The organism is Pseudonocardia sp. DxW (assembly GCF_058448985.1).
In genome coordinates this window covers 1-57,298 of sequence record NZ_JBZFLK010000001.1, presented here as the reverse complement: position 1 = coordinate 57,298, position 57,298 = coordinate 1, and the positions used below count along the sequence as shown (strand labels likewise).

Annotated in this window: 48 protein-coding genes and 5 pseudogenes (1 of these 53 cut by a window edge); 24 read left to right on the top strand and 29 right to left on the bottom strand. The window is 74.5% G+C overall.

Features of this window, described 5'->3' with window-relative positions:
* A protein-coding gene (locus ACVJO7_RS00265) for a TMEM165/GDT1 family protein (RefSeq protein ID WP_491671204.1) crosses the window boundary here: on the top strand, positions 1–61 show its final stretch. The gene continues 1,268 nt to the left of window position 1, outside the view; only the last 61 of its 1,329 coding nucleotides appear in the window; its start codon lies beyond the left edge, outside the window; its stop codon occupies positions 59–61.
* 85 nt (positions 62–146) lie between these two features.
* Positions 147–968, top strand: coding sequence for an NAD(P)H-binding protein (locus ACVJO7_RS00260; protein ID WP_491671203.1), 822 nt, complete (start codon positions 147–149; stop codon positions 966–968).
* Between the two features lie 57 nt (positions 969–1,025).
* Here ACVJO7_RS00260 and ACVJO7_RS00255 read toward each other — a convergent pair.
* The 6 genes and pseudogenes from ACVJO7_RS00255 to ACVJO7_RS00230 all read right to left on the bottom strand — a co-directional run bounded on the left by ACVJO7_RS00255 (position 1,026) and on the right by ACVJO7_RS00230 (position 6,587).
* A pseudogene (locus ACVJO7_RS00255) lies at positions 1,026–1,999 on the bottom strand (acyl-CoA dehydrogenase family protein).
* 584 nt (positions 2,000–2,583) lie between these two features.
* The gene (locus ACVJO7_RS00250) at positions 2,584–2,655 is read right to left on the bottom strand and encodes a putative leader peptide (protein ID WP_358488790.1); all 72 of its coding nucleotides are present in this window, start codon (positions 2,653–2,655) and stop codon (positions 2,584–2,586) included.
* Positions 2,656–2,807: 152 nt separating this feature from the next.
* Positions 2,808–3,977 carry a dimethylsulfone monooxygenase SfnG gene (gene sfnG, locus ACVJO7_RS00245; RefSeq protein ID WP_491671202.1) on the bottom strand — a complete coding sequence of 390 codons (1,170 nt, stop codon included), beginning with the start codon at positions 3,975–3,977 and terminating at the stop codon, positions 2,808–2,810.
* Between the two features lie 216 nt (positions 3,978–4,193).
* Positions 4,194–4,568 (bottom strand): AMP-binding enzyme, encoded by a 375-nt coding sequence (locus ACVJO7_RS00240; RefSeq protein WP_491671201.1) that lies wholly within the window; start codon positions 4,566–4,568, stop codon positions 4,194–4,196.
* Positions 4,511–5,896 carry an AMP-binding protein gene (locus ACVJO7_RS00235; RefSeq protein ID WP_491671200.1) on the bottom strand — a complete coding sequence of 462 codons (1,386 nt, stop codon included), beginning with the start codon at positions 5,894–5,896 and terminating at the stop codon, positions 4,511–4,513. Before ACVJO7_RS00235 ends, ACVJO7_RS00240 begins: the two co-directional genes overlap by 58 nt.
* A 67-nt stretch (positions 5,897–5,963) precedes the next feature.
* Positions 5,964–6,587, bottom strand: coding sequence for a TetR/AcrR family transcriptional regulator (locus tag ACVJO7_RS00230; RefSeq protein WP_491671199.1), 624 nt, complete (start codon positions 6,585–6,587; stop codon positions 5,964–5,966).
* Between the two features lie 79 nt (positions 6,588–6,666).
* On the opposite strand from ACVJO7_RS00230, the gene ACVJO7_RS00225 reads away from it, so the two are divergent.
* The 8 genes from ACVJO7_RS00225 (at position 6,667) to ACVJO7_RS00190 (ending at position 17,815) form a co-directional block, all read left to right on the top strand.
* Complete coding sequence (locus ACVJO7_RS00225; protein ID WP_491671198.1) at positions 6,667–7,818, top strand: acyl-CoA dehydrogenase family protein; 1,152 nt, start codon at positions 6,667–6,669, stop codon at positions 7,816–7,818.
* Entirely contained in the window at positions 7,818–9,389 is a 1,572-nt protein-coding gene (locus tag ACVJO7_RS00220; protein WP_491671197.1) for an AMP-binding protein, read from the top strand. Before ACVJO7_RS00225 ends, ACVJO7_RS00220 begins: the two co-directional genes overlap by 1 nt.
* The gene (locus ACVJO7_RS00215) at positions 9,389–10,987 is read left to right on the top strand and encodes an acyl-CoA carboxylase subunit beta (RefSeq protein WP_491671196.1); all 1,599 of its coding nucleotides are present in this window, start codon (positions 9,389–9,391) and stop codon (positions 10,985–10,987) included. The genes ACVJO7_RS00220 and ACVJO7_RS00215 overlap by 1 nt, the downstream gene beginning before the upstream one ends.
* Positions 10,988–10,995: 8 nt before the next feature.
* Entirely contained in the window at positions 10,996–12,957 is a 1,962-nt protein-coding gene (locus ACVJO7_RS00210; RefSeq protein ID WP_491671195.1) for an acetyl/propionyl/methylcrotonyl-CoA carboxylase subunit alpha, read from the top strand.
* 64 nt (positions 12,958–13,021) lie between these two features.
* The gene (locus ACVJO7_RS00205) at positions 13,022–14,512 is read left to right on the top strand and encodes a class I adenylate-forming enzyme family protein (RefSeq protein WP_491671194.1); all 1,491 of its coding nucleotides are present in this window, start codon (positions 13,022–13,024) and stop codon (positions 14,510–14,512) included.
* On the top strand, positions 14,509–15,267 hold the full coding sequence (locus tag ACVJO7_RS00200) for an enoyl-CoA hydratase/isomerase family protein (RefSeq protein WP_491671193.1): 759 nt from the start codon (positions 14,509–14,511) through the stop codon (positions 15,265–15,267). Before ACVJO7_RS00205 ends, ACVJO7_RS00200 begins: the two co-directional genes overlap by 4 nt.
* On the top strand, positions 15,267–16,061 hold the full coding sequence (locus ACVJO7_RS00195; protein WP_491671192.1) for a TIGR03084 family metal-binding protein: 795 nt from the start codon (positions 15,267–15,269) through the stop codon (positions 16,059–16,061). Before ACVJO7_RS00200 ends, ACVJO7_RS00195 begins: the two co-directional genes overlap by 1 nt.
* 80 nt (positions 16,062–16,141) lie before the next feature.
* The gene (locus tag ACVJO7_RS00190; protein ID WP_491671560.1) at positions 16,142–17,815 is read left to right on the top strand and encodes an acyclic terpene utilization AtuA family protein; all 1,674 of its coding nucleotides are present in this window, start codon (positions 16,142–16,144) and stop codon (positions 17,813–17,815) included.
* Between the two features lie 121 nt (positions 17,816–17,936).
* On the opposite strand, the pseudogene ACVJO7_RS00185 reads toward ACVJO7_RS00190, so the two are convergent.
* Positions 17,937–18,149, bottom strand: a pseudogene (locus ACVJO7_RS00185) (histidine kinase dimerization/phospho-acceptor domain-containing protein); the annotation flags it as partial.
* A gap of 14 nt (positions 18,150–18,163) precedes the next feature.
* Here ACVJO7_RS00185 and ACVJO7_RS00180 point away from each other — a divergent pair.
* Positions 18,164–18,532: pseudogene (locus ACVJO7_RS00180) on the top strand (TAXI family TRAP transporter solute-binding subunit); the annotation flags it as partial.
* 38 nt (positions 18,533–18,570) lie between these two features.
* On the opposite strand, the gene ACVJO7_RS00175 reads toward ACVJO7_RS00180, so the two are convergent.
* On the bottom strand, positions 18,571–18,780 hold the full coding sequence (locus ACVJO7_RS00175) for a hypothetical protein (RefSeq protein ID WP_491671191.1): 210 nt from the start codon (positions 18,778–18,780) through the stop codon (positions 18,571–18,573).
* Between ACVJO7_RS00175 and ACVJO7_RS00170 the strand changes: the two are divergent.
* A pseudogene (locus ACVJO7_RS00170) lies at positions 18,689–18,988 on the top strand (TAXI family TRAP transporter solute-binding subunit); the annotation flags it as partial. The gene ACVJO7_RS00175 and the pseudogene ACVJO7_RS00170 overlap by 92 nt on opposite strands.
* A 105-nt stretch (positions 18,989–19,093) precedes the next feature.
* Here ACVJO7_RS00170 and ACVJO7_RS00165 read toward each other — a convergent pair.
* Entirely contained in the window at positions 19,094–20,092 is a 999-nt protein-coding gene (locus ACVJO7_RS00165) for a Bug family tripartite tricarboxylate transporter substrate binding protein (protein ID WP_491671190.1), read from the bottom strand.
* Positions 20,093–20,173: 81 nt separating this feature from the next.
* On the opposite strand from ACVJO7_RS00165, the gene ACVJO7_RS00160 reads away from it, so the two are divergent.
* Both ACVJO7_RS00160 and ACVJO7_RS00155 read left to right on the top strand, forming a co-directional pair.
* A complete protein-coding gene (locus ACVJO7_RS00160) occupies positions 20,174–21,799 on the top strand; it encodes a sensor histidine kinase (protein WP_491671189.1) in 1,626 nt (541 codons plus the stop codon).
* Positions 21,796–22,482 (top strand): response regulator, encoded by a 687-nt coding sequence (locus ACVJO7_RS00155; protein ID WP_344027212.1) that lies wholly within the window; start codon positions 21,796–21,798, stop codon positions 22,480–22,482. The genes ACVJO7_RS00160 and ACVJO7_RS00155 overlap by 4 nt, the downstream gene beginning before the upstream one ends.
* On the opposite strand, the gene ACVJO7_RS00150 is transcribed toward ACVJO7_RS00155, so the two are convergent.
* The 4 genes from ACVJO7_RS00150 to ACVJO7_RS00135 form a co-directional block, all read right to left on the bottom strand.
* Entirely contained in the window at positions 22,464–23,387 is a 924-nt protein-coding gene (locus ACVJO7_RS00150; RefSeq protein ID WP_491671188.1) for an alpha/beta fold hydrolase, read from the bottom strand. The two genes, ACVJO7_RS00155 and ACVJO7_RS00150, sit on opposite strands and share 19 nt — an antisense overlap.
* Before the next feature lie 135 nt (positions 23,388–23,522).
* Positions 23,523–23,834: an integration host factor, actinobacterial type gene (mihF, locus tag ACVJO7_RS00145; protein ID WP_085916071.1), complete on the bottom strand. Its 312-nt coding sequence runs from the start codon at positions 23,832–23,834 to the stop codon at positions 23,523–23,525.
* A gap of 197 nt (positions 23,835–24,031) precedes the next feature.
* Positions 24,032–24,502, bottom strand: a complete 471-nt coding sequence (locus tag ACVJO7_RS00140) for an ester cyclase (protein WP_491671187.1) — start codon at positions 24,500–24,502, stop codon at positions 24,032–24,034.
* 81 nt (positions 24,503–24,583) lie between these two features.
* Positions 24,584–26,020: an NAD(P)/FAD-dependent oxidoreductase gene (locus ACVJO7_RS00135; RefSeq protein ID WP_344027203.1), complete on the bottom strand. Its 1,437-nt coding sequence runs from the start codon at positions 26,018–26,020 to the stop codon at positions 24,584–24,586.
* Positions 26,021–26,247: 227 nt separating this feature from the next.
* On the opposite strand from ACVJO7_RS00135, the gene ACVJO7_RS00130 reads away from it, so the two are divergent.
* Positions 26,248–27,909 carry an asparagine synthase-related protein gene (locus ACVJO7_RS00130; protein ID WP_491671186.1) on the top strand — a complete coding sequence of 554 codons (1,662 nt, stop codon included), beginning with the start codon at positions 26,248–26,250 and terminating at the stop codon, positions 27,907–27,909.
* A gap of 22 nt (positions 27,910–27,931) precedes the next feature.
* Here ACVJO7_RS00130 and ACVJO7_RS00125 read toward each other — a convergent pair whose 3' ends face one another.
* The 3 genes from ACVJO7_RS00125 to ACVJO7_RS00115 form a co-directional block, all read right to left on the bottom strand.
* On the bottom strand, positions 27,932–29,464 hold the full coding sequence (locus ACVJO7_RS00125) for an LCP family protein (RefSeq protein ID WP_491671185.1): 1,533 nt from the start codon (positions 29,462–29,464) through the stop codon (positions 27,932–27,934).
* A gap of 1,778 nt (positions 29,465–31,242) precedes the next feature.
* Positions 31,243–32,241, bottom strand: coding sequence for a hypothetical protein (locus ACVJO7_RS00120; RefSeq protein WP_491671184.1), 999 nt, complete (start codon positions 32,239–32,241; stop codon positions 31,243–31,245).
* Positions 32,242–32,341: 100 nt separating this feature from the next.
* Positions 32,342–33,418, bottom strand: a complete 1,077-nt coding sequence (locus ACVJO7_RS00115) for a LytR/AlgR family response regulator transcription factor (protein ID WP_491671183.1) — start codon at positions 33,416–33,418, stop codon at positions 32,342–32,344.
* 419 nt (positions 33,419–33,837) lie between these two features.
* Between ACVJO7_RS00115 and mftD the strand changes: the two genes are divergently transcribed.
* Entirely contained in the window at positions 33,838–35,055 is a 1,218-nt protein-coding gene (gene mftD, locus ACVJO7_RS00110; protein WP_491671182.1) for a pre-mycofactocin synthase MftD, read from the top strand.
* A 12-nt stretch (positions 35,056–35,067) separates the two neighbouring features.
* On the opposite strand, the gene ACVJO7_RS00105 is transcribed toward mftD, so the two are convergent.
* The 6 genes from ACVJO7_RS00105 to ACVJO7_RS00080 form a co-directional block, all read right to left on the bottom strand.
* Positions 35,068–35,382: a MoaD/ThiS family protein gene (locus tag ACVJO7_RS00105; RefSeq protein WP_344023711.1), complete on the bottom strand. Its 315-nt coding sequence runs from the start codon at positions 35,380–35,382 to the stop codon at positions 35,068–35,070.
* Positions 35,379–36,503: a WD40/YVTN/BNR-like repeat-containing protein gene (locus ACVJO7_RS00100; protein ID WP_491671181.1), complete on the bottom strand. Its 1,125-nt coding sequence runs from the start codon at positions 36,501–36,503 to the stop codon at positions 35,379–35,381. The genes ACVJO7_RS00105 and ACVJO7_RS00100 overlap by 4 nt, the downstream gene beginning before the upstream one ends.
* Before the next feature lie 79 nt (positions 36,504–36,582).
* Positions 36,583–37,476, bottom strand: coding sequence for an oxidoreductase (locus ACVJO7_RS00095; protein WP_491671180.1), 894 nt, complete (start codon positions 37,474–37,476; stop codon positions 36,583–36,585).
* A 34-nt stretch (positions 37,477–37,510) separates the two neighbouring features.
* Positions 37,511–38,920: a PepSY-associated TM helix domain-containing protein gene (locus ACVJO7_RS00090; RefSeq protein WP_491671179.1), complete on the bottom strand. Its 1,410-nt coding sequence runs from the start codon at positions 38,918–38,920 to the stop codon at positions 37,511–37,513.
* Positions 38,917–39,921, bottom strand: coding sequence for a DUF5134 domain-containing protein (locus tag ACVJO7_RS00085; RefSeq protein WP_491671178.1), 1,005 nt, complete (start codon positions 39,919–39,921; stop codon positions 38,917–38,919). Before ACVJO7_RS00085 ends, ACVJO7_RS00090 begins: the two co-directional genes overlap by 4 nt.
* A 172-nt stretch (positions 39,922–40,093) precedes the next feature.
* Positions 40,094–40,684, bottom strand: a complete 591-nt coding sequence (locus ACVJO7_RS00080) for a sigma-70 family RNA polymerase sigma factor (RefSeq protein WP_491671177.1) — start codon at positions 40,682–40,684, stop codon at positions 40,094–40,096.
* A 148-nt stretch (positions 40,685–40,832) separates the two neighbouring features.
* Here ACVJO7_RS00080 and ACVJO7_RS00075 point away from each other — a divergent pair, with 148 nt between their 5' ends.
* Positions 40,833–41,606 (top strand): Dph6-related ATP pyrophosphatase, encoded by a 774-nt coding sequence (locus ACVJO7_RS00075; RefSeq protein ID WP_491671176.1) that lies wholly within the window; start codon positions 40,833–40,835, stop codon positions 41,604–41,606.
* Here ACVJO7_RS00075 and ACVJO7_RS00070 read toward each other — a convergent pair.
* Both ACVJO7_RS00070 and ACVJO7_RS00065 read right to left on the bottom strand, forming a co-directional pair.
* On the bottom strand, positions 41,501–42,712 hold the full coding sequence (locus ACVJO7_RS00070) for a kynureninase (protein WP_491671175.1): 1,212 nt from the start codon (positions 42,710–42,712) through the stop codon (positions 41,501–41,503). The genes ACVJO7_RS00075 and ACVJO7_RS00070 overlap by 106 nt on opposite strands.
* Positions 42,713–42,900: 188 nt before the next feature.
* Positions 42,901–44,019 carry a DegT/DnrJ/EryC1/StrS family aminotransferase gene (locus ACVJO7_RS00065; protein WP_344023696.1) on the bottom strand — a complete coding sequence of 373 codons (1,119 nt, stop codon included), beginning with the start codon at positions 44,017–44,019 and terminating at the stop codon, positions 42,901–42,903.
* Between the two features lie 237 nt (positions 44,020–44,256).
* Between ACVJO7_RS00065 and ACVJO7_RS00060 the strand changes: the two genes are divergently transcribed.
* On the top strand, positions 44,257–45,906 hold the full coding sequence (locus ACVJO7_RS00060; protein WP_344023694.1) for an FAD-dependent oxidoreductase: 1,650 nt from the start codon (positions 44,257–44,259) through the stop codon (positions 45,904–45,906).
* Positions 45,907–45,915: 9 nt separating this feature from the next.
* On the opposite strand, the gene ACVJO7_RS00055 is transcribed toward ACVJO7_RS00060, so the two are convergent.
* The gene (locus tag ACVJO7_RS00055; protein ID WP_491671174.1) at positions 45,916–47,049 is read right to left on the bottom strand and encodes a sensor domain-containing diguanylate cyclase; all 1,134 of its coding nucleotides are present in this window, start codon (positions 47,047–47,049) and stop codon (positions 45,916–45,918) included.
* Positions 47,050–47,175: 126 nt separating this feature from the next.
* Positions 47,176–48,333, bottom strand: a complete 1,158-nt coding sequence (locus ACVJO7_RS00050; protein ID WP_491671173.1) for an aminotransferase — start codon at positions 48,331–48,333, stop codon at positions 47,176–47,178.
* Between the two features lie 264 nt (positions 48,334–48,597).
* Here ACVJO7_RS00050 and ACVJO7_RS00045 point away from each other — a divergent pair, with 264 nt between their 5' ends.
* Positions 48,598–49,662 (top strand): helix-turn-helix transcriptional regulator, encoded by a 1,065-nt coding sequence (locus ACVJO7_RS00045; RefSeq protein ID WP_491671172.1) that lies wholly within the window; start codon positions 48,598–48,600, stop codon positions 49,660–49,662.
* A 123-nt stretch (positions 49,663–49,785) separates the two neighbouring features.
* Positions 49,786–50,577, top strand: coding sequence for a TetR/AcrR family transcriptional regulator (locus ACVJO7_RS00040; protein WP_491671171.1), 792 nt, complete (start codon positions 49,786–49,788; stop codon positions 50,575–50,577).
* Here ACVJO7_RS00040 and ACVJO7_RS00035 read toward each other — a convergent pair.
* The 3 genes and pseudogenes from ACVJO7_RS00035 to ACVJO7_RS00025 form a co-directional block, all read right to left on the bottom strand.
* Positions 50,564–50,803, bottom strand: a complete 240-nt coding sequence (locus tag ACVJO7_RS00035) for a universal stress protein (RefSeq protein WP_491671170.1) — start codon at positions 50,801–50,803, stop codon at positions 50,564–50,566. The genes ACVJO7_RS00040 and ACVJO7_RS00035 overlap by 14 nt on opposite strands.
* Before the next feature lie 123 nt (positions 50,804–50,926).
* Positions 50,927–51,397, bottom strand: coding sequence for an MFS transporter (locus ACVJO7_RS00030; RefSeq protein ID WP_491671169.1), 471 nt, complete (start codon positions 51,395–51,397; stop codon positions 50,927–50,929).
* An 85-nt stretch (positions 51,398–51,482) separates the two neighbouring features.
* Positions 51,483–52,238: pseudogene (locus ACVJO7_RS00025) on the bottom strand (MFS transporter); the annotation flags it as partial.
* Positions 52,239–52,789: 551 nt separating this feature from the next.
* On the opposite strand from ACVJO7_RS00025, the gene ACVJO7_RS00020 reads away from it, so the two are divergent.
* From ACVJO7_RS00020 to ACVJO7_RS00005, 4 genes are all read left to right on the top strand, one after another.
* Entirely contained in the window at positions 52,790–54,061 is a 1,272-nt protein-coding gene (locus ACVJO7_RS00020; protein WP_491671168.1) for an ABC transporter ATP-binding protein, read from the top strand.
* Positions 54,062–54,120: 59 nt separating this feature from the next.
* The gene (locus tag ACVJO7_RS00015) at positions 54,121–55,467 is read left to right on the top strand and encodes an MFS transporter (RefSeq protein ID WP_491671167.1); all 1,347 of its coding nucleotides are present in this window, start codon (positions 54,121–54,123) and stop codon (positions 55,465–55,467) included.
* Positions 55,468–55,751: 284 nt separating this feature from the next.
* Positions 55,752–56,228 carry an alpha/beta hydrolase gene (locus ACVJO7_RS00010; protein ID WP_491671166.1) on the top strand — a complete coding sequence of 159 codons (477 nt, stop codon included), beginning with the start codon at positions 55,752–55,754 and terminating at the stop codon, positions 56,226–56,228.
* A 38-nt stretch (positions 56,229–56,266) separates the two neighbouring features.
* Positions 56,267–57,106, top strand: coding sequence for an alpha/beta fold hydrolase (locus ACVJO7_RS00005; protein ID WP_491671165.1), 840 nt, complete (start codon positions 56,267–56,269; stop codon positions 57,104–57,106).
* The last annotated feature ends 192 nt before the right edge of the window (positions 57,107–57,298 follow it).

Sequence of the window (57,298 nt, the reverse complement as noted above, 5' to 3'; positions counted from 1 at the left end):
GTTGCGCGGGCGCGAGGAGCCGGGCGCGGAGCACGACCCGGATCGCAACCGGACGCACTGAGCCCGCCGATCGTGCGCCACAATTCACCCAGTACACCGTACGGAAATGACGGTACGGTGTATCGGGTGAACCGAAGGGGGTTGTCATGACCATCCTGGTGACCGGCGCGACGGGGAACATCGGACGTCTCGTCGTCGACCATCTGCTGGCGCGCGGCGCCGGTCCGGTGCGGGCGCTGACCGTCGATCCGGTGCGCGCCGCGCTGCCGGACGGCGTGCAGGTCGTCCGCGGCTCGGTCCGGCGGCCGTCGACGCTGGACGGCGTGTTCGACGGCGTCCGCGCCATGTACCTGGCCCCGGTGGAGGAGACGGCCGCCGAGGTGGTCGACCGGGCCACGGCGGCGGGCGTCGAGCACGTGGTGGACCTGTCCGGGGAGCCGGAGAGCTGGTGGGGATCGGTCACCAGCGCGGTGGAGGCGGGCGCCCGGGAGTGGACGCACCTGTGGCCGGCCGACTTCGTGGAGAACGTGAGTGTCTGGTACCCACAGATCCGGGAGACCGGCGTGGTGCGGGAGCCGTGGCCGGACCTGGCGAGCACGCCGACCGCGATGACCGACATCGCCGAGGTGGCGGCCGTCGCGCTCACCGAGGACGGCTATGCAGGCCGCGCGCTCACCCTCACCGGGCCGGAGCCGGTGAGCCGGGTGCAGTCGGTGGCCGCACTCGCCGCGGCCAGCGGCGTCCCGATCGAGTTCGAACAGGTGAGCGAGGAGGCGGCGGTCGCGGCGCTGGAACCTTCGGCCGGCCGGGAGACCGCCGAGTTCCTGGTGCACACCATCCTCGGGTTCCTGCGTGACGTCGAACCGGCCCCCAGCGGCGTCGTCGAGGAGGTCACCGGCCGCCCCGGCACCACGGTGGCGGCCTGGGCCCAGGCGCACGCGGATGAGGTCCGGGCCGCCATCAGCTGATCACGCGTTGTGGAGCGTGGCGCCCACCTGGCGGGCGCCACGCTCCACGAGCGGTGATCACGAGTGCCAGGTCGGCTCCGGCAGCTCGTCACGCAGCAGGCGCGCGCCGACCTCGCGGCGCTTGTAGGCCACCGGATCGTGCAGGGTGTGCGTGCGCACGTTGCGCCAGAACCGGTCGAATCCCAGGTGGGACGCGGTGGCCCGGGCCTTCACCGCCGCGACCCGCACCTCGTGTGCGCCGCGCTGCTCGGCGGTGACGTTCCAGGCGTCCCGGTGGATCTCCAGCGCCTCCTGCGCGACGGCGTCGGCGAGCGCCTCCACCGCCCACAGCTTGGACTGGTAGTCGCCGTAGAGATCGAGCTGGTAGGGCTCGTCGACGGCGCGTTCCTGCCTGCCGTGCAGCCAGGGCCGGGTGGTGCTGCGGGTGTACTCGGCGCCGGTCTCCAGGGCCCCGCGGGCGATGCCCAGGTAGAAGCTGACGAACACCAGCTGGATCGTCGGCACGTTGAGCGTGTTGTAGACCCGCGGCTGGAAGGCGCGGTCGACGAAGCCGGCTGCCGAGGTCCACGGCACCCGGACGCCGTCGACGGTGACGCTGCCGCTCTCGGTGAGCCGCTGGCCGATGTTGTCCCAGTCGTCGTGGAAGGTGATGCCCTCCTCGGCCTCCACCGCCTCGATCTGCTCGGCGTGCCGACCAGGCGGGCGGCCCAGAACCACAGCAGGTGGTAGCCGAGCAGTTGGCCGATCGAGCCGTCGCCCGCGGCGACCTCGCGGATCACCCGGTGGGCGGCCGGCCACTCCTGGCCGCCGCCGTGCTCGACCGGGCCGAGCAGGGTGACCAGGCCGGACTCCTTGAGCAGCGCGACCTCGTCGTAGGGGGTGGCGCCGGCCCGGTCGCGGGCGGCGGCGTCGCGCTCCAGGATCCGGCGGACCTCGCGGGCCCGCTGCAGCCAGCCGGCCTCGTCGGTGGGCGCCGGTGCGGCCGACCAGTCGATCACATCGGATCCGGGGCGGTTCTCGGTCGTGGTCACGGGCATCTCCCTGTCGTGTCGTGAATGCTGGGCAGCAGAATTCGGGCAGCCGGAAGGACCCGTTGTGCACCGGCCACTGCAATGCGGCGAGAAATGCGTGCGAAACGGGGTGGGACGCGGGCCGGTGACGATTCCGGAGGGCGTCGGGTGTCGGGTCGCGGGCCGGATGGCGGGCGGGTGAGCGGGGGCGCCGGGGACGGCGCGGCCGTGGCCGGGTGCATGCCGGGGCCGGGGTTGCGGGTCGGTGCCGGGAGCGAGGCCGGCGCCGAGGGCGGCACCGAGGGCGGCACCAGGAGCCGGCGGCGCACCGAGGTCGGGTGCCGGGCCCCGGACCGGCGCCGAAGCCGGGACCAGCCCCGAAGTCGGCACCAGCCCTGAAGCCGGGACCGGCCCTGAAGCCGGGACCAGCGCCGCGACCCGGACCAGGGGCCGGGCACCGGATCAGTCCCGGCCCGGCGGCCAGGTCAGCAGGAGCCTGACCGCGGCGTCGGCGACCGGACCGGCAGGACGCCCGGCGCCGGGATCAGCGACCGGACCGCCAGCCGGGCCACCGCCGCGACCGGCACCGGGGATCGGCGCCGAGTTCACCGACAGATCGACGACGCCACGCGGGACAGGTCGACGTGACGCCGACGGGTGAGCTCGGTGAACAGCACGTCCTGAATTCTCACGATGTCGCCCCGAAGTGTCAACTCGACATTCCCCGGAATGGGATCCGGCGCACCTGTCCGGTCACCCCGGTGGCGCCCCGGAAATGCGCGAACGGGCCGTCCGTGCGGACGGCCCGTTCGCGGTGGGGACGAGGGGATCAGACCGCCGTCGGCTGCGGCTCGCGGGCCGCCAGCTCGGCCTCCTTCTCCCGGATGATCGGCAGCACCTTCGCGCCGAAGTACTCGACCTCCTCCTGGAAGTGCAGGAAGCCCAGCAGCAGCAGGTTCGCGCCGCGCCGCTTGTACTCGATCGCCCGGTCGGCGATCTGCTCCGGGGTGCCGATGAGCTGCGAGCGGAAGCCGTCGTTGTACTGCACCAAGTCCTCGAACGACGAGTCCGCCCACATCCCGCGCTTGTCGCCGGTGGCGTTCCCGGCCTGCTGCACGGCGTCCCGGAAGCCCTCGACGGCCGGCCGGTTGGCCTTGGCGATGATCTCGCGCAGGGTCTCGCGGGCCTCGGACTCGTCGTCGCGGGCGATCAGGAACGCGTTCAGGCCGAACCGGACGGGCGCCAGGCGCTCGGCGGTCTTGGCGTGGCCGAGCACCTCCGCGACCTGCTCGGTGAAGCCGTCGTAGTCCTTGCCGTTGGAGAAGTACCAGTCGGAGACGGTGCCGCCGTTGCGGCGGGCGGCCGTCGAGTTGCCGCCCTGGAAGATCTCCGGGTGCGGCCGCCCGGGCACGTCGACCGGCTTGGGCTTCAGGTCGTAGCCGTGCACGCGGTAGAAGTCGCCGGCGAAGTCGGCGCCGCCCTCGCCCGCGGTCCAGATCTCGCGCAGCACCCGGATGAACTCGTTCGCCCGCCGGTAGCGCTCGTCGTGCTCGAGCCACGGCTGGCCGAGCGCGGTGAACTCGGCCTTGAGCCACCCGGACACGACGTTGATCGCGATCCGGCCCTTCGTCAGGTGGTCCGCGGTGGCCACCCACTTCGCGAGGACCGCGGGCTCCCACAGGCCGGGGTGCACGGCGGCGATCACCTTGAGCCGCTCGGTGGCCAGGCCCAGCGCGAGCGATAACGCGGTGGCCTCGTGCTGGTGGTCGGCGCCGTAGCTGGCCAGGTAGCGGATCTGGGACAGCGCGTACTCGAAGCCGTTGTTCTCGGCGGTCCGCGCGAGCTTCACGTTGTAGTCGTAGCCCCAGTCGGTGCGCTGCTCGATGGTGCTGGTGACGAGCCCACCGGAGACGTTCGGGACCCAATAGGCGAACTTCAGCGGCTCGGTGAGCTGGGCGTTCAGCGTGGTGTCGAGCGAGCCGACGGTGTTCTCGGACATGGAGGAGATCTCCTGGTGGTCGTCCGCCGTGGGGCGGTCCGGGCGTGCGCGCCCGGGGGAGAAAGTGAGGAAACGGACCCGGTGACCGGCTGGTCAGCGACAGGCCTGGCTCGTGACGACCAGGTGATCGACGTGACGACGGCGCGTCAGCAGGAAGGCGATCACGCACCCACCGAACCCAGGTGGGGCGCGGTTGTCAACCGTGTGGCGCGAAGCTCACGCCCCGCCCGTGCGGTACAGCTCCGCGTGCTCGGCCCGCAGCCGGTACTTCAGCACCTTCCCGCCCACCGTCTCCGGGAGTGCCCCGGCGACCACCACGGCCTTGGGCGTCTCGAACCCGGCGAGCCGCTCCCGGCAGAACGCGAGCAGCTCCGCCTCGTCGACCACGGCGTCCTCGGCCGGGACGACGACCGCGGTGACCGCCTCGCCCCAGTGCTCGTGTGCCAATCCGATCACCGCGGCCCTGGCCACCGCAGGATGCTGGTGCAGCACCGCCTCCACCCGCATCGACGAGACGTTCTCGCCGCCGGACTTCACGATGTCCTTGTAGCGGTCGACCATGATCCGCAGGCCGTCGTCGTCGACCTGCACCGAGTCGCCGGAGTGGAACCAGCCGTCCCGGACGCCACCCGGGTCGCCTCGGGATCGCGGTAGTACCCGGCGGCCATCACCGGGGAGCGGTAGACGGCCTCGCCGGGCTCGCCGCGCACCGGCTCGCTCGCCGCGTCGACGACGTCGGAGGCGAGCAGCGCGCTCGGGACGCCGACGTAGTTCACCGACGGCGCGGTCGCAGCGTGTGTCGCGGGCCAGCGGCTGGGCCAGAACCGGTGGCAGGCGATCGACTCGGTCTGCCCGAAGATGCCGACCGCGACCATCCCGGGCGCGCAGCGGCGCTCCAGGCGGTCCAGCAGCGACGGCGCCAGCGCACCCCAGCCGTAGACCAGCGCGGTCACCGACGTCGCGTCGAGCGCGGGATCGCGATCCAGCTCGTCGGCCAGCAGCCCGACCAGCTGCGGCGACCCGGCCCACAGCGCGGTCACCCGGTGCCGGGCGAGGGCGGCGACGATGTCGGCGGGCACCGGCCGCCTGCCCAGCACGACCGAGCCGCCGGCGAGCAGCGCGGCGTTCGGGAAGATCACGTCGCCGACGTGGTAGATCACCGGCAGGAAGGTGCCGACGACCAGGTCGGACTCGTGCCGCAGCCCGCGCGACAGGGACAGCGCGAAGTTCAGACCGGCGGTCTGGGCGTACTGGTGGGACAGCATCACCGCCTTGGGCAGCGCGGTCGTGCCGGAGGTGAACAGCAGCTCGGCGATGTCGTCGCCGTGCACCGCGACGTCCGGCTCGGTGTCCGGCCGGTCCGCGAGCAGCTCGGTGAACGACGGCGAGCCGGCGACCGGCCCGCCGCCGATCGTGATCGTGGCGCCGACGGCGAGCCCGCACGCCGCGAACGCGGGCTCGGCCCGGGGCCACAGCTCGGCGTCGACCAGCGCGAACCGCGGCTGCACCCGGGTGACGAGCTCGGCGACGACGTCCGGCGCCAGGCCGGGATTGACCGGCGCCGCGACCATCCCGGCCTTCGCGATCCCGATCTTGGCGAGGTACGCCTCGACCGAGTTCTCGCACACCAGCAGCACCCGGTCGCCCGGTTCCAGGCCGGCACCGAGCAGTGCGTGCGCGAACCGGTTCGCCCACCGGTCGCCGTCGCGGGCGGTGACCGCGGCGAACAGGTCGTCGCCGTACGCCCCGGGCTCCCCGGTGAGCACCACCTGGTCCGGGCGGCTCCAGGTGAGCCGCTCCAGGACGTCGCCGGAGCAGGTCCGTTCCCAGCGCTGCACGGCGCGGCGGCCGCGCAGCGTCGTCACGTCGATCGCGCCCGGGTCGGTGCTGCGCTCGGTGCTGCGGTCGGTGCTGCGCATGCCGGTCTCCTTCGTCCGCCGACCGCCGACTATGGCGTGACCGGGACCACTCCGGCAAGCTTTTGAGTTATCTGAAATTCACTTCGACGGGCGGGACGCCGAGGCAACCGTGGGCCATCTCGGCGAGCCGGTCGCTCATCCGCTCCGGCTCCAGGCCGCTGCGGAAGAACAGCGTCGACTGGATCGCCCCGGTGGCCGCGTGCACGGCGAGCCGGAGCTCGGCGTCGGCCAGGTCGGGGCGCAGTGGGGCGAGCACGTGCACCCAGTCCTCGACGTAGTGCCGCTGCCGCCGCCGCAGCGAGCGGCGCTCGTCCGCGGGCAGGGTGTGCGACTCCCGGTGATAGACAGCGAGCTCGGAGCGGTGCGTGAGCGCCACCGCGATATGGTCCCTGACCAGCAACGACAGTGCCTCCGCGTCGGAGTCGGCGCGGTCCAGCGCCGCGGCGGCACCGGCTTCGAGGCGGGCCATGCCGCGATCGAGCAGGGCGACCAGGATCGCCTCCTTGGAGGCGAAGTGCCGGTAGATCCCGGAGCCGACGATGCCCGCCTCGGCGCCGATCTCGGTCATCCCGACGGTGTGGAAGCCGCGGCCGGCGGCCAGCCGGGCCGCCGCGGCGAGGATGCGCTCGGCGCGGTCGGGATCCCGGCGGCGGCGAACGGTCCCGTCGGTGTGCTGAGTTCCCGCGACCATCTGGTCAGCATGGCAGCGAACCGCTAACCTCCGCTACGAGTGAACTGAAAATCACTCACCGAGAGCGTGAGGAGTCGGCGTGGACTTCACCGAGACCGACGAGGAGCGCGACCTGCGGGCCGCGGTGGCCGCGATCGCGGCCTCGTTCGGCAGCGAGTACTACCTGCGGTGCGCCCGCGAGGGGCGGCACACCCACGAGCTGTGGTCGGCGATGGGCAAGGCCGGCTTCCTGGGGGTGAACGTCGCCGAGGCCTACGGCGGCGGGGGCGGCGGCCTGGTCGAGCTGTCCGTCGTCTGCGAGGAGGCCGCGGCGCAGGGCGCCCCGCTGCTGCTCGTCCTGGTGTCGGCCGCGATCTCCGCCGAGGTGATCGGCGAGTTCGGTTCCGAGGAGCTGCGCGCCCGCTGGCTGCCCGGGCTGGCCGACGGCTCCACCAAGGTCGTCTTCGCGATCACCGAGCCGGAGGCCGGCTCCAACACCCACCGGATGGCCACCCGCGCCGAGCGCGACGGCGGCGACTGGGTGCTGAGCGGCACCAAGCACTACATCTCCGGCACCGACGACGCCGAGGCCGTGCTCGTCGTCGCGCGCACCGGGCGGGACGAGCGGGACCGGGCCCGGCTGAGCCTGTTCGTCGTCCCGGTCGACGCGCCCGGCCTGGTCCGCACCCCGCTCCCGGTCGACCTGATCGCCCCGGACAAGCAGCACGTCCTGCACTTCGACGATGTCCGGGTGCCCGCCGGGAACCTGGTCGGCACCGAGGGCGACGGCTTCCGGCAGGTGTTCCGCGGGCTCAACCCGGAGCGGATCACCGGCGCCGCGCTCGGCGTCGGCGTCGCCCGGTTCGCGCTGGCGAAGGCCGCGGAGTACGCCCGCACCCGGCAGGTGTGGGACGTGCCCATCGGCGCCCACCAGGGCGTCGCGCACCCGCTGGCGAAGGCCCGGATCGAGACCGAGCTGGCGGCGCTGATGACCCGCAAGGCCGCCTGGCTGCACGACCACGGCCTGCCGGCCGGCGAGGAGTCGAACATGGCCAAGTACGCCGCTGCCGAGGCCGCGACACACGCGGTCGAGGCCGCCATGCAGACCCACGGCGGCAACGGCCTGGCCGCCGAGTACGGCCTCGTCCCGTACTGGGGGATGGCCCGGTTGATGCAGGTCGCGCCGGTGAACCGGGAGATGATCCTCAACCACGTCGCCCAGCACGGGCTCGGCCTGCCGAGGTCGTACTGATGACCGCCGAGCTCGCCCGCAACCTGATCGGCCGGGTCAACGTCGCCGACGCGCTCACCCGCAGCGCCGCCGCCCGGCCGGACCGGACCGCCGTCGTCGACTCCGGCCGGACGTTCAGCTACGCCGCGTTCGACGCCTGGGTGTCCCGGCTCGCCCGCGGGTTCGCCGCCCGCGGCTACACCCGGGGCGACGCGCTCGCGCTCGCCTCCGGCAACAGCGCCGAGTTCCTCGCCGTCTACTACGCCTGCGCCCGGCTCGGCCTGGTCTGCGTGCCGGTCAACCTCGGCTGGCGCGCCGACGAGGTCGCCTACGTGCTCGGGCACTCGAAGGCCCGCGGGATCGTCGTCGAGGCCCAGCTCCTCGAGACGCTCGCGCCGGCCTGGGAGCAGGTGCCGACGCTCACCGACGTGCTCGTCGCCCCCGGCACCGGTGGACCCGCCGGCACCGGGACCCCGCTCGCGGAGATCGAGGCCGACGGCGGCCCGGTCGAGGTGCTCGTCGAGGACCGGGACCCGCTGTCCTACCTCTACACCTCGGGCACGACGTCGTTCCCGAAGGGCGTCGCGACCTCGCACCTGGCGATCACGATGGAGTCGTTCTCGGCCGCGCTGGACTCCGGCTGGGGCCCCGGCGACCGCTTTCTCGCGATGATGCCGATGTTCCACACCGCGCAGCTCAACGCGTTCTGCACGCCGGCGATCCTGGTCGGCGCGGCGATCCACGTGGTCCGCGGCTTCGAGCCCGGCGCGTTCCTGGACACCGTGCAGCGCGAGCGGATCACCCAGGTCTTCGGGCTGCCGATGATGTACCGGGCGGCGCTGGAACACGACTCGTTCGGCGGGCGCGACCTGTCCGCGCTGCGCCGCGCGGTGTACGCGATGGCGCCGATGCCCGAGCCGCTGATCCGGGCCTGCCTCGACGGGTTCGGCTGCGACTTCGCGCTGCTGTTCGGGCAGACCGAGATGAGCCCGTGCACCACGCTGTTCCGGCCCGAGCACCAGCTCAGCCACATCGGTGCGGTCGGTACCCCGATCACCGGCGTGCAGGTCGCGATCATGGACGCCGGTGGCGCGCTGCTCGGCCCCGGCGAGCAGGGCGAGATCGTCTACCGCGGGCCGTCCACCCTGAACGGCTATCTCGACGACCCCGACGCCACCGCCGAGTCGTTCCGGCACGGCTGGTTCCACTCCGGCGACGTCGGATCGTTCGGCGCGGACGGCGTGCTCTGGTTCGCCGACCGCTCCAAGGACGTCATCAAGACCGGCGGCGAGAACGTGGCGTCGCTGGAGGTGGAGCGCGCCGTCTACGCCGCGGACCCGGGCGTCGCGGAGGTGGTCGTGGTCGGGTTGCCGCACGAGCGCTGGAGCGAGGCGATCACCGCCGTCGTGGTGCCCGCAGCCGGGGCGGACCTCGACCCGGACGCACTGCTCACCGCGCTGAAGGAGCGGCTCGACGGCTACAAGGTCCCGAAGTCGGTGATCGTCGTCGACGCCCTGCCGCGGACCTCGACCGGCAAGATCCGCAAGAACGTCGTGCGCGAGTCGCACGTCGACCACTACGGGGGGCGCTGATGGCCGCACTGCGGTCCGCACTGGACACCGGCTCCGAGGAGTACGCGCGTAACCGGGCGGCGCAGCTCGCCGCGATCGACGCGCTCGACGCGGAGCTGGCGAAGGTCGTCGCCGGCGGTGGCGAGCGGTACCTGGCGCGGCACCGCGAGCGCGGTAAGCTGCCGGTCCGGGAACGCCTGGAGCTGCTGCTCGATCCGGACTCGCCGTTCCTGGAGCTGTCCGCGCTGGCCGCCTGGGGCACTGGCTTCACCGTCGGGGCGTCGCTGCTCACCGGGATCGGCGTGGTCTCCGGCGTCGAGTGCATGGTGATCGCGCACGACCCGACCGTGCGCGGCGGCGCGATGAACCCGTACTCGCTGCGCAAGTCGCTGCGCGCGCTGGAGATCGCCCGGCTCAACCGGCTGCCGGTGATCAACCTGGTCGAGTCCGGCGGCGCCGACCTGCCCACCCAGGCGGAGCTGTTCGTGCCCGCCGGGCGGATCTTCCACGAGCTGACCGAGCTGTCCTCGCTGGGCATCCCGACGGTCGCGCTGGTGTTCGGCAACTCCACCGCCGGCGGCGCCTACGTGCCCGGCATGTGCGACCACGCGGTGCTCGTCGACAAGGGCGCGAAGGTGTTCCTCGGCGGGCCGCCGCTGGTCAAGATGGCCACCGGCGAGGACGCCGACGACGAGTCGCTGGGCGGCGCCGAGATGCACTCGCGGGTTTCCGGGCTGTCCGACCACTTCGCCGTCGACGAGCCGGACGCGATCCGGATCGGCCGCGAGATCGTCGCCCGGTTCAACTGGCGCAAGCACGGGCCCGCACCCTCGTACCCGCCGACCGACCCGCTGTACGACCCGGAGGAGATCCTCGGCCTGCTCCCGCCGGAGTCGAAGGTGCCCTTCGACCCGCGCGAGGTGCTGGCCCGGGTGGTCGACGGCTCCGAGTTCAACGAGTACAAGGCGCTCTACGGCACGTCGCTGGTCACCGGCTGGGCGAGTGTGCACGGCTACCCGGTCGGGGTGCTCGCGAACCACCGCGGCGTGCTGTTCAGCGAGGAGGCGAAGAAGGCGTCCGAGTTCATCCAGATCGCGAACCAGATCGACGTCCCGCTGCTGTTCCTGCAGAACACCACCGGCTACATGGTCGGCGCCGAGTACGAGCAGGGCGGGATCATCAAGGACGGCGCCAAGATGATCAACGCTGTGACCAACTCGCGGGTGCCGCACCTGACGATCAACATGGCGTCGTCGTTCGGCGCCGGGAACTACGGCATGTCCGGCCGCGCGTTCGATCCGCGGCTGATGTTCGCCTGGCCGTCCGCGAAGCTCGCCGTGATGGGTGCGGCGCAGCTGGCCGGGGTGCTGTCGATCGTCGGGCGGGCGTCCGCGGCGTCCCAGGGCAAGCCCTACGACGAGGCGGCCGACGAGGCCCGCACCGCCGCGATCGAGGAGCAGATCGAGGCCGAGTCGCACGCGTTCTACGTGACCGCCCGGCTCTACGACGACGGCATCGTCGATCCCCGCGACACCCGCACCGTGCTCGGGATGTCGCTGTCCGCGGTGCACAACCAGACGATCGAGGGGCGCCGCGGCTTCGGCGTCTTCCGGATGTGAGCGCCGAGATGATCGAGAAACTGCTGGTCGCCAACCGCGGCGAGATCGCCGCCCGGGTGCAGCGCACCGCGCACCGGCTCGGCATCGCGACGGTCGCCGTGTTCTCCGATGCCGACTCCGGCGCCGGGTTCGTGCGCGAGGCCGGCGAGGCCGTGCGGCTGCCCGGCACCGCCCCGGCCGACACCTACCTGCGCGGCGACCTGGTGATCACCGCGGCGCTGGCCACCGGCGCCGACGCCGTCCATCCCGGGTACGGGTTCCTGTCCGAGAACGCCGGCTTCGCGCGGGACTGCGCCGCCGCCGGGCTGACGTTCGTCGGGCCCTCGCCGGAGGCGATCGCCGCGATGGGCTCCAAGGTCGAGGCGAAGGCGCTGATGGAGGCCGCCGGGGTGCCGGTGCTGCCCGGCGTCACGCTCGGCCCGGAGACCGACCTGGCGACCGCGGGGCAGCGGATCGGCTTCCCGCTGCTGGTCAAGGCCGCCTACGGTGGCGGCGGGCGCGGCATGCGGGTGGTGCACGACCCGGCCGCGCTGGCCGACGCCGTCGACTCGGCCCGGCGCGAGGCGGCGGGCGCGTTCGGCGACGGGCTGGTGTTCCTGGAGCGCTACCTGGTCGATCCGCGGCACGTCGAGGTGCAGATCCTCGGCGACGGCCACGGCACTGTCGTGCACCTGTTCGAGCGCGAGTGTTCGATCCAGCGGCGGCACCAGAAGATCGTCGAGGAGTGCCCGTCGCCCGCGGTCTCCGCGGCGTTGCGCGCCGAGCTGGGTGCGGCGGCCGTCGCGGCCGGGAAGGCGATCGGCTACACCGGCGCCGGGACCGTCGAGTTCGTGCTGGCCGGCTCGGAGTTCTTCTTCCTCGAGGTCAACACCCGGTTGCAGGTCGAGCACCCGGTCACCGAGCTGGTCACCGGGCTCGACCTGGTCGAGCAGCAGCTGCGGATCGCCGAGGGCGCCCCGCTGGGGCCCGAGGTGCGCGACGCGACGATCACCGGACACGCGATCGAGGCCCGGCTCTACGCCGAGGACGTCACCGCCGAGGGCTACCTCCCGGCCACCGGCACCCTGCACCGGTTCGACGTGCCGGGCGAGGTCCGGGTCGACTCCGGCGTCGGCACCGGCTCGGTCGTCTCCCCGCACTACGACCCGATGCTGGCCAAGGTGGTCGCGCACGCGCCCACCCGCGGCGCCGCCGCCCGGGCACTCGCCCGGTCACTGGCCGGCGCGGCGCTGCACGGCGTCACCACCAACCGCGACCTGCTCGTCGGGATCCTGCGGGAACCGGAGTTCCTGGCCGGCGACACCGACACCGGGTTCCTGGTGCGGCACGATCCGGTCGCGCTCGGCGCGGGCGCGCTGTCCGCCGACGGGCGCCGGCACGCCGCCGCGGCGGCGCTGGCCGCGCAGGCGGCGCACCGGCGGGACGCCCGGGTGCTGGGCGGGATGCCGTCCGGCTGGCGCAACGTCGGCGGCGCGTTCCAGCAGGTCGGCTACCGGCTGGGGGAGCGCGCGCTGCCGGTCGCCTACCGGTTCCGCCGCGACGGCCTGGACCTGCGGGTCGACGACGAGCCGCTGGCCGTGACCCCGGTGTCGGTGACCCCGGACGCGGTGGTCCTGGAGCTCGACGGGATCCGGCGGACCTACCGGGTGCACCGCGCCGCGGGGGTGTCCTACGTGGACGGCCCGGACGGCTCGGTGGTGCTGCACGAGGAGCCCCGGTTCGCCGACCCGAACGCGGCCACACACGCCGGCTCGCTGCTCGCGCCGATGCCGGGATCGGTGGTGCGGGTGTACGCGGCGGCGGGTGACGAGGTCGCCGCCGGGCAGCCACTCGTCGTGCTGGAGGCGATGAAGATGGAGCACACGATCGCCGCACCCGGGGACGGCGTCCTCGGCGAGCTGCGGGTCGCGCCCGGCGACCAGGTCGACACCGGGCAGGTACTGGCCGTCGTCGAGGAGCCCGGATCATGATCCGCGTTCCGGGAGCGCCCGTGCCCGTACAACGCCGCCACACTCCTGGGACGGGGATCATGGAATGAACATCGCGACCCTGCTGCGCCGTGCCGCGTTCGACCACCCGTCGTCGACGGCGGTGGCGATCGACGACGTCGAGACCGGCTACGCCGAACTCGCCGAGCGGGCCGCCCGGTTCGCCGGTCACCTGCACGGCCGCGGCACCGCACCCGGTGACCGGATCGGGTTCTTCCTGCCCAACCATCCCGACTACCTGGCCGGGTTGCTCGGCACCTGGCAGGCGGGCGCGGTCGCCGTCCCGCTGAACGCACTGTTCCCGGACGCCGCGCTGCGGCACGCGATCACCGACTCCGGCGCCGATCTGCTGGTGCTGCCGGAGTCCGAGGTCGAGCGGGTCCGCGGGCTCGCGCCGGGCGTCGAGCTGCTCACCCTGGGCCCGGCGTTCGACGCGGCGCTCGCCGCGGCGGAGCCCGCACCGGGCGTGACCCCCCGGCTGGACGGCGATGACGCGCTGCTCATGTACACCTCCGGCTCCACCGGCGTGCCCAAGGGCGTCCGGCAGACGCACCGCAACACGCTCGCGCAGGTCGAGGGGGTGATCGACCTCTACCGGCTGACCGCCGACGATCACGTGCTGAACTGCATGCCGCTGTTCCACGTCGGCGGCCTGCAGCTGGCGAGCCTGCCGGTGCTCCTGCGCGGCGGCCGGATCACCTTCATGCCGCGCTGGGACGCCCTGGTCTGGCTGGATCTCGCGCAGCGGCTGCGCCCCACCTACGGCGGCCTGATCTCGACGATGATGATCGACGTCGGGAACCGGACGGTGGACGCGCCGGTCGTGCTGGACTCGTTCCGGATCTGCATGTTCGGCGGCTCCCGCACCCCGACGGCGGCGATCGACCGGCTGCGCGAGGGCACCGGAATCGAGGGCACCGAGATCTACGGCCAGACCGAGCAGAGCGGCCTGGTCGTCTCCTACGCCCCCGGCGAGCCGCGCCGGCCCGGATCGATGGGCCGCCCGCTGGAGCAGGTCGTGCGGGCCCGGCTGGTGTCCCCGGCGACCGGTGCGGACGTGACCGGCCCCGGCGAGGTCGGCGAGCTGTGGGTGCGCGGCGACGCCGTGACCCCCGGCTACCGGAACCTGCCGGAGCTGTCCGCGCAGCGCTGGACCGACGGCTGGTTCCGGACCGGCGATCTCATGTCCCGCGACGACGAGGGCTACCTGTACTACACCGACCGGATCGACGACATGATCGTCTCCGGTGGGGAGAACGTGTTCCCGCAGATGGTCGAGGAGCACCTGGCCGGGCATCCCGATCTCGCCGAGGTCGCGGTGATCGGCACCGCGCACGAGCGCTGGGTGGAGCAGGTGACCGCCGTCGTCGTGCCGAACCGGCCCGGGATCACCGCCGACGAGATCGCCGCCTGGTGCGCGACCCATCCGGACCTGCGCGGGATCGCCCGGCCGCGGCGGATCGAGGTCGTCGAGGAGCTGCCGCGCACCGGCAGCGGGAAGCTGGACCGGCCGAGCCTGCGGGAGCGGTTCCGGTGAGCGTGCGCTACGAGGTCGCCGACCGGGTCGCCCGGCTCACCATCGACCGTCCGGACGCCCGCAACGCGCTGTCCGCCGAGGTCCGGGAGGGCCTGTGGGCGGGGGTGCGCCGGTTCGTCGGCGACGACTCCGCCGCCGTGCTGGTGCTCACCGGCGCCGGGGACCGGGCGTTCTGCGCGGGCGGCGATCTCAAGGAGATGGCCGACGACCGGCTGACGGTCCCGCCGCCGGACTTCCTGCCGCAGTTCGGGCGCAACATCGAGGTGCCGAAGCCGACGATCGCGGCGGTCAACGGCATCGCCTACGGCGGCGGGTTCCTGCTCGCCCAGCAGTGCGACCTGGTGGTCGCCGCCGAGCACGCCCGGTTCGCCGTCACCGAGGTGAAGGTCGGCCGCGGTTCGCCGTGGGCGGCGCCGCTGTCCTGGCTGGTCCCGCCCCGGGTGGCGATGGAGATCCTGCTGACCGGCGACCCGGTGGACGCGCACCGGGCCCGGGAGATCGGCCTGGTCAACGACGTCGTCCCGGCGGCGCTGCTGCACGAGCGGGCGCACCGGCTGGCCGCGCGGATCGCGGCGAACGCACCGCTGTCGGTGCGCGCCGCGAAGCGCACCGCGTACCTGTCGGCGTCGCACCCGCGGGACGAGGCGTACGCGCGGGCCGAGGAGATCTGGGCCCCGGTCTACGCCTCGGCGGACGCCCAGGAGGGGCCCGCCGCGTTCCGCGACCGCCGCACCCCGGTCTGGAAGGGAGCCTGATGCCGATCTCGATGGAGGCGCTCGCCGACGATCTCGCCGCCGAGTCCGCGGTGCTGCGGGAGCTGCTCGCGCCACTGCCCGATCCGGACTGGCGCCAGGACACCCCGGCCACCGGCTGGACGATCGCCGACCAGGTCTCGCACCTCGCACACTTCGACGACGTCGCGGTCCGCGCGGCCGTCGACCCGGACGGGTTCACCGCGGAGCGGGACCGGATCGTCGCCGACGGCGGGATCGCCCCGGACGCGATCGCCGCGTCGTACCGGGAGCTGTCCGGTGCGGCCCTGCTGGCCTGGTTCGACGACGCCCGCCATCACCTGCTGGAGGTGTTCCGCGGGCTCGACCCGGGCCTTCGGGTGCCGTGGTTCGGGCCGCCGATGAGCGCGGCGTCCTCGCTGACCGCGCGGATCATGGAGACCTGGGCGCACGGCCAGGACGTCGCCGACGCGCTCGGCGTCGTCCGCGAGCCCACCGGCCGGCTGCGGCACGTGGCGCACATCGGCGTCGGCGCGCGGGCGTTCAGCTTCGCGGTGCACGGCCGCCCGGTCCCCGACGAGCCGGTCCGGGTGGAGCTCACCGGCCCGGCAGGCGAGGTCTGGACCTGGGGCCCGGCCGACGCCGCAGACCGGGTCACCGGCCCGGCCCTGGACTTCTGCCTGGCGGTCACCCAGCGCAGGCACCGCGACGACGTCGGGCTCGCGGTCACCGGCCCGGCCGCGACCGCGTGGCTGGAGATCGCACAGGCGTTCGCCGGGGCGCCCGGCACCGGACGGGAGCGGGGAGCGGTCAGGTGAGCAGAGCAGAGGGGCGCAGGCCGGTCCGGATCGGGAACGTCTCCGGGTTCTACGGCGACCGGCTCGACGCCGCCCGGGAGATGATCGAGACCGGCGACGTGGACGTCGTCTGCGGCGACTACCTCGCCGAGCTGACGATGCTGATCCTGGCGAAGGCGCAGGCCCGCGAGGGCGGCGTCGGCTACGCACGGACGTTCCTGACCCAGGTCGAGCAGATCCTCGCCGGCTGCGCCGAGCGCGGCATCCGGATCGTCGCCAACGCCGGCGGGCTGGACCCGGCCGGGCTGGCCGGCGCCGTCCGGGCGGTCGCCGCGGCGCGGGGGATCACCGTGCGGGTCGCCCACGTCGAGGGCGACGACCTGCGCGGCGACCTGTCCGCGATCGACCCGCCGGTCGACGGGACGCCGGTCTCGGCGAACGCCTACCTGGGGGCGTGGGGGATCGCCGAGGCGCTCGCCGCGGGCGCCGACGTCGTCGTCACCGGGCGGGTCACCGACGCCTCGCTGGTCGTCGGGCCGGCCGCCTGGTGGCACGGCTGGGCGCCCGACGGCTGGGACGCGCTGGCCGGCGCCGTCGTCGCCGGGCACGTGATCGAGTGCGGCCCGCAGGCGACCGGCGGCAACTACCCGTTCCTGCACGAGATCACCGACCGCCGCCGCCCCGGCTTCCCGATCGCCGAGGTCGCCGCGGACGGCAGCTCGGTGATCACCAAACCGGACGGCACCGGCGGCCTGGTGTCCGTCGGCACGGTCACCGCGCAGCTGCTCTACGAGATCGGCCCGCCCGCCTATCTCGGCCCGGACGTGACCGCGCACTTCGACACGATCCGCCTCGAACAGGCCGGGGAGCACCGGGTCGCGATCAGCGGGGTGCGCGGCAGCCCGCCGCCGGACACCCTGAAGGTCGCGCTCAACGACGTCGGCGGCTACCGCAATACGATGACGCTGGTGCTGACCGGTCTCGACATCGAGGCCAAGGCGGCCTGGGCCGAGGAGCTGCTGTTCGGGATCCTGGACCGGGACGCCTTCGACGACGTCGATGTTCGGCTGCTGCGCTTCGACCGTCCCGACGCCGAGTCCAATCCGGAGGCGACCGCGCACCTGCGGATCACCGTGAAGGGCGCCGACCGGCGGCTGGTCGGCCGCGGGTTCTCGAACGCGACGATGGAGCTCGCGCTCGGCGGGTACGCCGGGTTCCACACCACCACCCCGCCGACCGACGCGACCGCGTTCGGGATCTACCGGCCGGCGAGGGTGCCCCGCACGGCGGTGACGCACACCGTCGTGCTGCCCGACGGGACCCGCCGGACGATCGCCGACCCGCCCACCTCCGGCCCGGTGTCGTCGCAGGTCACGGCGCCGGCCCGAACAGGTGAGCAGAGCAACGGGGCGACAGGTGAGCAGAGCAGCGGGGAGACCGCGAGGGTCCCGCTCGGGACGGTCGCCGGCGCCCGCTCCGGGGACAAGGGCGGGGACGCCAACATCGGGATCTGGGCGCGCGACGACGCCGGGCACGACTGGCTCGCGACGTTCCTCACCCCGCAGCGGATCCGCGAGCTGCTCGGCCCGGAGACCGCCGGGCTCGACGTGGAGGTGTTCGACCTGCCGAACCTGCGCGCGGTGAACGTCGTCGTGCACGGCCTGCTCGGGGACGGCGTCGCCTCGTCGACCCGGCCGGACCCGCAGGCGAAGGGACTGGGGGAGTACCTGCGCAGCCGGCTGGTCGACGTCCCGGTGCAGCTGCTGCCGAGCTGACCCGGTCCGAGATCCGGCGCGGGGCGCGGCGGGACGGCCGGGCCCCGCGGTCAGGCCGGCGGGGCACGGTCGCCGGATCGACCGGTTCCGCGCCGCCGGTCGGGACCCCCGCCCGGGCCAGGGTGAGCAGCTCGTCGGTCACCTCGGAGAGCCGGTTGACCTCGCGCACCGCGGTATCCAGCGGGGCCCGTGCCGCCGCCGGGCCGCCGGCCAGCCTCAGCTCCAGCAGGTCGATCTGCGGGCGCAGCGCGGTGAGCGGGTTGCGCAGCTCGTGCGAGGCGTCGGTGACGAACTGGTCCTGGCGGGCCAGCAGGGTCCGGGTGCCGTCCACCATCGTTCTCCACCGCGGACACCGCGGTGGACGCGGTGCGCGGGCCCGGGAGCTTCGCACCGGAGCTGCGGAAGATCGTCGCGCTGGCCCGGCTCTACACCAGCACCGTGCAGGTCGTCGTCCGCAAGGACCGCAACATCGCTTCGCTGGCCGACCTGGACGGCAAGCGGGTCTCCACCGGCTCGCCGCGATCGGGTACCGAAGTGGTGGCGAACCGGCTGCTGGAGACGGCGGGCGTGCAGGCGCACGCCCAGCGGCTCGACCTGGGGACCAGTGTGGACGGCCTGCGGGACGGCTCGCTGGACACGCTGATCTTGGTGGGCGGCCTGCCCACCCCGGCGCTGATCGACCTGTTCGCCTCCGCCGGTGACGAGGTGTCCATCTGAAGCACCGACGCGGCGACGGCGAGCATCGCGGTCGGCAACTACCTGCTGGCCCGCGACGACATCGATCCCGCGGTGGCCTGCGTGGTCACCACCGCGATGGTGGAGAACGTCGAGCAGCTCACCACGGTGAACCGGGCCGCCTGCGGGATCGATGCGATGATCTGGCTCGGCGGCCTGCCCGCCGCCGCGGTCGCCGATCTGGCCGCCCGGGTGCCGCTGGTCCTGGTCGACCTGGACGGGATGACCACCGCGCTCGACGACCGTTACGACGACGTCTACCGGCCGAGCACCGTCCCGGCCTCGGTGTACGGCACGCCCGCCCCGGTCCGCACGCTGAGCATCACCAACTACCTGATGGCGTCGACCGCGATGCCGCCGGACGAGGTGCGGGCGTGGCTGGGGGCGCTGCTCAGCGAGCGGGTCGCCGGATCGCACCGGGAGGCCGAGCGGCTGAACCCGCGCACCGCGATCGGGACCGGCTCCATCCCGCTCGGCGCCGGGGCCGCCGAGGCGTATACCGCGAGCTGGGCCGCGGGGACCGGTGACCGGCCCGCGCCCGGCTCACGGCCCGCCCAGCCCCATCCGGCCCAGCATCCCGGCGACCCGCTCGTCCTCGGCGTGCAGGAACTCGCCGAACTGGTCCCCGGGCAGCCACACGTCCCGCCAGCCGTTGGCTCGCAGCACCTCCTGCCACTCCGGGGTCTCCCGCATCCGGGCGAACAGGTCCACCAGCGCGGCCCGCGCACCGGGATCGAGACCGGGCGGCGCGACGATGCCGCGCCAGTTGCTGAACTCGACGTCCACACCGGACTCGCGCAGGGTCGGCACGGCCAGCCCGGGCACCCGCTCGTCGGCGGTGACGGCGAGCGCGCGCAGCGAACCGGGGCCGAGCTGGTCGGCGAACTCGCCGAGCCCGGAGACGCCGACCGCGACCTCGCCGGCCAGCAGGGCGGCGAGCAGCGCCCCGCCGCCGTCGTGGTTGACGTAGTCGACCCGCTCCGGCGGGATGCCGGCGTCCTCGGCCAGCAGCATCGTCGCGAGATGGTCCGGGCCGCCGCCGGTCGAGCCGCCGCCGACCGGCAGCGCCGCCGGATCGGCGCGCCAGGTGTCGATCAGGTCGCGCACGTCGTGCAGCGGCGACCCGGCCGCGACGACGACGATCTCCGACTCCTCGAACAGCCGGGCGACCGGGGTGGTGTTCGCCAGCGTCACCCGCGGGTCCTGGGAGGCGACCGCGCCGACCACGCCGAGGCCCATGCTCAGCAGCAGCCGGTCGTTGCCGGTCTCGTTCACCAGCCTGCCGAGCCCGGCGACGCCACCGGCGCCGGGCAGGTTGAACACCTCCACCGGATCGGCGAGCCCGGTGTCGGACAGCGTCCTGGCGGCGCTGCGGGCGGTCACGTCGAAGCCGCCGCCGGGCACGTTCGGGACGAGCATCCGCAGGCCGTGCGGGGTGGAGGGGCCGGGCGCGGCCAGGTCGCGGACGGCCGGGACGGCGGGCGCGACGGCGAGGCAGGCGAGCACCGCGACGAGCGCCACCAGCCACCGTCCCCGGCCCATCACACCCCCCGACGCCGTCCGGGCCGCATTGTGCCGTGACGGTCGGTGCCACGGCGAACGGCGGGCGAATAGGCTCGGCGCATGCGACGGCGCGCCGGGGGAGCGGGCGGCCCGCTGGCACGCCAGTTCCTGGTGTGGCAGCTGGTCGTCGTCGCGCTGCTGCTGGGCGCGGTGGCGGCGCTGGCGGCGGTGCAGGCGGCGGACTCGTTCCGGGAGACCCAGGGTCGCCGGATGCTGTCGGTGGCCGAGGACGTGGCGTCCGTCCCGACCGTGCGGGCCGCGCTGCAGACCGGCCGGCACGATCTGCTCCCGTCGTTCGCGCGCAGCGCGGAGAACCTGTCCGGGGCCGACCGGATCGAGATCGTCGACGCCGGGCTGGTGGTGCGGACCTCGCCGGACCCGTCGCGGGAGAGCACGCACTTCGACCCGGGTCGGAGCACCGCGCCGCTCGGCCGGGCGTGGATCGGCGAGCAGGCCGGGCGGACGGTCGTCGCGCAGGTCCCGGTGATCGGCGACGAGGGCACCGTCGTCGGGCTGGTGTCGGCCGGGATCCGGGCGCCCGCGCTGTGGTCGTACCTGGCCGGGGCCCGGGCCGAGTCGGTGGCGCTGCTCGGGCTGGCACTGGGCATCGGCGTCGCAGGGTCGCTGCTGCTGGCCCGCCGGGTCCGCCTGCAGACCCTCGGCCTGGAACCGGACGAGATCGTCGAGCTGGTGCAGCGCCGGGAGGCGATGCTGCTCGGCATCAAGGAGGGCGTCGTCGGGCTCGACACCGCGGACCGGATCACCCTGCTCAATCCGGTCGCCCGGGAGCTGCTGGAGCTGCCCGCGGCCCGGCCCGGCGACCACGTCGCCGAGCTGGACCTCGACGACCGGCTGCGCGAGGTGCTCACCGGCGCGGCGGCCGGCGAGGACCAGCTGGTGCTGCGCGGCCCGCGCGCGCTGGTGCTGAACCGGATGCCGGTCCGGCTCGACGGCCGGGAGGTGGGCGCCGTCGTCACCCTGCGGGACCGGACCGAGCTCACCACCCTGCAGCACCGGCTGGACGCCTCGCACACGGTCACCGACACGCTACGGGCGCAGGCGCACGAGTTCTCCAACCGGCTGCACACCATCGCCGGGCTGACCGAGCTCGGCGAGCACGACGAGGTGCGCCGGTTCGTGTCCGGGATCGTCGCGGCGTCCGAGGGCTGGCGGCGGGAGGTGTCCGGCCGGGTCGGGGACCCGGCGACGGCGGCGCTGCTGGTCGCGAAGAACAGCCAGGCCGCCGAGCGGGGCGTGACGCTGGAGCTGGCGCCGGACACCCGGCTGGCCCCGACCGACCCGGAGCGCGACCCGGACCTGTCCGCCGACCTGGTGACGGTGCTGGGGAACCTGATCGACAACGCGGTGGACGCGACCGCGTCGACGCCCCCGGGATCGGTGCGCCGGGTCGAGATCGGGCTGACCGGCGGGGGCGACGACCCGGTGCGGGTCGAGGTCCGCGACTCCGGGCCGGGGGTCGCGTCCGGGCTCGCCGAGGAGGTGTTCCGCGCCGGGTTCAGCACCAAGGCCGCGGAGATCGGCGGCCGCGGGCTCGGTCTGGCACTGGCCCGTCAGGCCTGTCTGCGGCGAGGTGGCACGATCGCGGTGCGCGACACCGGGCAGGGACCGCCCGGCGCGGTGTTCGCGGCGATGTTGCCGCTGGTGCCGACGGAGGTGCGGACGTGAGGGTGCTCGTCGTCGACGACGACTTCATGGTCGCCAAGGTGCACTCCGGCTACGTGGAGCGGATCGCCGGCTGCACGGTCGTCGCGGTGGCGCACCGCGGCGAGGAGGCGCTGGAGCTCGCCGCGCAGCTGCGCCCCGATCTGGTGCTGCTCGACGTGTACCTGCCCGACATGTCCGGCCTGGAGGTGCTGTCCCGGCTCCGCACCGGCATGCCGGACGACCCGTTCGTGCTGGTCGTGACGGCGTCGGACGATCCGGCGACGGTCGCGGCCGCGCTGCACGGCGGCGCGCTGCACTACCTGGTGAAGCCGTTCGACTCGGCGGCGCTGGCTGCCCAGGTGCACCGGGCGTCCCGGATCCGGCGCGATCTGGACCGGGTGCGCGACCAGGCCGACATCGACCGGCTGTTCGGCGGCGGGGCCGTCGTCCCGGCCGCGGCGGCGGCCGGTGGGCGGGAGCGGATGCCGAAGGGGCTCACCACGCCGACCGCCGATCTGGTGGCCCGCACCCTGCGCGAGCACGGCGCGGACCTGTCGGCGTCGGAGTGCGCGGAGGCGGCGGAGCTGTCCCGGGTCAGCGCGCGCCGCTACCTGGAGCACTTCGTCTCCACCGGGGTGGTGACGGTCCGGCTGCGCTACGGCGGCACCGGCCGCCCGGAGCGCCGCTACCGCTGGGTGGGCTGAGCGGCCTGCGGGACCCCGGCGCCGGCGGCGTGCTCCAGCAGCAGCGCGGCGACCGGCCCGTGCACGACGGCGGGCAGCAGGTGCCCCATCCCGTCGACGGTGGCCGGCCGCGCGGCCGCCCCGATCCGGCCGGCCAGCAACCGCGCGTGCGGCGGCGGATGGACCGGGTCCTCCGGGCCCTCGACGACCAGCGTCGGCACGGTGATCCGGCCCAGCTCGGCGCCGCGGTCGAGCCCGGCCGGATCGGCCTCGGTGGTGTGCGCGGTGGACGGCTCGACCCGGCCGGAGTGCGCCATCACGGCCCGTTCCAGCGCGGCGTGCTCGGCCCGGTCGAACGGCAGCACGGTGCCGCACAGCCTGCGCCGGAACTCGACCCGCCAGGCCAGCTCGCCGCGCTCGTCGCGCGGGTCGTGCAGCTCCTGGCGCATCCGCAGGATCTCCCGGGCCGGCCCGGGCAGCCCGCCGCCGGACGGGCCCGCCGCGGTCGTGCCCGGGGGAGCCGTCTCCAGCGGGGTCGTGGCCAGCAGCGCGGCGCTCACCAGCCGGTCCGGGTGGTCGAGCGCGAGCAGTTGCACCAGCTCCCCGCCGAGCGCGGCACCGACGGCGTGCACCCGGTCGATCCCGCAGGCGTCCAGCACCCGTAGCGCGTCGGCGGCCAGATCGGCGAGCCGGTAGGGGTGCTCGTCGAACCGGTGCGCCGAACGCCCGGTGTCGCGGTGGTCGTAGCGGACCACCCGGTGCCGGGTGCGCAGCCGGTCGACCAGCGGATCCGGCCAGCGGCCCAGGCCGGTCTCGTCGGCCCCGGCGACGAGCAGCATCGGCGCGGCGGGCACCGCACCGTCGGCCGCGGGGAGGTCCTCCACCCACACGGTCACGCCGGGCTCGACCTCGACCTCGTGCTGCACGGCCGAAGCCTGCCAAACGGCACCGGCGCCCCGCGCGGGCGGGTCACCCGGCCCCGGACGTGCGACGACCCGGACCGCGTGCTGCGGGCCGGGTCGTCGCGGGCGAGGGTGGTGGCCCTCAGCCGACCTTCTCGCTCAGCCGACCTTCTCGATCAGGGCCGCGCGCTGACGCTCGCCGAGACCGGCGGCCCGGCGCGACGCGTCGATCCCGGCCTCCTCCATCACCTTGGAGACCTTCGCCGGGCCCCAGCCCGGGACGCTCTTGAGCAGATCGGCGACCTTGGTCTTGCCGACGATCTGATCGGTCTTCGCGCGACCCAGGACCGCGGGGATGGTCTCCTCGCCGCTGGCGATCTTGTCGCGGAGCTCCTTGCGGGCGGTGCGCGCGGCGGCCGCCTTCTTGAGGGCCTCGGCGCGCTGTTCCGGGGTCAGTGTGGGCAGAGCCATCGCTGACGCCTCCTCTCGGTTCCACGCGCCCCGTTCCGGGGCGGATTGGTATCGCGGATCGCGGTACAGACTGGCAGAGACACCCTCACGACCTGCGGGAACCCCCTCCACGGGGCGTGTCGTGGCTGGTCACGCGCTGCTCGTCGCAGCCGGGCGACCGCCCGCCGCACCGGAAAGGTGAACTCTGTTGCCGCAGGTCAGCGGCATGAAGGCTCTCCGGGCCCGGGGATGCCGAGCGCGCCGCACAGGCCCGCGACGTCCCAGAGGATCCGCACCTCGTCGATCCGGCCCTGCCGCACCCGGGCCAGCTGCACCGCGGCGACCTGGGCCGGCCGGTGGGTGGGCGGAACGCCCGGCAGCAGCCAGGGCAGCTCGCGGTCGTGCACGAAGGAGAACCGGAGCTCGTCGGCGACCCGGCGCACGTCGAGCGTCCGGGAGACGCGGGTGCGCGCCCATCCGGCGGGCAGCGCCGCCACCACGGCGTCCAGGTGGGCGAGCACCGGGCCGTGGCCGGTGCCGCCGGCCCCGGTGGGCAGCTCGGTCCAGCTGACGTCCGCGGCGAGGAGCGCGGCGGCCGCGGCGGTGTCCCGCCGGTCGTGCAGCCCGGCGACGACGTCGTCCCAGGTCCGCGCGATGTCGCGCATCAGCGTCTGCATGGCCGGGGTCACCCGGTCACGGTGCCACGGCGCGCCGCCGCGCGGAACGCCCGGACCCGCCGGGCCGGGGCGTTCCGCGCGTCCCGGAGGGGATCAGGCGGAGGCGGCCGGGCGCTGCGCCGGCCCGGACGGGGTGTTCGGGTCGATCTCGGGCCGGTGCTCAACGTTCTCGTGCGGGTGCGCGGAGTCGACGGCGGCGGCGTGCGGGTCCAGCGACCGGTCGTAGGACGCGGTGACGCTGATCAGCCGGTGCCCGCGGTAGCGCGCGTAGCGCAGCGACCGGACCCAGTTGAACAGCGTGCCGAGCCGGTTGCCCCAGCCGATCAGGAAGGCGACGTGCACGTAGCACCACAGCAGGTAGCCGAGCCAGCCGGTGACCTTGACGCCGCGGACGTCGGCGACGGCCTCGCGGGCGCCGATGGTGGCCATCGAGCCCTTGTCGAAGTAGCGGAACGGCGCCGGGGTGGTGTCGTCGCCCTTGGCCCGGGCCGCGATCAGCTTGCCGACGTAGGTGCCCTGCTGCATCGCGACCTGCGCGACGCCGGGCAGCCGGTCGATGGTCGAGACCATGTCGCCGACGGCGAAGACGTCCCTGCGCCCGGGCAGGCTGCAGTCCGGGTCGACCGACAGCCGGCCGGCCCGGTCGACCTCGGAGCCGGACGCCTTGGCGAGCAGCTCGGCCAGCGGGGACGCCTGCACGCCGGCCGCCCACACCTTGGTGCGGGCGGTGATCCGCTCCTCGCCGTTCGGGCCCTTCACGGTGATCGAGTCGGCGTCCATGTCGGTCGCCATGGTGTTCAGCCGGACCTCGATGCCCTTCTTCTCCAGCGTCTTCTTCGTGTAGCGCTGGAGCTTCTTGGCGAACGGCGGCAGCACGGCGGGCGCGGCGTCGAGCAGGATGATCCGCGCCTGCCGGGTGTCGATGGCCCGGTACTCGCGGGGCAGCACGTGCCGGGCCAGCTCGGACAGCTGCCCGGCCAGCTCGACGCCGGTCGGTCCGGCCCCGACGACGACGAAGGTCATCCAGGCCTGCTGCTCGGCCGGGTCCTCGGCCACCTCGGCCAGCTCGTAGGCGCCGAGGATGCGCGAGCGCAGCAACCGGGCGTCCTCGATGGTCTTCATGCCGGGGGCGTGCTCGGACCACTCCGGGTGCCCGAAGTAGGCGTGCGTGGCGCCGGCGGCGACGACGAGGGTGTCGTAGGCCAGGTCGATCCGCTGCCCGTCCGGGGCGGCCGCGTGCACGATCTTGCCGTCCAGGTCGATCTCGCCGACCTCGGCGAGCAGGGTCCGGACGTTGCGCTGCTTCTTCAGCACCCGGCGCAGCGCCGGGGCGATCAGGCCGGGGGACAGGATCCCGGTCGCGACCTGGTAGAGCAGCGGCTGGAAGAGGTGGTGGTTGGTGCGGTCGACGATGGTGACGTCGACGTCGGCGCCCTTGAGTGCCTTGGCGGCCTGCACGCCGCCGAACCCACCGCCGACGATCACGACCTTGTGCCGGTCCTGTTGTCCGTCGTGCCCTGCCGTGCTCACTGGGTCCGCCCCTCGTAGGTCGCTCCGGTGCGCGGGGTGTCCGCGCCCTGCTCCACGGCCGGGTTGGCTCCTCCCGTCCCGAGCGGGGGCGGTCCTGGTGACTCGACGGTCGGTCGAGCGCGACGAGGGGCCGTCCGGCCAGTCCCCGACCGTACGAACACCGGCGCAACAGAGCAATCCGAAACGACCCGGAAACGCATCTCAGAGTCCGAACTCACACCTCGATCATGCACAAGCGAGATGCACGCTCATCCGGACGTGGGACCATGAATCGTATGTGCGGGATCGTCGCCGCTTTCGGCGGTACAGCAGTGGGACGACCGAAGGACACCGACAAGTACGAGCGGATGCTCGCCAGGGTGGCGCACCGCGGCCCCGACGACACCGGGATCCAGGTGGTCGGGAACTCCTGGCTCGGCCACCAGCGGCTGTCGATCATGGACGTGAGCGGTGGTCACCAGCCGATGTCCGACGCGGCCGAGACGGCCTGGATCGTCGGCAACGGTGAGATCTACAACCACGAGCGGATCAGCAAGGCGTTCCCGGACGGCACGGTGCGCACCAAGTCCGACACCGAGGCGGCGCTGCACGCGGTGATGTGGGACGGGCAGGTCGCCGTCGCCTCGCTGAACGGCATGTTCGCCGTCGCGATGGGCCGCAACGACGGCTCGGCCCTGGTCGCCAGGGACCCGTTCGGGGTGAAGCCGCTCTACTGGGTGCCCCCGACGCAGCTGGCCGACGGGGCCGGCGACACCGTCCCCTACACCGACCCGGACCCGCACGCGACGGTGCTGTTCGCCAGCGAGCTGCGGGCCTTCGACGAGTCCGACCGGCCCTACGTCGAGTCGTTCCCGCCCGGCTGCCTGTGGAGCCCGTCGTCCGGGCTGGTCCGGTTCGCCGAGTCGGTGCCGGTCGAGGTGCGTCCGGCGCGGCGCGCGATCCGTCCCGGCTGGGACGACGCCGACCTGTCCCGGGTCCGCGAGGCCGTCATCTCCGCGGTGCGCCGCCGGATGATGTCCGACGTCGGCGTGGGCGTGTTCCTCTCCGGTGGGCTGGACTCGGCGCTGGTCGCGGCGATCGCCGCGCAGGAGGCCCGGGCGCGCGGCGAGCAGCTGCCCACCTTCGCCGTCGGCACCGAGGACTCCGGCGACCTGATCGCGGCCCGCAAGGTCGCCGCGCACATCGGCTCGGACCACCACGAGATCCTGGTGACCGCCGAGGACATCGGCGAGGCGCTCGACCACGCCGTCGAGGTCATCGAGCACTACGACCCGGCGCTGGTCCGCAGCGCGGTGCCGAACCTGATCCTGGCCCGCGAGGCGGCGAAGAAGGTCAAGGTCGTGCTGACCGGGGAGGGCGCCGACGAGCTGTTCGCCGGGTACTCGTACACCCACGGGCCGGAGTACGCCGACCCGGACACCCTGCAGGCCGAGCTGGTCCGCTCGCTGGAGCAGCTGCACCACCTGAACCTGCAGCGCTGCGACCGCACCACGATGTACTTCGGGCTGGAGGCCCGCGAGCCGTTCCTGGACTCCGTCCTGGTCCGCACCGCGCTGGCGCTGCCCCCGGAGTGGAAGCAGCGCCCGGACGGCCGCCCGGAGAAGGCGATCCTGCGCGAGGCGTTCGAGGGCTGGCTGCCCGAGGACCTGCTGTGGCGGGGCAAGGAGCAGTTCGGCGACGGCTCCGGCGCGGGCACCGTGCTCGCCGAGCTGGCGGCCCGCAAGGCCGAGGCGGCGCGGCTGTCCGGGGAGACCCGCAGCGTGCCCGACCATCCCGAGCACTCCTGGCCGCTGCGCAGCGAGGAGGAGTTCCTCTACTACGAGATCTGGCAGTCGCACTTCGCCGGGATCCGCCCGGACCGCGTGCTGGGGGCCTTCGCCACCGCGTGACCGGGGCCCCGCCGCCGCGTGATCAGCCGGGGATCTCCTCCTCCTCGCCGGCCGGCACGTCGGCGGCACCGACCGCGGCGCACGCGTCCTCGACCGACTGGGGGGCGGCCGAGGCCGGCTCCTCCTCCTCGTCGGGCCCGGCGGTCTGCGTCGACGACGTGGCGGGGGCCTCGGTCGTCGGGCCCGGTTCCGTCGTCGGGGCGGCGAGGGCCGGGTCCGGGGCGGGCGGCGGGTCCGCGATCGCGTCCCGGACGACCTCGCGCATGTACTCGATGTCCGGGTCCGCGGTGACGAAGAAGCCGGTGGACGAGTTCGGGTCCGGCAGTGACGGGTCGAACGCGACGCTCTCCAGCCGGAAGCCCTCGTCGGCGAGCACGGCCAGCGCCGGCAGCACCTGCTGCGGCATGTCGGTGGCGACGTTGTCCCGGGTGACGGCCGCGATGCTCTGGAACCGGCCGATCAGCTCGGTCGCGCTGGTCTCGGTGATCACCGCCTGGATCAGGCAGCGCTGCCGGCCCATCCGCTGGTAGTCGGTGCCGTCCCGGCGGGAGCGCGCGAACCACAGCGCGTCCTCGCCGTCGAGGGTCTGCACGCCGGGCTGGATGTAGCGGTCCGGGGTGGTGTAGCGGCCGAACGCGGTGACCCCGCCGACCGGGACCGGATCCGGGCCGACGTTCACGGTGACCCCGCCGACCGCGTCGATCATGGCGGAGAAGCCCGCCATGTTGACCTCGAGGTAGTAGTCGATCGGCAGGCCGGTCATGTACGAGATGGTCGACTGCAGCAGGTTGATGCCGGGGAAGCGGGTCGGGCCCGGCGGCGCGATCTGCGGGTTCTGCTCGCCGTAGGCGTAGACGCCGTTGAGCAGGTAGTCCCCGGCCGAGCCGGACGGGTCGTTGAACCCGTTCGGGAACTCCTCCGCGGCCGGGGTGCCGGGCGGGAACTCGGCGCGCTGGATGTTGCGGGGGAGGCTGAACAGCGTCGTCCGCCCGGAGCGGGTGTCGATGCTGGCGAGCATCATCGTGTCGGTGCGGGTGCCCGCGCGGTCGTCGCCCGCGTCGCTGCCGAGCAGCAGCACGTTCAGCCGGGGCTTCCCGAGTGCCTCCGCGGCGGACGTCCCGCCGCCCTGGAACAGCGAGTTCAGCAGCCCGCGCTGGGAGTTGAGGAGCTCGACGCCGTACCCGAACGGGACGGCCACGGTCAGGCACATCAGCGCCGCGGTCGCGGTGCCGAGAACCTTCTGGCCGAGCGGCATGCCGCGCGGCCGGGCGAGCGCGTAGGTGCGGGCGACCTGCGCGATCCAGCCGATCCCGCCGAGCACCAGCAGCCCGGCGATCACGGTGAGCGTGGTGGTGGACAGCAGGTTCTGCAGGAGCGTGGAGCGCCGGGCGAGCAGCACCAGCAGGGCGAGCGACACGACGACCGCGAGGACCGTCCCGAGGATCAGCCCGCCGGTGCGGCGGCGGCGCAGCGCGAGATGGCCGGACCCGGGGACGACCGCGGAGGCGGCGGTGAGGCCGAGCGCGGCGCCCAGGGTCGCCCGCGCGGTGTCCACCGGACGCCGGCGCGCCGGGGCGCCCGCCCGGTCCGCAGGGCGGTCCCCGGGGCGGTCGGCGGCCCGGTCGGCAGGGCGGTCGGTGGGACGCGGGGCGCCGCCGGGCCGGGCGCCGGGGCCGCGGCCGGACGGGTGGGCACCGCCGCGCGGGGCGCTGCCCGGGCGGGCCGGGCCGCGGTGGCCCCAGGCGCCTGCGGCACCGGCTGCTGCGGCACCGGCACCGGCACCGGCGGCGGTGCCCCGGGCACCGGCACCGGCTGCACCGGCACGGGCGGCACCGTCGGCTCCGGCTCCGGTACCGAGGGCACCGTCGGCCGGGGCGTCGGCGGGCGGACCCGGCGCACGCGGCGGCCGGGCCGGTGGCCGGGTGCCGGGCCGACCGGGGCCGGCCTGGTCGGATCCCGGGTCCGCGTCGGGCGGCGAGCCGGGACGGCGCGGCCCCGGCGCACCGGGCCGGGCCGGCGCGCCGTCGGGGCGGCCCCGGCCCGGTGCGCCGTCCGGGCGCGCCGGAGGTGCACCGGGGGGCGGGCCACCTGCCGGGCCACCCGCTGCCGGCCCACCTGCCGCCGGGCCACCTGCTGCGGGGCCACCGGCGGGCGGGGCGGCGCGGTCCTGGGGCGGGGCCTGCGTTCCGGGGGGCGTCCCGGGCCGTCCGGGCGCGGCCGGTCCGCCGTCACCGGAGGGGTCGGGCCGGGAACCCGGACCGCGGCGCGGCACGACCGGCAGCTCCCCGCTGAGCCGGGCGGCGCGGTCGCGCTCCGCGGGGGGCGCGTCCGGTTCGGCGGCGCGGTACCGGCGGCGCTCGGCGGCGGTGTCCGGGCGGCCCGGTACGGCCGTCGCGCTGACGGTCTCGCCGATCCCGCGCCGGGTCGCCCGGATCGATCGGATGTCGGTCGGCCTGCTGTCGCTGTGCCCGCTCCGGCCGGCCGCCGGATCGGGTCTCGAGGCGCGTGCGCGCCAGGCGGCGGACCGCTCGGCCGCGGCGGCGGCCTCGCGCTCGCGGCGGCGCAACCACGGGCCGTCCGGGTCGCCGGGGGGCTCGCCCCGGTCGTCGGGTCCCGGCGGGCCCGGGGCCCGGCCGGGCCGTCCGTGCCCCCCCGGCGGCGGGCCGCCCGGACGCCGCTCGGGTCCGGTGCCCGCGGGGGGCCGGCCGTGGGCACCGGTCGGCGGCCGCTCGACGCCACGGCCGTTCGGGCCGGGACCGGAGCCACCGGGGCCGCCGCCGGAGGGACCGGGCCCACCGGCGCCGGGTACGCCCGGGCCACCGGAGCCACCGGGCACGGCCGCCGCGCCCCCCGGACGCTGCTGCCCACCACCGCGACCGCCCGGCGGGTTCACCGCCCCGGGCCGGCCGGCCGGCTGCGGACCGGAGTGCCGCCCGCCGGCGGGGCCGGGCCGAGGATCGGCCTGCTGCCTGCCGGGATCACGCGGGTCGCCGCCGTCCGGTGCCGGATGCTCGCGGCGGCCGTCGGACCGCGGGTGCGGGCGGTCGTCGCGCCGCCCGGAACGCCTGCCGTCCCGCGACGGGCCGGACCGGGCCGGGTCGTGGCCATGGGGGTCCTCGCGCGGTGGTTCCGCCACCCGGCACCCCCTTCACTGATCGGCACGGTCGGGCCCGCCGTGCCGGGCGTCGGGACCCGGGCACGGGTGTCTGCACCGGCGGCGGCTCCGGCGCTCGGGTCACCCGAGAGTACTTGCCGTGATCACGATCTCGGTGCCCGGCCACCCACCCCTGTGGGTGTTCCGGGGGAGGTCACGGGAGGCTCCGGACATACCCGTCACTGGTACGAGACGAACACCGGGGACTCGGGCCGGACGTCGTAGGTCTGGCGCGGGGTGAAGGTCGGCGAGTCCTCGTCGAGGAAGTTCTTCCAGCCCCACCAGAGCCCCTCCGGCCCGGGCGCGGAGTGCAGCGTGTTCCAGGTCTCGATCTTCTCCTGCGGGGTGCCGAAGCCGTCCGCGTGCAGCACGGTGGCGAGCTCCGGGTGCGAGGTCACCACGTCGGCCCGGTCGGAGATCATCGGCACCTGGAACTGGTGCAGCAGGAAGACCTTCTGCGGCAGGTTCCGCTCCCGGACCAGCCCGGCCAGCCACTCCGAGGTCGCGTTGACCTCCGCCGCGCTCACCGAGCCGACCTGGGCGCCGTGCCGCTGCCCGTCCGTCAGCCGCCACTCCGGATCGAGCGCGAGCCCGACGTGCGGCTGCGCGAGCAGCTCGGTGTAGCGTTGCGCCTGGGTGCGGAAGTCGGCCCGGCCCGGCTGCAGGTCCAGCACCACGTAGACGCCGGCCTGCCCGGCATGTTCCACCCAGGGCCGCAGCTCCTCGACGCTCATCTCGGCCGAGTAGTCGCCGTCCGGCCCGGGTGCGGTGTCGGCGACCGTCGCGATGATCTCGAAGGCGGGCACCACCGGCTCGTCGACGAGTGGCTGGAAGTCGGCCGCCAGGTCCTGGGCCCGCGCGATCGACGCGGCGATGTCCTGCTCGCCGAGCACCCCCATCGCGGGCGTCCCGGGATGGCCGTAGAGCGCCACCATCCGGCGCTGCGGGAACAGCTCGGTGCCGCCGCCGGGCAGCTCGGGCACCGGCGGCTCGGCGCTGGTCGGCGCGGCCTCGGGGGTGGGCGGCGGCGCGGGTTCCGCGTCCGGCGCGGGATCGTTCGTGCAGCCGGCGAGCAGCGCGCAGAGCGCGAGCAGCGTGCCGATCAGGGTGAGCGGGCGGATCGACCGCCCCGGTCGATGACGGACGGTGGTCGGCTGAGTTACCCGCGAGGTGGACACCGGTCGCCAGGCTAGGTGAGCGGGGCCTCCGTGGCAGCGCGGAGCGTGTGCGGCGTGTCGCCGGGCGCCGGCGGGCTGTCAGCCGGAGGGGAGTCGGGTGTCAGCGGGGGAGGATCGGGCCGTCCGGGCCGTCGTCGGGCCCGCGCTGCGGCCGCGGCGGTCGACCGCGCAGGATCCGCTTCAGCCCGGCGGTGTGCCGCCGGCTGACCGGCAGCTCGACCGCACCCGGGCCGTTGCCGAGCCGCACGACGTAGCCGGAGCCGGACATCCGCAGCTCGGTGATCAGCGCCAGCGCCACCAGGTACGCGCGGTGGATCCGGACGAAGCCGGCCTCGCCCCACCGGTCCTCCAGCACCGAGACCGGGATCCGGACGAGGTGGCTGCCCTCGTTGGTGTGCAACCGGGCGTAGTCGCCCTGCGCCTCCACGAACCGGATCGACGAGCGCGGCACGAGCTTGGTGGTGCCGGCCAGCTCGACCGGGACCACCTCGTCGTCGGAGTTGGCGGCGGGGGCGCCCCGGCGGCCGGGGGGCACCTGCTGGCCGCCCGGCTGGGCGGGGTGCCCGGCCGGGCCGGGCGGTGCGGCCTCGGCGCGGCGGGCGGCGTGCAGTGCGACGGTCCGGTCCAGCGACCCGGCGAGGCGCTCGCTGCGCAGCGGCTTGAGCAGGTAGTCGACGGCGCCGACCTCATAGGCGTCGACGGCGCGGTCGTCGTGCGCGGTGACGAACACGACCGGCGGCGGATCGGCCATCGCGTTGAGCACCCTGGCGAGCTCCAGGCCGTCCAGGCCGGGCATCCGGATGTCGAGGAACACCACGTCGACGCCGGGCTTGGAGGCGTCGGCCTGGGAGCCGTGCAGGATCCGCAGCGCCTCGGTGGCGTCCGGCGCGGTGAGCACCGTGTCCACCCGCGGGTCCTCGCCGAGCAGGTGGGCGAGCTCCAGCAGGGCCGGCTCCTCGTCGTCCACCGCCAGGACGGTCAGCAGCGCACCAACCGGCGACGGCTGCTGCGGCGGCGGCTCGGGGGCCCGCGCCTGCCCGGGCAGGCCGATCGGCCGGTGGTTGCTCGCCCCGTATCCGGGCGGCGCCCCGTAGCCGGACGGCATGCCGTACCCGGCCGAGCCGGAGACGACCGGCGTCGCACCGGAAGCGTGCCCACCCCGCGCGTGGCTGTACACGGCTCCTCCTTGCCGCGGGCCTGCCGCCCGCTGACCGGTGACTGCGGGCACACCGTATCGAGGCTGCGGAGAGTTACCGACGGCCGGTCCTCCGCGCGCGTCGCCACGATCCGGTGTAGGCCGTCCGGGGGCTGCTGTTCGCGTGGCGTGACCCGGGACCGCGGCAGACCGGGGTACCCCGCGGCCACCGGCCCGGCCCGGCGGTGTCGTCGCTGGTCGGGCGGATGGTCCGGGCCTCGCCGATCGGACGGGGTGACGGCCCGCCATATTGTGGCACTCGGTGCCGAAACGATACGGTGCGGTGCGGTCCGACACCCGTGACCGTGCGTACCGGCACGACCGTCGGTGACGCGCCGCATGCGGACCGTGCTGGGCACGCGCACCGCGCGGCGGCACCGGGACACTGCGAAGGGGCAGCGATGGCGAGCACCAAGGACTGGTTCGAGACGGTCGCGGAGGCGCAGCGCCGGGCGCGCCGCCGGCTCCCGAGATCCGTCTACTACGCGCTGGTGGCCGGGGCGGAACAGGGCATCACGCTGTCCGACAACGTCGCCGCGTTCGACGAGCTGGGCTTCCGCCCGCACATCGCCGGCCTGCCGCCGCAGCGCGACCAGCGGACCACCGTGCTGGGGCAGGAGATCGACCTGCCGGTGGTCATCTCGCCGACCGGCGTGCAGGCGGTCGACCCGGAGGGCGAGGTCGCGGTCGCCCGCGCCGCCGCCAGCTCCAACATCCAGAACCCGCTGAACCCCGAGCAGACCGTGTCGACCGCGATGGGCCTGTCGTCGTTCGCGTCGCGCTCGGTGGAGGACGTCTGCGCGGTCAACGACAAGGTGTTCTTCCAGGTCTACTGGGCCGGTTCCAAGGAGGACATCCTGGCCCGGGCCGAGCGGGCCAGGGCGGCCGGCGCGAAGGCGCTGATCGTGACCCTGGACTGGACCTTCGCCACCCGCCGGGACTGGGGCAGCCCGCCCATCCCGGAGAAGGTCGACCTGAAGGCCGCGCTGCAGTTCGCGCCGGAGATGATCACCAAGCCGCGCTACCTGCTGGACTGGGCGAAGAGCGGCCGGATCCCGGACCTCAAGGCGCCGAACATGGCGCCCCCCGGCGGCGGCGACGCGCCCACCTTCTTCGGCGCGTACGGCGTCTGGTGGACCACCCCGCTGCCGACCTGGGACGACATCGCCTGGCTGCGCGAGCAGTGGGGCGGGCCGTTCATGATCAAGGGCATCATGCACCCGGACGACGCCCGCCGGGCCGTCGACGCCGGCGCCACCGCGATCTCGGTGTCCAACCACGGCGGGAACAACCTGGACGGCACCCCGGCCGCGATCCGGGCGCTGCCGGCGGTCGTCGACGCCGTCGGGGACGAGATCGAGGTGCTGATGGACGGCGGCGTCCGCCGCGGCTCCGACGTGGTCAAGGCGCTCGCCCTCGGCGCCCGGGCCTGCCTGATCGGCCGCGCCTACCTGTGGGGGATGGCCGCGCAGGGCGAGCGCGGGGTCACGAACGTGCTGTCGATCCTCTACAAGGGCATCGACGAGGCGCTGCTGGGGCTCGGGAAGAAGTCGATCCACGAGCTGACCCGCGACGACCTGATCGTCCCGGAGGGCTTCACCCGCTCCACGAAGCACTGATCTGGGCCCGGCTCAGCCGCCCGCCATCGCCCCGACGACCAGCAACGGCTCGTCGCCCCGGGCGACGGCGGGCGGCAGCGCGGCCCCGGCCGGGGAGTGCGAGAGGTCCTCCTCGCAGGCGAAGTAGCGCAGGTAGGGCCTGCGCCGCCCGGACCCGCGATCGCGGATCGTCCCGCACAGCTCCGGATGCCGCCGTTCGACGGCGTCGAGCACCGCCCCGAGCGAGACCGGCGGCCCGGCGACCGGGACGGTGAGCTCGCCGTCGACCCGGGCCAGCCGGCGCAGCTGGGCGGGCAGCAGCACGCGGACCGTGCAGGTCGCGGTCACGACGCGGCCCCCAGCGTCTGCACCTCCACCGACAGCACGGCGGGCAGGTCGCGCACGATCGGTGTCCAGGTGTCCCCGGCGTCCGGCGAGGCGTACACCTGGCCGCCGGTGGTGCCGACGTAGATCCCGCACTCGTCGAGCCGGTCGACGGCCATCGCGTCGCGCAGCACGTCGACGTAGCAGTGTTCCTGCGGCAGGCCGCTGGTCAGCGGCTCCCACCCGCCGCCGCCGGTGCGGCTGCGGTAGACGCGCAGCCGCCCGTCCGGCGGGTAGTGCTCGGCGTCGCTGGTGATCGGGACGACGTAGACGGTGTCCGGCTCGTGCGCGTGCACGTCGACGACGAAGCCGAAGTCGCTGGGCAGGCCGTCGCCGATGTCGTACCAGGAGTCGCCGCCGTCGTCGGACCGCATGACGTCCCAGTGCTTCTGCATGTAGACGGTGTCCGGCCGGTCCGGGTGCCGGGCGAGCTTGTGCACGCAGTGCCCGACCTCGGCGTCCGGGTCGGGGATGCCGTCGCTGACCAGGCCGCGGTTGGCGGCCCGCCAGCTGGCGCCGCCGTCGTCGGTGCGGAAGACGCCGGCGGCCGAGATCGCGACCAGCAGCGCGGCGTCGTCGCGCGGGTCCGGACAGATCGTGTGCAGGCACATCCCGCCCGCGCCGGGCTGCCAGTGCGGCCCGGACCCGTGCTCGCGCAGCCCGCGGACCTCGGTCCAGCTGTCGCCGCCGTCGACGGAGCGGAACAGGGCCGCGTCCTGCACGCCGGCCAGCAGGGTGTCCGGGTCGGACGGCGACGGCGCCAGCTTCCAGACCCGGGTGAACTCCCAGGGGTGCGGCGTGCCGTCGAAACTCTGGTGGGTGCCCGGGACGCCGGCGTAGCTGAAGTCGTTGCCGGTCGGCGCCCAGCTGCGGCCGCCGTCGTCGGAGCGTTGCAGCTGCTGGCCGAACCAGCCCATCGACAGCGCGGCCCACAGCCGGTCGGGGTCCGACGGCGACCCGGTGACGTGGTAGGCCTCCCAGCCGCCGAACAGCGGGCCGGTGACCGTCCAGTCCCGTCGTGTCCCGTCCGCCGTCAGCACGAACACGCCCTTGCGCGTGCCGACCAGTACCCGTACCCCGCTCATGCGGCCTCCTCACGCCGTGTACGGGTACCGACCGGCCGGGGCGGGTGAACTCATCGGTGCCGGACGCACCGGCCCGGCGTCACACCGGGAAGCCGACCTTCGTCAGCTCCTCGGCCCGCTCCCACAGCGCGCGCTGCACCCGGCGGTCGTGCGACGCGGGCGACGAGCCGACCGGACGCGGGTTGCCGCGCCCCTCGCCGATGCCGTCCGGCCCGATGTAGGCGCCGCCGGGCAGGTCCGGGACGGTCGCCGCGAACAGGGCGGGCAGCGCGCCGGCCGCCGCGGACTGGGCGACGACCCGGGTGGCGAGGCCGACCAGGGTGTCCTGGAACGACTCGGTGCGCCCCTGCAGGTTCGTGGCCGCGAAGCCGGGATGGGCGGCCGTCGACCGCAGCCGGGAACCGGCGGCGACGAAGCGGTGCTCCAGCTCGTAGGCGAACATCAGGCAGGCCAGCTTCGACTGGCAGTAGGCGGTCCAGCGCTCGTAGCGGCGGCGTTCGACGTTGAGGTCGTCGAGGTCGATCCGGCCCAGCCGGTGCATCTGGCTGGACAGCGTGACGACCCGGTCGGTGATCCGGTCGGCGAGCAGGCCGGTCAGCGCGAAGTGGCCGAGGAAGTTCACACCGAGCTGCATCTCGAACCCGTCGGCGGTGCGGCCCTGCGGGACCGCCATCAGCCCGGCGTTGTTCACCAGCACGTCCACCGGGCCCTCGATGCCGGCCGCGCACTCGCGGACCGACGTCAGGTCGGCCAGGTCCAGCCGCCGCACGCTCGCGGCACCGCCGAGCTCGCCGGCGACGGCGTCGCCCCGGTCGGTGTCGCGCACCGCGAGCACCACCCGGGCGCCCGCCCGGACCAGCGCGCGCGCCGTCTCCAGGCCGAGCCCGCTGTTCGCGCCGGTGACGACGACGGTGCGCCCGTGCTGGGGCGGGATCTCGCCGGTCGTCCAGGGAGCGGGTGAGGACCAGAACACGGGCGGCTCCTTACGGGATGGGCGTGCCCCGGGTCTACCCGTTCGGTGGCCGCGTCATCCGCTGCGACACGGCCGCGGGCGTCGGGTCCACCCCGGTGGACGCCCGGCGGGCGGCCAGCGCGGCGTCCAGCAGCAGGAAGGCGACCAGCGAGATGCCGAGCACCGGCATGGCCAGCCCGATCAGCAGTGCCAGCCCCGCGACCAGCGCCACCGACGCCGGTGCCGGGCGTTCCCGCGATCCCGGCGGGCCCGCGTACCGGCGGCCGCCGGGCAGCGTGGGTCTGCGCAGCCACCACATCCGGTACCCCCACACGACCAGCACGATCAGTGCCGCCGCCAGCGCGGCCAGCGCGATCTGGTTGGCGACGCCGAACAGCAGCCCCATGTGCGCGTCGACGCCCCAGCGGGCCAGCTTCGCCGCGACCGGCCAGTCGTCGAAGGCGAGCCGGTCGACGATCGCGCCGCTCGTCGGGTCGACGGCGACCGAGTCCATCCGGGTGGGCCAGCTGCGCACCGTCCCGATCACCGACCACGCCTCGCCCGGGTCGCCCGGCAGCACCTCGACCGGGCCGGTCAGCCCGTCCGCGCGGGCGGCGTCCAGGACGAGTGCGGTGTCGGCGCCGACGGTGTCCCCGACGGCCGGGGCGCCCGCCGATCCGGTGAGCGGGGTGCCGCTGACCGTCGGGGTGGTCCAGTCCAGGGCGGTGCGCAGCGAGGACACGTTCGAGCCGGCGAACTGCGACCAGGTCAGGCCGGTCGCGGCCAGGAACAGGAACCCGACCGACGCCCAGATGCCGACCGCCCCGTGCCAGGACATGAGCCGGGAACGCGGGGATCCGCCGGTCCGGGGCAGCACCCGTTCGCGACGGGCGCGCACCCGCCGGGTCAGCTGCACGACCAGCCCGGAGACGGTCAGCACCGCCAGCCACGACGCGGCCAGCTCGGAGTACACCTGGCCGGGCGGGCCGAGCAGCAGCGACCGGTGCAGGTTGTCGATCACCGCGCGGACCGGGAGCCACTCGGCGTAGGTGTCCAGGGTGGCCCGCACGTCGGCGGTGTAGGGATCGACGAAGACGGTCCGGTTGTAGCTGGGGGCGAGATCGGCGTCGAAGGACACCCGGGTGGTGACGCCCGGCTCGGGTGACGGCCGCAGTTCGGTGACCGGCAGCCCGGGCTGGGTGGCGACGGCGGCGGCGACCTGCTCGGCGATCGGCAGCTCGGGCCCGCTGACCGGGGTGTACAGCGCGTCGGCGTGTGCCCAGCGCTCGATCTGCGGGGTCAGCGTGTAGAGCAGCCCGGTGATCGCGGCGACCAGCAGGAACGGGCCGACGATCAGGCCCGCGTAGAAGTGGATGCGGATGACCAGCGGCCGGAGCCCGCGGAACGGGCCGCCCGGGCGGGCCGGGGCGGGGGGACCGGGCCGGGCCTCGGGTGCGGCGGTCACCAGCCCGCCACCATCGCCGCGAGCATCAGGACCATGCCGATGCTCATGAGGGCGTGGCAGCCGGCGTCCGTGCGCGGGCCGAACAGCGGGCGCCGCGGTGTGCCCGGCGTGCACGGCGCGTCCGGTGCGCCCGCTTCGTCCGGGTGTTCGGCGACGGCGGTCGAGGTGGTCGCCGGGCCGGTCGCGGCGGGGGGGCCGGTGGCGGTTCCGGCGGGGACCCCGGTGGCGGTTCCGGCGGGGACCGCGGTGGGGGGTCCGGCCGGGTTGTTCGTGCGGATGTCGCCGGGGCCCGCTGAGGTGCCGGCCGTGGCTGTGCGGGTGGGGGTGGCCGTGCGGGTGGAGGTGGCCGTGCCTGTTCCGGTGGCGGTGCCGGTGCCGGTGGCGGCCGTGCTGTCGCTGCCGACGCCCGCCGGATCCAGCGGGGCGCCGGGGAAGTCCTCGTCGGCGGCGTGCCCGTGGCCGTCGGCGGCGAGCGCCCGGACGGCCCAGAACCCGGCGACGGCCAGCAGCGCCGCGCACAGCGCCACGGTCACGCCGACCGCCCAGCCGGCCTGACCGGCCGCGTGTGCCGCGTGGTCGGCGCCGGCGTCGTGCCCGACGTGGCCGGTGTGCCCCCCGCCGCCCGCCGGGGCGGTCACCGGGGCGGGCATGATCAGCGGCATCGCGGCGAGCATCCACACCATCGCGGCCGCCATCAGTGCATGCGCCGAGCCGCCGGTGCAGCCGTGCAGCCGGTGCCGCCTGCGGCGGACCGCGTCGGCCGCGAAGAACACCGCGAACCCGCCGAAGAGCAGGATCTGGAACCACAGGCCGGTGGTTCCGTACCAGGTCCAGGTCATCACGACCATCGCCGCGCTCATCAGCAGGTGCGCCAGCTCCGAGGTGCGCCGCCCGGGCGGCGCGGCCTCGGCGACGGCACCCGACCAGCGCAGCAGCGCGTAGCCGCCGGTCAGCACGAACAGCGCGGTCAGGGTGAGCGCCACGGGCAGGGACGCGATCACGGGACCTCCTGGGGGAGCGGCGGGTCCGACGGGGGCACGTACCGGTTGGTCGTCGCCGTCACCCGCCCGGTTCCCGGTGCGACGGGCGTCACCCGGTCGGCGCGGCGCGGCCGTGCACGCGCGCTGTGTCAGCGCTGCACCAGCGCTGCACCAGCGCTGCACCAGCGCTGCGTCAGCGCGGTGCGGACCGGAGCGCCCGCCGCGGCCCGGGTGCGGCGGTGTCCGCCTCCAGCGCGCGCACCAGGTCCTCCCGGGCCCGCGCCACCCGGGACCGGATGGTGCCGACCGGGCAGCAACAGACCTGCGCGGCCTCGGCGTAGCCGAGATCCAGGATCTGGGTGAGCACGAACGCCTCGCGGCGGTCCGCCGGCAGGTCGTCGATCAGCGCCCGCAGCACGACCGCCTCCTGCGCCCCGCTGCGCGGAACCATCCGCTCCATCGTCTCCAGCGCGTCGTCACCGAGATCGCGGGTCCGCGGCCGGCGCACCGCGGTGCGGACCGCGTCGACGGCGACCCGGCGGGCGACCGACAGCAGCCAGGTGCGCGCGCTGGACCGGCCCTCGAAGGTGGACAGCGTCCGCAGCGCCCGCAGGTAGGTCTCCTGGGTGAGGTCCTCCGCGTCGGCGGGGCCGTTCAGGTGCACCAGGAACCGGTACACGTCGGCCTGGGTGGCCCGGACGAACGCCGTCAGCGCGGCCTGGTCACCGGACCCGGCGGCCAGCGACCACGCCGTCACGGTGGCATCGTCGTGGCGTTCGGGCACCCTGCCACGGTAGTACGCGCAGCGGCCGGCGCAACGTCCCCCCACCTGCTGTTCCGCAGGCCGGGAACACGTTGCGTGACAAATCATCACTGTCCGGACTGCGGCGGTCCGCCGTTCCGCGCAGCGGATTGCGACTACCGTCGCAGCCGTGAGCGACGTCTGGGTGAGCTGGTCCGGTGGGAAGGACGCGGCGACCGCGCTCGCCGCGGCGCGCGCGTCCGGGCTGCGGGTGACCGGGCTGCTCAGCACGACCGCGCGCCCGGCCGGGGCGGCGGCCGAGATCCCGGCGCACGGCGTCGGGCTGCCGCTGCTCGAGGCCCAGGCGGCGGCGCTGGGGCTGCCCCTGCACACGGTCGAGCTGCCGTCGCCGTGCCCGGACGGCGAGTACACCGCGCGGATCCGCACTGCGCTCGCCACCGCCCGCGCGGCCGGGGTGTCCCGGCTGGTCTGCGGCGACCTGGCGCTGGCCGACGTCCGCGCGTTCCGCGAGGCGGTCCTCGCGGGCACCGGCGTCGCCGGGGAGTTCCCGCTGTGGGGCACCGGCACCGCGGAGCTGGCCCGGCGGATGATCGGCGACGGCCTGCGCGCGGTCGTCGTCGCCGTCGATCCGGCCCGGCTGCCCGCCGGGCTCGCCGGGCGGGCGTTCGACGCCGCCTTCCTCGGCGACCTGCCCGCCGGGACCGATCCGTGCGGCGAGAACGGCGAGTTCCACACCTTCGTCACCGGCGGTCCCGGGTTCGGCCACGACGTCCCGGTCGACGTCGCGGGCACCGTCGAGCGGGACGGCCACGTGCAGGCCGTCCTGGTCCCGGCCGGTCAGCCGGCGACCAGCGAGCGCAGCACCGACAGCCCGGCGTGCAGCTCCGCGAACGACGTCGACAGCGGCGCCGGGCCGATCCGCAGGCCGTCCGGGCCGCGGTAGTCCGGGATCACCCCGGCGGCGTGCAGCGGCCCGAGCAGCCCGGCGAACCCCGGCCGGGTCAGCGTCACGTGGCCGCCGCGGCGGTCCGGGTCGCGCGGCGACGCGACGGCGACGCCGTGCGGCACCAGCCAGGCGTCGGCCAGCTCCAGGGCGTAGCGGGTGAGCCGCCGCGACTTCTCCCGGACCGCGCCGATCCCGGCCTCGGCGAGCATCTCCAGCGACACCTGCAGCGGCACCGTCGCCAGCACCGGCGGTGTCCCGGACAGCATCCGGCGCACCCCGTCGGCGGGCGCGAAGCCGTCGGTCATGCCGAACGGGTCGGCCCGGCCGACCCAGCCGCGCACCGGGTTCTCGACGTCGGCGAGCAGATCGGCGCGGACGTAGCCGAACGCCGGGGAGCCCGGCCCGCCGTTGAGGTACTTGTAGGTGCAGCCGGCCGCCAGGTCGGCGCCCCAGGCGTCCAGCTCGACCGGGACCGATCCGGCGGAGTGCGACAGGTCCCACAGCACGAGCGCGCCCGCGTCGTGCGCGATCCGGGTGATCGCGGGCGCGTCGGCGATCCAGCCGGACCGGTACCCGACGTGGCTGAAGCTGACCAGCGCGGTCCGCCCGGACACGGCGGCGGCGACCTGCTCCGGGGTGATCCCGGCCGCCGGGTCGGTCCGGATCCGGCGGACGGTCAGGCCGCGCGCGTCGGCGATGCCGTCGAGCACGTCGCGGTCGGTGGGGAAGTTGCCGGTGTCGGTGACGATCTCGTCGCGGCCCGGGCGCAGCGCGACCGCGGCGGTCGCCAGTTTGTGCAGCAGCACCGTCGTCGAGTCGGCGACGACGGTCTGCCCGGGTGCCGCGCCGAGCGCCAGCCCGCCGATCCGGTCGCCGAGCCGTTCCGGCAGGGTCCACCAGCCCTCGTCCCAGCCGCGGATCAGCCGGGTGCCCCAGTCGTCGCGGACGAACTCGGCCAGCCGGTCGGCGGCGGCCGCGGGCGGGCGGCCGAGCGAGTTGCCGTCCAGGTAGGCGACGACGCCCGGGGCGGGGGTGAACCGCTCCCGGAACGACGCGAGCGGATCGGCGGCGTCGTGCGGGGCGGGATCGAGCGGATCGGGCACCCGGCCAGTCTCACCCGGCCGGCGCCCGACGGCCCGGCCGCGGCCCCCGGCGACCCCCGGACAGCAGCCCCGCCACAGCAGGCCCGCCACAGCAGGCCCGCCACAGCAGGCCCGCCGCAGCACGGCCGCCGCAGGAGGCCCGCCACAGCAGGGCCGCCGCAGGAGGCCCGCCGCCGCAGGGGACCTGCTCAGCCGGCCAGCCGCCGGGCCAGCAGCCGGAAGGCCGGCGTCGGGAGCTCCGGCGCCAGGTCGACGGCGCAGGTGCGGGCCAGGATCTCCAGGGTCCGCGGACAGGCGTCCGGGCCGTGGTCGATCTCGGCGTCGACCGCCGCGTACGGGTCCAGCGCCGGGTGCAGCGGGTTGCGGGCCTGCAGCGAGCGCCAGTTCGTGTAGACGTGCCGGCCGGTGTCGATCAGCCGGTGCACGCCGCGGTTCGCGCCGAACTCCACGGCCGCGTCCGGCGTGCCGAACTCCAGCGCGAGCCCGGCGGCGCGCGCCGGATCGTGGTGCGGCACCGGGCGCAGGTCCCGGCCGACCCGCGACGCGAGCGACTCGAGCACGATGCCGCGGTGCTTGCGGCGCCGGGCCAGCTGCGCGTCCAGCCCGGCGAGCTGCGGGCGCAGCACGGCGGCGGACAGCTCGGGCATCCGCAGGTTCACCCCGACGATCAGGTCGGCGTCGGAACCGGCGAAGCCGGCCCGCTCGTAGCTGCCGACGTCGTGGTACATCGACGCCCGCTCGAACAGCCGCGGGTCGTTGGTGACCAGCGCGCCGCCCTCGCCGGAGCGGATGTTCTTGTGCTGGTTGAAGCTGAAGCAGCCGGCGTGCCCGATCGAGCCGGCCCGGCGCCCCCGGTAGGTGACGCCGATCGCCTGGCAGGCGTCCTCGACGACCAGCAGGTCGTGCGCGGCGGCCACCTCCATGATCGCGTCCATGTCGGCGACGTGGTTGATCATGTGCACCGGCAGCACGGCGCGGCTGCGCGGGGTGATCCGGTCCTTCAGGTCGATCGGGTCCATGGTGAGCGACCCGTCGACCTCCACCAGCACCGGCACCGCGCCGACGGCGAGCGCCGCCGCCGCCGTGGACACCCAGGTGTAGGCGGGCACCAGCACCTCGTCACCGGGGCCGATCCCGGCACCGACGAGCGCGGCCACCAGCGCGCTGGTCCCGCTGTTCACGGCCAGCGCGTGTCGCGTCCCGACCAGGTCCGCGAGCTCGCGCTCGAACCGGCCGACCTCCGAGCGGTCCCCGCCGGTGAACCGGCCGAGCTCACCCCGTCCCAGCACGCGGACGGTCGCAGCCATACCCCGCGCGCTCGTCGCCATCGCGGCGAGTCCCATACTTGTCCTCCTGGACCGGTGGTGCCGGACGAACCCGGCGTCCCGGTCGTTCATCACACCGACCACTGTCCCGCGCATTACGGCGGAACCGGACACGACGGTACCCACCGTTGCGCCGGTGCCGCGGCGCCCGCCCCCGGTGACACCGGGCGACGGGGGCCGGCCGGTTCCGCCGACACGACCTGAGAGGACCCGCGCCGCATGCTCATCGACACCAGGCGAGCGCTCCCCGGATCCTGGTTCGAGGCCGAGGTCTGCGTGATCGGGAGCGGCCCGGCGGGCGCCGCCGCGGCCGCCGAGCTGGCCGACCGCGGACTGCGCGTGGTCGTCCTGGAGGGGGGCGGTCCCGGGATGGGCCGCACCGCCCGGGACACCTACCGCGGGATCACCGGGCGCGGCGCGCACGACCCGGTCGACGCCGTCCGCCAGAAGCGGCTCGGCGGCACCTCGATCGTCTGGGGCGGGCGCTGCGCCCCGCTCGACGACGTCGACTTCACCGAGCGCGAGTGGCTGCCCGGCACCACCTGGCCGATCACCCACGACGAGCTCCGCACCTGGTACCCGGTCGCGCAGCGGCATCTCGACGCCGGCGCCTGCGAGTACTCGGCGGCCGGGTCCGGCTTCCCGCTGACCCCGCCGGGGGTGTCGTCGGAGTCGCTGCGCTGGGACGACCTGTGGCGGTGGAGCCCGCCCACGTCGTTCGCGCCGCGGGTGGAGGCGATGGCGAAGTCCGGCCGGATCCGGCTGTTCCTGCACGCCACGGTGGCCCGCCTGGAGCGCGATCCGGTGTCGGGCGCGGCGACCGAGGCGGTCGTCGTCCCGCGTCCGGGGCTGGAGGTGCGGGTCCGGGCGAAGCAGTTCGTCGTCGCGGCGGGCGGGCTGGAGTCCACCCGGATCCTGCTGGCCTCCGACGGGTACGGCGGCACCGGCCTGGGCGCCGGGATCGGCGACGAGCACGGCCAGGTCGGCACCCATTACATGACGCACCCGGTCGGCGAGGTGGGCCGGCTGCGGCTCACCCGGGCCGGCCGCGAGCTCGGCCTGGGCTACCTGCCCACCGACGACGGCGTGTACGCCCGCCGGATGCTCTCGCTGTCCGGCCGGGCACAGGCCGACCACCGGCTCGGCAACCTCAAGGCGGCGCTGTGGTTCGCCGACCCGAAGGACCCCGACCACGGCGACGCGCTGCTGTCGACGTTCGCGCTGACCTACTGGGGGATGGGCAAGCTGCGGGCCGGGTTCAAGGCGGCCGGCACGCACGCCCAATACGCGCGGACCACCGGGATCGGCCGGCACGTCCGGAACGTGGCCGCCGATCCGCTGCGGGTCGCCCGGTTCGCCCGCGGCTGGGCCCGGCCGCGGATCACCGGTGAGCGGCGGCTGCCGTCGTTCATGCCGCTGGACTCGGGGCACTGCAGGCTGCGGTTCGACGCCGAGCAGACCCCCGACCCGGCGAACCGGGTCACCCTGGACCGCGATCGGGACGCGCTCGGCCAGCACCGGCTGCGGGTGGACTACCGGGTGTCGGCGTCGGACCGGGACGCGATCGCGACCTCGCTGAGCCTGATCGGCAAGGAGCTGGAGCGGAGCGGGCTGGCCTACGTCGACATGTCCGACGTCGAGCGGGTGCACGACATGGACATGACCGACGGGACGCACCAGATGGGCCTGCTGCGGATGTCGGACTCGCCGCGCACCGGGGTCGTGGACGCGCAGTGCCGGGTGCACGGGACGCCGAACGTGCACATCGCCTCCAGCGCGGTCTTCCCGTCCGCCGGGGCGGTCGGCCCGACGCTCGCGCTGGTCGCGCTGGCCTGCCGGACCGCGGAGCTGATCGCCCGGGAGTCCTGAGCCGCCCGGTCAGCTCTGCAGCAGGGTGACCCCGGTCCCGGTGGCGCCGTCCAGGGCGGCCCACAGGGCGTCCAGCGGGAGCGGCCGGTGCCGGGTCCGGGTGATCACGGCGTGGCACGGCGTCGGCACGAACGGGAACGCCGAGGACAGCCCGGCGACCGTCTCGCAGAGCCTGCGCGCCACGGTGGCGAGCGACCGGACGTCGAGCCCGGGCAGGATCAGCAGGAACTCCTCGCGGCCGACCCGGACCGCCCGCCCGGACGCCCCGGAGTGCGCGGCGAGCAGCCTGGCGACCCCGCGCAGCACGGCGGTCTCGGCCCGGAACCCGTGCCTGCGGTTGACGGCGCCGAGCCCCTGCACCCGCAGCAGCACCAGGCCCAGCGGCAGCGTGCCGGGGGCGGATCCGGCGGTCCAGCGGTCCAGGAACGCCCGGGTGGGCAGTCCGCTGCGCGGATCGCGCTCGGCGCCGGGCTCCAGCTCGTCGAGCCGGGTCTCGGCCAGGTCGGCCCGCCTGCGCTCCTCGGACAGGTACCGGGCGAGCCGGTCGGCGGCGGCGTCGTAGCGGTGGTCGGTGGCGGTGCCCGGGATCGGGAGCACCCGGGAGAGCACCTCGTCCAGCGTGCCGGTGCGCCGGGCGCCGAGCCGCGGTCCGAGCTGGTGGCGCAGCCGCAGCAGCTCGGCGTGCGCGTCGGCGTGCCGGAACGACCAGCGGGCGGCGAACAGCCTGCCGCGTTCGAGCGACCGGGCCGAGCCGTCGACGGACTCCAGGTCGTGCGCCACGACGGTCGCGCCGGACCGCGGGGTCAGCACGGTGACGCTCCACTCGCGGGTCGCGGGCTCGGAGTCGGCGAGCCGGACGTGGCCGAGCCCGGGCGGCATCCCCGGCGGCGCGGCGCCGGCGGCGGCGACGACCGCACCGCCCGCGCACTCCTGCGCGATCCGGGCCCACGTGGGGAGCTGCGGGGTGAGGTAGCCGGCCCGCTGGAAGAGGCCGACGACGGCCATCGGCCGGTCCCGGGCCGGGGCGAGGGCGAAGTCCTCCACCGCCCGGGACAGAGCGATCAGCAGCGGTTTGGTGACGGTGCGTGATCGGGTGGCGTCGTCGTCGGGCGCGGTGCCGGATCCTGGCTCGGCATCGTGCACCCGGCTCCCTTCACACCCCCGCAGTATCGCCTGTGATCATTGTCCCCCGAGTGTGCACGATCCGCGATCGGCGGGGGGTGCACCCGGGTGACCGGGCCGGGGCGGGCCGGGAGGGCGGGGCCGGGATCAGCCGCCGATCGCGGCGAGCCGGGTGGCGAGCGTGCCGGCCGCGTCGGCGTCCACCCGCCCGACGCTCACCCGCAGCATCTGCCGGTCCTCGGGCAGGAAGGCGGTGCCCGGGATGACCAGCGTGTCGTGCTCGAGCAGCAGCTCGCGGACGACGTCGGTGCTGGGTCGGTCGGTGAACGGATGGCGCACCCAGGCGAAGAACCCGCCGGCGGACACGACCTCGAACCCGCCCGGCCGGGGCGCCAGCGCGTCCACCAGCCACTGCCGCCGCCGGGCGATCTCGGCCACCCGCCCGGCCCGCCAGGCACCGGCCCGGGTGAGGCCGGTCAGGGTCGCCTCCTGCCCGGCCCGCGGCGCGCAGATCGCGATGCAGTCGAGCACCTTGAGCACCTCGCGGTTCAGCTCCGGCGCGCCGACGACGGCGCCGACCCGGTAGCCGGGGATCGCCAGGTCCTTGGAGAACGAGTGCAGGCTGACCACGGTGGAGCGCCACTGCGGATCGGCGAACAGCGGGTGCGCCGGGGCGTCCGTGTCCCGGAAGGACCGGTAGGTCTCGTCCAGCACGAGTGCGAGGTCGTGCCGCCGGGCCAGCTCGGCGAACGTGACGATCTCGGCGGGCGGGACCGTGACCCCGCTCGGGTTGCCCGGGGTGACCAGTACGATCGCCCGGGTCCGCGGGGTGATCAGCGCCTCGGCGTCGGCGGCCCGGGGCACCAGATCGGCGTCCGGTTCCAGGTAGACCGGCCGCACGCCCTGCAGCCGGACCCACATGTCGTGGTTGAAGTAGTACGGCAGCGGCATGACCAGCTCGTCGCCCGGACCGGCGAGCGCCGAGACGACGGTGGTGAACGCCTGGTTGCAGCCGGCCGTGACCACCACGTCGGACGGGTCGATCCCACCGGCGTAGTCCCGGCTCAGCTCCTCGGCGACGGCCCGGCGCAGCGCCGGCAGGCCGGGCACCGGCGCGTAGCCCGCGCCGGCCGGGTCCCTGGCGACCTCCACGACCCGCTCGACGACCTCCGGTGCCGGCGGGTAGGGCGGGGCGGCCTGGGAGAGGTCGAGCAGCGGCCGGCGTCCGTCGTGCAGGGCGAGCAGCGCCTGCGCTGCGCCGATCGGGGAGTCGATCCCACCGGTCGTCGTCGGGTCGAGTCGCAACGCTGGCCGCCGTCCTCTCGGTCGTCGTCGGGCGTCCGTCGGCGGAGCCCGGCGCAGTCTAGTCAGCGGAGCCGGGCGCAGTCACAACCTAATTGCGACTACACGTCGCTATTGCGGTGGGGCGATCGCGTAAACATGCCGCAAAGGACGGCGGGTGCGCTTGTCCAACCTGGAGCCTGGCCTTACATTGGTACGTCTGTTGTAACATTGACTGGCGGTTCGAGAACCGGGCCGCGCGGTGACCCGGAACCCGAGGGGGTTTCCATGGGAGAGCCGGAGAGCTCTCGGGCGGTGGGGCTGCGGACGTGTGTCCCGCACGGGACGACCGTCGAACTCGACACGACCGACGTGGAGCAGGCCCGCGCGGTGGTGGGGCGGGCGTACGCGCCGCACACCATCACCGTCCGCGGCGATCCCGGCCGGTTCCGCGCCGTTCAGGCCTCGCTGTCCGACGGGCCGGTCGCGCTGGACGAGCTGCGCTACGGCACCGAGTGCGACGTCGTGGCCACCGCGCCGCTGGACCGGGTGCACTGCGTGGTGCAGCCGATCAGCGGCACGGTCACGGTGAGCGGCGGCCGGTCGTCGGAGACGCTCGTCCCCGGCCGGTCGGTGGCGCTCGACGCCGAGCTCGAGTTCCGGATGCACTGGCACGACGACGCCGCGATCAGCGGGATCCGGATCGACCGGGTCGCGTTCGACGCCGCGGTCGCCGACATCGTCGGCGACGATCCGGTGCCGCTGCCCCGGTTCCTGCTCCGCTGCCCGACCTCCGAGCGCGACGCCCGGCTGTGGCAGTCGGGCGTGCAGCTGCTCGAACGTTCCCTGCGCTCCGCGGAGCTGCGCGAAGCGGGCTCGCTGTGGCGGGCCGAGCTGCACCGGCACCTGGTCGGCGTGCTGCTGGCGACCCACCCGACGGAGTCGCGGTACCCGCAGGCCACCCCCGGTGCGGTGCCGCGCTCGGCCGCCTCCCGGGCCGTCGACTACCTGCACGAGCACGCCGGCGAGCCGTTCAGCGCGCGGGCGGTGGCCCGGGCGAGCGGCACCTCGGTCCGGTCGATGCAGGAGGCGTTCCGGCGCGAGCTCGGCACCAGCCCGCTGCAGATGCTGATCCGGATCCGGCTGGCGAAGGCCTGCGCCGACCTGCGGGCCGGCGACCCGGCCGTCGTGACGGTGGCCGACGTCGCCAGCCGCTGGGGGTTCGGCAACCTCGGCCGGTTCTCCCGCCGGTTCCGCGAGGAGTTCGGCGAGCTGCCCTCCGACGTCCTGAAGAACTGCCGAAAGGACAGCTGTGACCGCACCGGCCGGTTCCATGACGACACGATCAGGTGAACCTTCGGCTAGGGTGTCCGGACGAACTCGTCCCGCCGGGGGCGGGCCGGACCGTGCGGCGGGGGGATGGTGCCCCGGCGGCGCCCGGCTCCCGGCGGCCGCCACGGAGGTGTCACAGCGCCGATGTCGAGGGGTGGCCCCGCTTCCGGGAACTTCCAGCAGCTCCGGGTGGACGTCCTCGATCCCGGCCGGGAGCCGCCCGACGCCACCGCGGGCCGGGTGCTGTCCGCGGCCCGGCGGGTGGTCGAGGAGTTCGGGCTGCGGCGCTTCACGATGGACCAGGTCGCCCGGCGGGGCCGGGTCTCCCGGATGACCGTCTACCGGCACTTCCCGCGCAAGGACGAGCTGGTCCGCGCGCTGCTGACCGCCGAGCTGCGGTGGTTCACCACCGAGGCCGACGCGGTGGTCGCGGCGGAGCCGACGATCGACGGCAAGCTCGCCGTCGGCGTCCGGTTCTGCGTCGAGCACCTGCGCCGGCACCCGGTGCTGGCCCGGTTGCTGCGGACCGAGCCGGAGATCCTGCTCCCGCACCTGACGACCGCGGGCGGTCCGCTGATCTCGGTGGCGTCCGAGTGGATCTCCGGTCACGTGCGGCGGGAGGTCGCGGCCGCCGGGCTGCAGATCCCGCCCGGGCACGTGCAGCCGCTCGCCGAGCTGCTGGTCCGGCTGGTCGTGTCGCTCGTCCTCAATCCGGTCTCCACCCTCGATCTCGACTCCGACGAGGGCTGGGACCGGGTCCGCGCCCTCTACGTTGCGCCGTTCGTGGCGGTGCTGGCCCGGGAGGCGGAGCCGGCGGGGGGCGGGGCCGCCGAGCCAGCCGAGCCCGCCGAGCCTGCCGCGGCCGCCGTGCCGGCGGTTCCCGCCACGTCCGGCGCGGCCGAGGCGGCGGCGGTCGCCTCGGTCAACCAGCCTTGACGGCGAGCACCGGGACCGGGGCCCGCAGCAGCAGCCGCTGCGACACGCTGCCGAGCACCGCCTTGCCCACCGGGCTGCGCCGGCGCAGCCCGATCACCAGGCACTGCACGTCGCCGCGCCGCTCGATCTCGTCGAGGACCGCGTCGACCGGGTCGCGGTCGCCCGATCCGTCCCGCTCGATCACCGGGAGGCCCCCGCCGATCGGGTCGAGGGTCAGGTTCAGCACGACCAGTTCGGTGCCGAGCAGGGTCGCCTCGGCGCTGCCCGCCTGCAGGGAAGCCGCCCCCCGGGACCGGCCGGAACCGGCGCCAGAACGCTCACGTCGTCGTCCTTCCGATCGTCGGGTGGATCATGAGTAGCGCTCGCGGAACTCGGCCTCGAGCTGCTCGAGGGACCGGCCGCGGGTCTCCGGGACCATGGTGTGGACGAAGGCGAGCGCCGCGAGCCCCAGCGCCACGAAGATGAAGAACGTCGAGGCGATCCCGATGCCCTCGACGACCGGCGAGAACACCAGCGCGACCAGCGCGTTGGCCAGCCACAGCGCCAGCACGCTGATCCCGATCGCCATGCTGCGGATCCGCAGCGGGATTATCTCGGAGAGGATCAGCCAGGTCAGCGGCCCGAGCGTGCCCTGCATGCAGAACACGAACAGCACGATGAACACCAGGATGAAGTAGGCCTTCACCGGGCCGTCCGGCAGCAGGAACGCCGACAGCCCGACCAGCAGGTGCATCGTCGTGGTCAGGGCGAACCCGGCGAGCAGCATCGTCCGGCGGTCGATCCGGTTGATGATCAGGATGCCGACGGTGATGCCGAGCACGCTGAACAGCCCGGTTGAGCGTGTTGAAGATGATCGCGGCGTTGGCCGAGAACCCGGCCTGCCCGAGCAGCTGGGTGCCGTAGTACATCACCGAGTTGATCCCGGAGAACTGCTGGAAGACGCCGAGCAGCGCGCCGATCACGATCAGCCTGCGGATCCAGCGGACCCCCAGGTCGACCGTCCCGCCGGTCCGGCTCTGCCGCTCCTCGTCGGCCAGCCGGTGCACCTCGGCCATCTCGGCCTCGGCGCGTTGCGGGGTCCGCACCTGGCTCAGCACGGCGAGGGCCTCGTCGGTCCGGCCCTGCGCGACCAGCCAGCGCGGACTCTCCGGCATTCGGAGCATCCCGATGAACAGCGCGATCGCCGGCAGCACCGCGACCAGCAGCATGACCCGCCAGATCGCGTGGACGTCGCCCCAGAGGTTGTAGATGATCGCGTTGATCACGAACGCGGCGAACTGCCCGGAGACGATCATGACCTCGCTCCGGGTGACCAGCGCGCCGCGCCGCTCGGCGGGCGAGATCTCCGCGAGGTAGACCGGCACCGTCGCGGACGCCCCGCCGACGGCGAGGCCGAGCACGAACCGGAACACCGAGAGGATCTCCCAGTTCGGTGCGACGACGCAGCCGAGCGTGCCGACCATGAACACGATCGCCAGCAGCAGGATGTTGTGCCGGCGGCCGTAGCGGTCGGACAGGGCCCCGCCGACGAAGGCGCCCGCGGCCGCGCCGAAGATCAGGATGCTGACGACGAAGCCCTCGGTGAACGCGGTCAGCGCGAGGTCCCGGGTGAGCGGCTCCAGCGCGCCGTTGATGACGCCGGTGTCGTAGCCGAACAGCAACCGCCGAAGGTGGCGATGACGGTGATCAGTCCGAGGTGCCGCGAGTGCGGCCCTCTGGTGTCCGGAGGCAGCTCGGTGGCCCCCGCACCGGCGTGCAGTGACATGACATGACGGATCCCCCCCCCGTTGAGGCGGCCGGATCCTGGGCGGTGTCGCACACCGGGCGGTGGCCGCGACGCGTACGACGCCCGGTGCGTTCGTGCTGGTGTGGCGGTCGGCGGTGCCGTACCGCGTCGACGGATCGGTGGATCGGGATCGGATCCGGCCGGCTCTCCTGCCTGGGAGTGCGCGGTGACGGAAACGGTAGTTGCGACATGCACACAGGCAATAACTTGTTCAGACATATAGTTAAAGAATCATCGGTGAGTACTTCCGTCCGACGGAGCAGTCGTGGCGGAGGGCGACTTCGACTCTGCTCTGAACGAGTGGTTCGGCCCGCGGACCACCCCCTCGTGCGGAGTGTCGTATTGCGCTGTGTATCTTTGTGATCTGCAACACTACTGATCGGATGTGCCAAACAGTGATGGTCGGGTGACGGCGGGGGGCCGATCGTGAGCGCCGTGGAGTTCCGGGACGTGAGCAAGCGCGCCGCTGACGGGTCGTTCGCGGTGACCGAGGTGAACCTCGAGGTGAAGTCCGGCGAGACGGTCGTCGTGCTGGGGCCGGCCGGGAGCGGCAAGTCGACGCTGCTGCAACTGGCGGCGGGGGTGACGGCGCCGTCGGCGGGCGCCGTGCTGCTCGACGGCAGCCCGGTCGTCGACGTTCTCCCGCAGGACCGGCCGCTCGCGATGGTCTCCCAGCAGCAGGACCTCTATCCCCGGCTCGACGTCGGCGAGAACATCGCCCTGCCGCTGAAGCTCTCCGGCCTCGACGCGGAGCAGCAGGAGGTCCGTGTCGAGGCGATGGCCGAGCGACTCGGCCTCGCCGGGCTGCTCCGACTGCGGCCGCGCGAGCTGTCGGCCAGTGACCTGCGGCGGGTCGCGCTCTGCCGGGCAATGATCCGCAGGCCGCGCCTGCTGCTGCTCGACGAACCGCTCACCGGGACGGACGCGGGCTCGCTCGACGGGCTGCGGCCCGTCGTCTCCGAACAGATCCAGGACCTGGGCGCCACCGTGATCTACACGGCGGCGGACTCCGGCGCTGCACCGGACGCGGTGGACCGCATCGTGATCCTCCGGGACGGCCGGATCCGCGACGTCGGCACCCCGCGCGGGCTCTGGACCGATCCGGCCACGGTGTTCACCGCGGCCGCGCTCGGTGACCCGCCGATGAACCTGGTCGAGGTGAGCGTGCACGTCGGGTTGGACGAGTTCGTCGCGCTCGGCGTCGGCGCCCACTACCTGCGGCTTCCCTGGCACGACATCCGGTCCCGGGCCATCGCGCACTACCACGGCGAGCGGCTGGTACTCGGCGTCCGGCCGGAGGCCGTGCGCCCGGGCCAGGCCGGGAACGCCCTGCAGGGCCGCGTACTCGACGTCGAGCAGCGGGCGGGCGGGACGTACGCGCGGCTCGACATCGGCGCCGGGGCGGTCGACACCGGGCCGCCCGAGGCCGACCGCTCGGCCGCCCGGCGCGGTTGGTTCGGTCGTCTCGGCGGTGGCCGCGGCACGGCGGCCCCGATCGCCGACACCGTTCTCCCGCCGCTCGACCGGCCGGCCAGGGCCGCGGTGTTCGTCGTGCGACTGCCCCCCGGCAGCAGTGTCGTACCGGGGCGGACGATCCCGGTCGGTTTCACCCTGAGCGACATCCACCTGTTCGACGAGCGCGGTCTGCGGGTCGATCTCGGATCCGGTTCGGCGGGCTCGCCCGCGGGCCGTCGCTGACCGTCGCTCCCACACCACCACCCGTCTCCCCGCCCACCCCGATCACGATGGGATCCCGCATGTCCGGTACCGCCTCGGCGCCACCTCAGATGCCCGATCCGGTCCGGGCCCGCAATGCCCGGCGCGCGGCCTGGGGTGCGTTCGTCGGCACCGCGATCGAGTGGTACGACTTCTACGTCTACGGGACGGCCGCCGCGCTCGTGCTCGGCAAGCTGTTCTTCCCGGTGGCCAGTCCCGTCGTCCAGACGCTGTCCGCGCTCGGGACGTTCGCCATCGGGTTCGTGCTGCGCCCGGTCGGCGCGGTGCTGTTCGGTTACATCGGCGACCGGGTCAGCCGGAAGACCTCGCTGTTGCTCACCCTGGTGCTGATGGGCGGTTCGACGACCGCGATCGGGTTGCTGCCCACCTACGAGTCGATCGGGCTTCTCGCACCGGTCGCGCTGATCACCTTCCGGATGCTGCAGGGGCTGTCGGTCGGCGGCGAGTGGGGCGGTGCGGTGCTGATCGCGTCCGAGGCGGCACCGCGGCACCGCAAGGTGCTGGCGGCGTCGATGGCGCAGGTGGGCGCTCCGGTCGGGTCGATCCTGTCCACCGCGGTCTTCCTGTTGCTGCCCTCCGGTGACTTCCTGGTCGACGGCGGCTGGCGGATCCCGTTCCTGCTCAGCGGGACGCTGCTGGTCGTCGGACTGGTGCTGCGCCTCAAGCTGGAGGAGAACGAGGAGTTCCTCGCCGCCCGCGAGCGACAGCGCCGCGATCCCCGTCGCCGGGTCCCGATCTTCGAGCTGCTGCGCACCTTCCCGCTGACCAACCTCTGCGTGTTCCTGACCAGCTGTGCGGTGTCGGGGGTCTACTTCCGGAACGTCTTCGCCCTGAGCTGGGCGACCGAGACCCGCGGGGTGGCGCAGCAGGTCTTCCTGAACGCCTTGCTGATCGGCGCGATCCTGCAGACCGTGCTCACCCCGCTGGCGGCGATGGCAGCGGACCGGATATCCGCCCGCCAGGCTCAGCTGACCTTCACCGTGGTCTACCTGGTGGTCGGGCCGATCCCGCTGATCGTGCTGGTCGGGACCGGCGACACGGTCCTGGTCTACGTCGGGATCCTGCTGTCCTACGTCGGGCACGCCGTGTACTACGCGACGCTGTCCGGCTTCCTCGCCACGCTGTTCCCGGCCGAGCTGCGGTTCACCGGGATCTCGCTGGGCTACCAGCTCGCCGGCTCGCTCGTCTCCGGTCTGGTCCCGCTGGCGGCGATGACGATGGTGGGCGAGGACGGGACCGCCACCGCCGGCGTCCAGGTCCTCTACACCGGGCTCATCGTGGTCGCGCTGGTCGGAGCGGCCTGGGGGAGCGCGGTCTCCCGACGGGAGACGATGCGCTACCTGGGGGTGCCGGTGGTCAGGCGGTGAGGCTCTGTGGCCTGCACGACGGTCCGGCCGACACGCGCCCGCAGCAGACCCGTCGCGCTCGGATCCCCCGCCGCCCCGACCACGCTCCAACTCCCCGCTCGCCTTCAGCGTGCCGGCGGGACGGCGATCGAGGTGATCGGGACGGGTGCTTCCACAGTCCGGCACCGGCTGATCCGGCTGTCCGCGACGACGACGTCGCCCTGAGCCCAGCGGGTTGCCCGCCGGGACCACGGTCACGGTCGACGGCCAGGCGGTGGTCCTGTCCTCCGAGGTGCCGGGCGGCCATGAGGCCGCGCATCGCCGCCGGTTCTGGCGGGTCAAGGTCGACGACTCGGCCGCCGGCCGGACGGTCACGCCGGTCCTCGTCTGCTGACCACGGCACGGCCGCGAGTGGCCACGGCCTCTTCGGCTACTCCTACGGCGGACTCTTCAGTCTCTATGCCTGGCTCACCGGCAGCACGCTGTTCGAGAGCATCGGAGCCGGCAGCCCCGGCGTCCTCGATGAGAACAGCCAGGTCTTCGCCCTGCTCGAGAAGCTCGGCGACGACCTGCCCTCCACCGAGCTCCACCTGACCCTCAACGACCGGGAGCTGCTCGGGGACCTGGCCGTCTACCAGAACCTGACGAAGAACACGGCCACCGTCCTGCACCGCCTGAGGGCCGGTGGTGCAGCCGTCACCAGCGCGGTCCTGCGCGAGACCCACGTGACGGGCCTGCAGGCCTCGTTCCTCAGCTACCTCAGGACCTGCCGGGCTCAATGAGTCCACACACGACAGATAACGTCGAGTACGGAGTGAGAATGAAGCAAGTGGTCCTGGTCCCAGGATTTTGGCACGGGACGTGGTGCTGGAACCTCACGACCATCAGATTGGCCGGGCGCCGGATTCCCTCGGTCGCGGTCGACCTGCAGGGGCAGGGCCTCGACGGTGTACCGCCCGAGTCCTACTGGCGACGTCCGTTCGAGGAGGATGCCTTCTGCTCGGAGTCGTCACCGGTCGCGTCGGTCACGGCCACGACCGCGGCGCGTGATCTGATCTCGAAACTCGGCTCGATCGGGGGAGGCGAGCCGTGTGTCGTCGTCGCGCACAGCATGGGTGGGGCCGTCGCCACGCTGGCCGCAGAACTGGAGCCGTCCCTGTTCTCGCACATCGTCTATGTCGCCGCTCTGGCACCCGTCGACGGCGTTCCCGCCGGTGCGTACATGGCCAGCCCGAACAGTGCCGGCGAGCAGGGGACGGCACTGTTGAGGGGGGATCCGCGGACCGTGGGCGCCTCGCGGATGGACACCGGCGACCGCGGCGGTCACGAAGCCATTCGAGCGGCCCTCTACGGTGACGTCCCCGTCCCGATCGCCGACGCGGCCATCACGCTTCTCAACGTCGACGCGCCGGTGGGAATGGCCCTCGAGCCGGTGTCCGCCACTCGTGAGAACTTCGGCAGCGTGCCGCGGACGTACGTCGTCTGCGAGCGCGATCGAATGATCCCGCCGCGGATGCAGGAGGAGTACGTCGAGGCGATTGACCGGATCTCCGCGACGACGACGAATGTGGTCAGGATCGATTCCTCGCACTCGCCGTTCCTGTCGCAGCCCGACGTGGTGGCGGACGTCATCGCCGAGGCGTGGAAAGGAGCCCGCTGAACGGGCGCGACCCCCTGCCCATGAGTGGCGGAGGGGTACTCGCCGTCGAGTGCGACGCGGACGCCGGCCTGATCCGCACGCTCACCGAACTGATCAATGAGCCTTTGCCAACCTGATCATCCGTTGGCGATCATGAGGGTCTGAACTGCGGCGACGAGCTCGGCGGCCCGGCTCGGGCAGGACCGGATCTTG

Excerpts from the sequence above, each read along its gene's own strand:
- ACVJO7_RS00260 (WP_491671203.1), top strand. The coding sequence starts at position 147 with ATGACCATCCTGGTGACCGGCGCGACGGGGAACATCGGACGTCTCGTC.
- sfnG (WP_491671202.1), bottom strand. The coding sequence starts at position 3,977 with ATGTCCGAGAACACCGTCGGCTCGCTCGACACCACGCTGAACGCCCAG.
- ACVJO7_RS00235 (WP_491671200.1), bottom strand. The coding sequence starts at position 5,896 with ATGCGCAGCACCGACCGCAGCACCGAGCGCAGCACCGACCCGGGCGCG.
- ACVJO7_RS00230 (WP_491671199.1), bottom strand. The coding sequence starts at position 6,587 with ATGGTCGCGGGAACTCAGCACACCGACGGGACCGTTCGCCGCCGCCGG.
- ACVJO7_RS00220 (WP_491671197.1), top strand. The coding sequence starts at position 7,818 with ATGACCGCCGAGCTCGCCCGCAACCTGATCGGCCGGGTCAACGTCGCC.
- ACVJO7_RS00215 (WP_491671196.1), top strand. The coding sequence starts at position 9,389 with ATGGCCGCACTGCGGTCCGCACTGGACACCGGCTCCGAGGAGTACGCG.
- ACVJO7_RS00210 (WP_491671195.1), top strand. The coding sequence starts at position 10,996 with ATGATCGAGAAACTGCTGGTCGCCAACCGCGGCGAGATCGCCGCCCGG.
- ACVJO7_RS00205 (WP_491671194.1), top strand. The coding sequence starts at position 13,022 with ATGAACATCGCGACCCTGCTGCGCCGTGCCGCGTTCGACCACCCGTCG.
- ACVJO7_RS00195 (WP_491671192.1), top strand. The coding sequence starts at position 15,267 with ATGCCGATCTCGATGGAGGCGCTCGCCGACGATCTCGCCGCCGAGTCC.
- ACVJO7_RS00190 (WP_491671560.1), top strand. The coding sequence starts at position 16,142 with ATGATCGAGACCGGCGACGTGGACGTCGTCTGCGGCGACTACCTCGCC.
- ACVJO7_RS00165 (WP_491671190.1), bottom strand. The coding sequence starts at position 20,092 with ATGGGCCGGGGACGGTGGCTGGTGGCGCTCGTCGCGGTGCTCGCCTGC.
- ACVJO7_RS00160 (WP_491671189.1), top strand. The coding sequence starts at position 20,174 with ATGCGACGGCGCGCCGGGGGAGCGGGCGGCCCGCTGGCACGCCAGTTC.
- mihF (WP_085916071.1), bottom strand. The coding sequence starts at position 23,834 with ATGGCTCTGCCCACACTGACCCCGGAACAGCGCGCCGAGGCCCTCAAG.
- ACVJO7_RS00130 (WP_491671186.1), top strand. The coding sequence starts at position 26,248 with ATGCACAAGCGAGATGCACGCTCATCCGGACGTGGGACCATGAATCGT.
- mftD (WP_491671182.1), top strand. The coding sequence starts at position 33,838 with ATGGCGAGCACCAAGGACTGGTTCGAGACGGTCGCGGAGGCGCAGCGC.
- ACVJO7_RS00100 (WP_491671181.1), bottom strand. The coding sequence starts at position 36,503 with ATGAGCGGGGTACGGGTACTGGTCGGCACGCGCAAGGGCGTGTTCGTG.
- ACVJO7_RS00065 (WP_344023696.1), bottom strand. The coding sequence starts at position 44,019 with ATGGCTGCGACCGTCCGCGTGCTGGGACGGGGTGAGCTCGGCCGGTTC.
- ACVJO7_RS00060 (WP_344023694.1), top strand. The coding sequence starts at position 44,257 with ATGCTCATCGACACCAGGCGAGCGCTCCCCGGATCCTGGTTCGAGGCC.
- ACVJO7_RS00045 (WP_491671172.1), top strand. The coding sequence starts at position 48,598 with ATGGGAGAGCCGGAGAGCTCTCGGGCGGTGGGGCTGCGGACGTGTGTC.
- ACVJO7_RS00040 (WP_491671171.1), top strand. The coding sequence starts at position 49,786 with ATGTCGAGGGGTGGCCCCGCTTCCGGGAACTTCCAGCAGCTCCGGGTG.
- ACVJO7_RS00015 (WP_491671167.1), top strand. The coding sequence starts at position 54,121 with ATGTCCGGTACCGCCTCGGCGCCACCTCAGATGCCCGATCCGGTCCGG.
- ACVJO7_RS00010 (WP_491671166.1), top strand. The coding sequence starts at position 55,752 with ATGAGGCCGCGCATCGCCGCCGGTTCTGGCGGGTCAAGGTCGACGACT.
- ACVJO7_RS00005 (WP_491671165.1), top strand. The coding sequence starts at position 56,267 with ATGAAGCAAGTGGTCCTGGTCCCAGGATTTTGGCACGGGACGTGGTGC.